Here is a 57671-nt window from a genome sequence, read left to right as displayed (position 1 = left end):
TGACCCTGGTCTACCCCACTCCCGCGCACAGCGACTGGGCGGAGACCCTCTGGGAACCCAAGGAGTGCGCCGACCACGCCCTGCACGCCCTGGTGGGCCGCACCCGGGCGGCCGTCCTCGAAAGCCTGACCCGCAGCCGTACGACCACCGAGGTCGGCGAGAGCGTCGGAATCTCCTCCGCCGCGGCCAGCCAGCACACTTCGGTCCTGCGCGCGGCCGGCCTGATCACCACCGTGCGCACCTTCAACAAGGTCCAGCACACCCTCACCCCCCTCGGCGGCGCACTCCTCCACGGGGACCTGAGCGGCCGGCCCACCGCACGACCGTCGGCCGGCTCCCCGCAACGATGAACCCTCCGTAGGACGCACGCCCCCCTTGCGGACGGACGCGAACGGGCCCGGAGTCAGACGCCGGTTCGGACTCCGGAGCCCTCCCGACCACCTGCCCCGCCCCGCGCGGCACGCCGGCCCTCGGCACGGCGGAAGACGGCGGAGCACCGCCTCTCCCGCGAGTTATCCACAGGGGTCGCGGAGCGCCGCACGACCGCGGGATCTTCGCACCATGAATCCGCACAGCGAACCGCACGAGCCCGGCATCGACGACACCCACCCGCACGGGGCGCGGCACACCCGCGCCCCGCGCAACGACCCCGCCCCCCACACCGTCGGGACGGACCACGACCCCACCGCCACCGACGGCGATCCCGCACCCCCGTCCCCGGCCCGCCCGAGCCCACCCGCCCCCTCGACACCCCACGACCACCCGCCCACCCCCTACGACCCTCCGAGCCCCGCCCTCTCCTGCAGTGCCCACGCTCCGCCCACCGAGGCCGAGAGCCCCACCGACGCCGCCGACCCCACCGACCCGGCCGCGGGCGCGCCAGCCGAGCCCCAGGTCACCCTGCGCGGCCCGGCCGAACTCGCCGACGCCCTGCCGTACCTCCTCGGCTTCTATCCGGACGACAGCATCGTCATGGTCGCCGTGCACGGCGAGCGCGCCCGGTTCGGCGGCCGGCTCCGGCTCGGCATCCCCACCGACCCGTCGCACTGGCCCGACGTCGGCGACCAACTCGCCGACTGCCTGATCTCCGGCGCCCGCAAGCGCGCCGACCAACTCGTCGGCGTTCTCGTCTTCCTCTGCCGGGAACCGGCGCCCGGCCAGAGCGGCCAGGACGTCAAGGAGCGCCTCCGCCCCCTGGCCCAGCGGCTGCGCACCGCCTGCGGCGCCCTGGACGTGCCGGTCCTGGAAGCCCTGTGCCTCTCCAACGGCCGCTACTGGTCCTACTGTTGCCCCGACTACCGCTGCTGCCCCGCCGACGGCACCCCCCTGTTCCTGCCCGGCACGTCCGTCATGGCCGCGGCCGCCGCCTACGCCGGAATGCAGGTGCGCGGCTCGCTCAAGGAGATGGAGGCCCGGCTCGCGCCCCGCACCGGACGGCGCGGCGCCGACCAGGAAAAGGCGCTGGACGAAGCAGCCGCCGAACTCCTGCCGCGGATGCTCCGGCCGGACGGCGCCACCGCCGTCCGACGCGCCACCCTCGAACACACCGCCGCGATGATCCACCGGTTCCGTCAGGACACCCCCTCCGGCAGCAACCGCGCCCGCGACGCCTGCGACGACGCGCTGATCACCGACGCCGAGGCCGCCACCCTCATCCTGGGCCTCCAGGACCGCACCACCCGCGACCGTGCCGCGGAATGGATGGACGGTCCCGACGCCGCGGCGGCCCTCAGGCTCTGGCGCGCCCTCGCCCGCCGCTGCACCGGCGGCTACGGCGAACACGCGGCGGCGCCCCTGACCCTCGCCGGCTGGGTCTGCTGGTCCACCGCGGACGGCCCCGCCGCCCGCGTCGCCCTCAGCCGCGCCCTGACCGCCGACCCCGACTGCCTCTTCGCCCAGCTGCTGCACCGCGCCATCAACGAGGGCCTGGACCCCGAGCCGCTGCGCCGCTGCCTGCGCCGACAGCGCGAGGAGGCCGACGAGACCGACGAGACCGACGAGACCGACGAGACCGAGGTGACCGAAGCGACCGAGAAGGCCCGGACCGCCGAGACCACCGCCGACGGCACCGCCGAGCCCCCGGCGGGCCGACCGCACCGCGCACAGCGCCCGACCCCACCGCGCCCGGGGGACTCCACCCGGCACCGCGGCCCACGGGGCGGCACCGGCCCCGGCTCCCGCACGACCGGAGCGCCGGGCGACCGCCGGACCGGAAGGGACGGTGACCGAAGCCGGCGGTGACCGCGCGGGGCCGGATGCGGCCGGCGTGACCTGGGCGCCGGCCGCACCGTTCACCTGAGTGGCGTAGTCCGAAAGGACCCCCACCTCATCATGGAGCGCAGAGCGTGCCAGGGATCGTCCCCACCACCCAGCCGACCCACCGGCCCGTCGGAGACCGGCGCACCGCGCCGGCCCGGCCGCCGCAGCCCCAGCCCGTGCACGCGGCACTGGTCTGCGTGGCCCTTCCCTCGCTCGCCGTGTCGTCCCCCACGGGGCAGCTGACCGGCCGGGGCCTGGACGGCTGCTACCGCGACGGCCGACGGATCCTCTCCCGCTGCGAGGTACGCGCAGCGGGCGGCGAACCCCTCGTCGTCCAGGGGCGGTTGACCGGCGCGGACCGCGCCCGGTTCACCGGCGTGATCCGCCGAGCGGGCGAGCGCGGACCGGACCCGGAGATCCGGATGGAGCGGCTGCGGTCCGCCGACGGCACCGAGCAGATCACCTTCCACAGCAGCGCCGCCCGACCCGTCCGGCTGCCGGTCGAGATCCACCTGGGCACCGACCTGGCGGACCTGGGCGCCGTCGCCGTCGGCCTCCCCGGCCCCGAACTCCGCGCCGCCGTCCACGGATCCGGCCTCCGCTGGTCCGGGCGCGGGGCCCACGCGACGGTCACCGCCACCCCCGCACCGCAGGACGCCCTGGCCTCCGCGGGCCTGCTCCGCTGGGAACTGGAGCTGCCCCCCGGCGGCCGGCGCACCATCGAGCTCCACCCCCGCCTGGAATACGGCCCGGCCGGACAACCGGCCCCGGCCGGACGGGTCGGCCGGATCCCGGTCCCCGGCCCGCGCACCGCGCCCACCGGCCCCCGCGCCCGCAGCGAACGGCCCCCGCGCTCCTGGTCCGCCGCCCGCCTGGAGTGCGACGACCCCCGCGCCGACGCCCTCATGGCGGGCAGCCTCGACGATCTGCACGGCCTGCTGATGCGCGACCCGGCCCTGCCCACGGACGTCTTCGTCGCCGGCGGCTTCCCCTGGCGCTGCGGCCTCGCCCCCGCCGAGGCCCTGTGGACCGCCCGGATGCTGCTCCCCCTCGGCACCCGGCTCGCCGCCGCCACCCTGCGCACCCTGGCCCGCACCCAACAAGCCACCCCAGGAGGGGATTTCGGCCGAATTCCCGGCCCCCTCCGGGACTCCGGACCCCACGCCCCGCCCGGCTGCACCGGCATCGAAGCCACCCTCCTCTTCCCGGCGGTCCTGGCCGAGGCCCGCCGCTGGGGCCTGCCCGATCACGAGACCGAGCGGCTGCTGCCCGCCGCCGAACGCTGCCTTCAGTGGCTGCGCACGGCCGCCGACCCGCGCGGCGCGCACCGCGGCGGCTACCTCCCCGACCCCGCACCCGACGGCCCCTACCGCTGCGAGACCCAGGCCCACGCCCACCGCGCCGCGATCCTCGGCGCCGATCTCCTGGACGCCTGCGGATCCCCCGGCGCCCCCGCGCTCCGCGACTGGGCGGCCGAACTGCGCGCCCGCTTCCGCACGGACTTCTGGGTGGAGGACCGCACCGGCGGCCGCCCGGCCGCCCTGCTCACCGGCGACGGCCGCCCCGTCCCGCACCTCGGCGCCACCGCCGCCCATCTCCTCGACACCGGCCTGCTCGGCGGCGGAACGTTCGCCCCCGGCCTGCTGGACGCCGCCCGGACCGACCAACTGGCCCGACTGCTCCGCGCCCCTGTCATGGACTCCGGATGGGGCCTGCGCGGACTCGGCGCCAAGGAGAGCGGCTACAACCCGTTCGGCCACCGCGGCGGAGCGGTCCGCGTCCACGAAACCGCCGTCGCCGTCGCCGGACTCGCCGCGGCCGGTCACGAGGCCGCCGCCGCCACCCTGACCAGGGGCATCCTCGACGCCGCCGAGAGCTTCGGCCACCGCCTGCCAGAGATGTTCGCGGGGGAGCAGCGCACCGCCGGCGGCGTCCCCTTCCCGCACCCGGCGGCCTGCCGCCCCGCGGCCGTCGCGGCGGCCGGCGCGGTGCAGATCCTCCTCGCCCTCGCCGGACTGCGCCCCGACGTCCCGGCCGGGACGGTCGCCGTGCGCCCGCTCGGCAACCCCCCGCTCGGCGCGATGCAACTGACCGGACTGACCCTCGCCGAGCAGCCCTTCGCCGTACGGATCAGCCGGCTCGGCATGGGCATGGTCGAGGAAGCCGCGGACGGTCTGCAACTGGGCTCCTGAAGCCCGCATGACCTGTTTATCGTCAGGCGGACGACTATGATCACCGGCATGCCTCCCTACGACCCGTCGGCCTTCCCGCCCTTCGCCGTCACCGTCGACCTGGTCGTGCTCACCGTGCGCCGCCACGCCCTGTGCGCGCTGGCCGTGCGCCGCGGTGAGCCGCCGTTCCAGGGTCGCTGGGCCCTGCCCGGTGGATTCGTCCGCGCCGACGAGGACCTGGCGGAGGCGGCGGCCCGGGAACTCGTCGAGGAGACCGGCCTGCACGCCTACCCGCCGGAGGGCAGCCCGCCGCCCGCCTACGGCGCGCACCTCGAACAACTCGCCACCTACGGCGACCCCAAGCGCGACCCCCGCATGCGCGTGGTCAGCGTCGCGCACCTCGTCCTCGCCCCCGACCTGCCCGCGCCCCGGGCCGGCGGCGACGCCCACAGTGCCCGCTGGGCCCCCGTCGAATCCCTCCTGGACCAGGAGGGCAGTGCCCACACCCGCGAAGGCGACCTGACCGCCCCGCTCGCCTTCGACCACGCGCGCATCCTCGCCGACGGCGTGGAACGCGCCCGTTCGAAGATCGAATACTCCTCGCTCGCCACGGCCTTCTGCCCGCAGGAGTTCACCGTCGGCGAGCTGCGTCGCGTCTACGAGGCGGTCTGGGGCGTCGCCCTCGACCCCCGCAACTTCCACCGCAAGGTGACCGGCACCCCCGGCTTCCTGGTCCCCACCGGCGGCACCACCACCCGCCAGGGCGGCCGCCCCGCCCAGCTCTTCCGCGCCGGCGGCGCGACCCTCCTCAACCCGCCGATGCTGCGCCCGGAGGTCTGACCCGCCCCGCGCCACCTCCACGGTGGCCGGCCCCGCACCGGCCACCGCCGCGCGCCACCCTCCTGCCTGCCTGCGTGCACACCTCCCCGCGCCGTCAAGAAGCCGCCGCCGAACTCACCGTCCCCGGTGACTCCGCGTCCCGCCCGGCAGCGGCCGCCCGGGCAACCCACCCACCACGGCGACTTCGCTCCATGTGATCGCCGCGCACCTTTCTCCCGCGCAACGCCCCGACGAACTCCGCCGCGCGCCCACGGCCCCCGCGGAAGTCCCCGCCGGCTCCCGCCAACTCCCGTTCGCCCCGGCGCGACTGGCCGTCGCGCGACGCGCACGACCGCGCTCGACGCCGCCCCCGCACTCCGCCCGAGGCGCTCCGACCGCCTTCCGGAACCGATCGAGGTCTTCCGCTCATGGCGCCGCCCGCGCCCCAACCGGCAGTCGGCGCAGGGGTGTTGCCCTCGCCGCCCTGGTCTGCACTTATGTGTTCACCGTGCTAACGGGCCGGAGCCGCCGATCGGCCAAAACGTCCGCTTCCAGGCCCCGTTGTTGCGCCCGCTGTCCACAACTCACCGACGAAAGCGCATTTCTTTCCGATAAAGCGTCAATTGCGAGATAACGGGCGATCACCCTTTCGTGTGCTTTTCACCAAAGACCTCAAGGCCGTTCAGGGTGTCGCCGACAAAGGATGCGTGAGTACCCTTGCGCACACCATGATGACCGCGGCTCGCCCCGGCGACACCGGCCTCGCAGGCCCCGGCGAGCTTGACCGCTACCCCTACGCCAACGCCGCCAACGCGGCCGGCCAGGACCGCACCGAGCGCGTCTCGCCGGTCTGGGAAGGCTCCGAGACAGACATCGGCCGGGTCGGCCGGCGCGCGGCGGGCAGCCGCGGCCGCGGCCTCCACGGCCAACTCGTCCAGCAGCTCGGCCAGATGATCGTCTCCGGCGACCTCGGCGCCGACCGCCCGCTCGTCCCCGAGGAGATCGGTCAGCGCTTCGAGGTCTCCCGCACCGTCGTCCGCGAGTCCCTGCGCGTCCTCGAGGCCAAGGGCCTGGTGAGCGCGCGCCCGAACGTGGGGACCCGAGTACGCCCGGTCAGCGACTGGAACCTCCTCGACCCCGACATCATCGAATGGCGCGCCTACGGGCCGCAGCGCGACGACCAGCGCCGCGAGCTGTGCGAGCTGCGCTGGACGATCGAGCCGCTGGCCGCCCGGCTCGCCGCCGGCCACGGCCGCGAGGACATCCAGCAGCGGCTCGCCGACATGGTCGAGATCATGGGCCACTCGGCGGCCCAGGGCGACACCATGACCTTCGCCCGCGCCGACGCCGAGTTCCACACCCTGCTCCTCCAGCTCGCCGGCAACCGCATGCTCGAGCACCTCGCGGGCATCGTCACCTCCGCCCTGCACGTCTCCGGTGGACCCGGCAGCGGCTGCGAGCGGCCGGTCGAGACGTCCGTGGGTCAGCACATGAGGGTCGTCGACGCGATCGGCTCCGGCGACGCCTCCGCCGCCGAGACCGCGATGCGCCAGCTCCTCGCCGCCCATGGCGAGGCCGGCGGCCAGGGTGCCGGGACGCCCGTGGACCACGTCGTCCCCGCGCCGCGCGAGCACTGAAGCCCCGTACCCGACCACGTGCGGACCGTGAGCACCGCGCGGACTCGCGCCCCGTGCACCCCTGCCGAGGACGCGCGACACGTACCGAAGGAGCACAAGATCGCCGGATCCGGGGCGTCGTCCGGATCCGGCGGAAGACTTTGAGAGGATTGCACCGCATATGACTGGGAATGGGTCGTTATGGGGTGTGACTCGGGCCACGCAGATTGGGCGTAACGCTCTCCGGGGAAGCGCGATGACGTAAGAGGTGATAGCCGAGGAGGGAATGCGAGCGGCGTTCGTGGCGCTGTTCAACTCCCCGGTTGCCCCTGCGCCGTCGGTCCATCCCCACCGGCGGTCGTCGGCTCCGATCCACAGTGGACGGGGTCGGAAGCCGTTTCCAACGTTCCGAGAGGTTGTTCGTGTCGGCCAGCACATCCCGTACGCTCCCGCCGGAGATCGCCGAGTCCGAGTCTGTGATGGCGCTCATCGAGCGGGGAAAGGCAGATGGGCAGATCGCCGGCGATGACGTGCGTCGGGCCTTCGAGGCTGACCAGATTCCGCCAACCCAGTGGAAGAACGTTCTGCGCAGCCTCAACCAGATCCTCGACGAGGAGGGTGTGACGCTGATGGTCAGTGCCGCAGAGGCGCCCAAGCGCACCCGCAAGAGCGTCGCAGCGAAGAGTCCGGCGAAGCGCACCGCCACCAAGACCGTCGCGGCCAAGACCGCCACGGTGAAGAAGACCACCACCGCCTCGGCCGCCGCCGCGATGGCGGATCCGGCCCTCGGTGAGTCCGAGTCCGCGCCTGCGAAGAAGGCCGCGGCGAAGAAGACGGCCGCCAAGAAGACGGTCGCGAAGAAGACCACGGCCAAGAAGGCCACCGCGAAGAAGACCGGGTCCAAGAAGGACGTCGACGATCTGCTCGAGGACGAGCTGACCGAGGAGACCCCGGCGCCCGGCAAGGGCGAGCCCACCGACGCCGAGACCGCCGAGAACGCCGGTTTCGTGCTGTCGGACGAGGACGAGGACGACGCGCCCGCCCAGCAGGTCGCCGCGGCCGGCGCCACCGCCGACCCGGTCAAGGACTACCTCAAGCAGATCGGCAAGGTCCCGCTCCTCAACGCCGAGCAGGAGGTCGAGCTCGCCAAGCGCATCGAGGCGGGTCTGTTCGCGGAGGACAAGCTCGCCAACAGCGACAAGCTCGCGCCCAAGCTGAAGCGCGAGCTGGAGATCATCGCCGAGGACGGCCGCCGGGCGAAGAACCACCTCCTGGAGGCCAACCTCCGACTGGTCGTCTCCCTGGCCAAGCGGTACACCGGCCGCGGCATGCTCTTCCTGGACCTGATCCAGGAGGGCAACCTCGGTCTGATCCGTGCGGTCGAGAAGTTCGACTACACCAAGGGCTACAAGTTCTCGACCTACGCGACGTGGTGGATCCGCCAGGCCATCACCCGCGCCATGGCCGACCAGGCTCGCACGATCCGTATCCCCGTCCACATGGTCGAGGTCATCAACAAGCTGGCCCGCGTCCAGCGCCAGATGCTCCAGGACCTGGGCCGCGAGCCCACCCCGGAGGAGCTGGCCAAGGAACTCGACATGACCCCCGAGAAGGTCATCGAGGTCCAGAAGTACGGGCGCGAGCCGATCTCCCTGCATACCCCGCTGGGCGAGGACGGCGACAGCGAGTTCGGTGACCTCATCGAGGACTCCGAGGCGGTCGTCCCGGCCGACGCGGTCAGCTTCACGCTCCTCCAGGAGCAGCTGCACTCGGTGCTGGACACCCTCTCCGAGCGCGAGGCCGGCGTGGTGTCCATGCGGTTCGGCCTCACGGACGGCCAGCCCAAGACCCTCGACGAGATCGGCAAGGTCTACGGCGTCACCCGCGAGCGGATCCGCCAGATCGAGTCCAAGACCATGTCGAAGCTGCGCCACCCGTCGCGCTCCCAGGTGCTGCGGGACTACCTCGACTAGTCGAGACGGCTCCGACCGTGCCGCGAGCCCGGCCCTCTACCTCCGTGGAGCGCCGGGCTCGCGGCCGTCCGGGTGCGGGGCGCGCCCGTTTGGGTCACTCTGGGTAGGCGACCACTTTCCCAGAGTCGGGAGTCCGTATGCGCCCCACCGTACGCGCCACCCTCGGGGCGCTTGCCCTGACCCTCGCCGTGCCGGCCTCAGCGGCCGCAGATGACCTCGTGGTCGGGGGGAAGCCCGTCCGTCACTCCCAGAGCCCCTGGGCGGTCGCCCTGGCCTCGCACCAGCGATTCGGGAACCGGCGCTCCGGTCAGTTCTGCGGCGGTGTGCTGGTCGGGCACGCGACGGTGGTGACGGCCGCGCACTGCCTGGGCCGGGAAGTCCTGGGACTGCCCTGGCAGGAGGTGAAGGACCTGCGCGTCGTCGTGGGACGCAACAACCTCACCAGCAAGGGCGGCCAGGAGATAAAGATCGCCAAAGTGTGGGTCAATCCGCGCTACAACAGCTGGACCAACGAGGGCGACATGGCCGTCATAACCCTCCAGAAGAGAGTCCCGAACCAACCCATTCAAATAGCGCGCCCCAACGACAGCGTCTACGACCCTGGCGGCACCGCCACGGTCTACGGGTGGGGCGACATGACGGGCGACGGCAGCTACGCGTCACGGCTGCGGTCGGCGAAGGTGAACGTGCTCCGCGACGCCGTGTGCACGCAGGCTTACCCGGGCAGCGCCGACGGCACGTACAAGGCCGCCTCAATGCTGTGCGCGGGGGAGCTGAAGGGCGGGCGTGACGCCTGTCAGGGGGACAGCGGCGGGCCGCTGGTCGTGCGCGGACAGCTGGTGGGGCTGGTGTCCTGGGGGACCGGCTGCGGGCGCGTGGGCAGCCCCGGCGTCTACACCCGGGCGTCCGCGCTGCTCCCGGCCGTACTCGAGCACGGCGCCGACTGAACGACGCCGACTGAACGACGCCGACTCAAAGACGCCGGCCAAGCGGGCAGGCCACAGCAAGCGGGCGGCCTCCCCGGTCGTGCCGGAAAGTCCGCCCGCCGCACGGCGTTGAGCCGCTACTCGCTCGTCGTGGTTGCGATGTGTCAGCGTTCCTCTTCGGACGCAGACCTTGGATTGGCCGTGAGCCGCTCCGTCTCGTCCTGTATTTCCGCGGCGATCTTCTTGAGTTCTGGCTCGAACTTGCGGCCGTGGTGGGCGCAGAAGAGCAGTTCTCCGCCGGACATCAGGACGACGCGCAGGTATGCCTGGGCGCCGCAGCGGTCGCACCGGTCAGCGGCCGTCAGCGGGCTCGCGGGTGTCAGAACAGTAGTCACGTCGCCTCTTCTCTAGCTCGACGAGCTGTCGTACCAGGGTCAACATCCAACCAGGCCGAAAACGTTCCCGCTCGTGCCTTTTCCTCGAAAAATTTCTTCCGAGGGGCCGGGTGCTGCCGGGTGGCGGCGAATGAGCCGTAGTGCGTGGTGGTCTGATTCACGTTGGTTGCTGAAGTCTGCCCTCCCGGCTGGCTTGCCGGTTGTTGATGAGGACGTGCCCGGAGCCTAAATGGTTCATGCCTCGAAGGGAACGTGATGTGCACGTCACTAGGACGTCACCCCATCGAGCGATCGAACGTACGAGCGAAATTCTACTACCATGGTCACGCTCACGGGTGGCGTCACATCGGCTCTACTGGGCCTCGGTACCCTCTCACCGGCGACACCGCCACAACCGAGTCCGCGGAATGCGGACTGTCAGAAATTCAGCGAGGAGCGAACCGCGTGACCGCCGAGATGTCCGTGCCGTCCACCGCAGTGCTGACCGGGGCAGACCGGGACGGTTCCAACTACACCGCGCGGCATCTGCTCGTCCTCGAGGGTCTGGAAGCCGTCCGGAAGCGCCCGGGCATGTACATCGGCTCGACGGACAGTCGCGGCCTGATGCACTGCCTGTGGGAGATCATCGACAATTCCGTCGACGAGGCGCTCGGCGGCTACTGTGACCACATCGAGGTGATCCTCCACGACGACGGGTCCGTGGAGGTCCAGGACAACGGCCGAGGGATCCCCGTCGACGTCGAGCCCAAGACCGGGCTCAGCGGCGTCGAGGTCGTGATGACCAAGCTGCACGCCGGCGGAAAGTTCGGCGGCGGCTCCTACGCCGCCTCCGGCGGTCTGCACGGCGTCGGCGCTTCGGTGGTCAACGCGCTCTCCGCGCGACTGGACGTCGAGGTCGACCGCAACAGCAAGACGCACGCGATCAGTTTCCGCCGCGGCGTCCCCGGTGCCTTCACCAAATCCGGACCGGACGCCCCGTTCGAGCCCGCCAACGGGCTGCACAAGGGCAAGCGCATCCCGAAGACCAAGACCGGCACCCGGGTGCGCTACTGGGCGGACCGGCAGATCTTCCTCAAGGACGCCAAGCTCTCCCTGGAGACGCTGCACGCCCGTGCCCGCCAGACCGCCTTCCTGGTGCCCGGCCTGACCATCGTGGTCCGGGACGAGCGCGGCATCGACGGCGCCGGGAAGACGGAAGACACCTTCCGCTACGACGGCGGGATCAGCGAGTTCTGCGAGTACCTCGCCCAGGACAAGGCCGTCTGCGACGTCCTGCGGCTGACCGGCCAGGGCACCTTCAAGGAGACCGTGCCGGTGCTCGACGAGCGCGGCCACATGACACCCACCGAAGTCACCCGTGAACTGGGCGTCGACATCGCCCTGCGCTGGGGCACCGGTTACGACTCGACGATCAAGTCGTTCGTCAACATCATCGCGACCCCCAAGGGCGGCACCCACGTCGCCGGGTTCGAGCGTTCGGTGGCCAAGACCGTCAACGAGGTACTGCGGGCCAGCAAGCTGCTGCGCGTCGCCGAGGACGACGTCGTCAAGGACGACGCCGTCGAGGGCCTCACCGCCGTCGTCACGGTGCGGCTCGCGGAGCCCCAGTTCGAGGGCCAGACCAAGGAGGTGCTCGGTACCTCCGCCGCGTCGCGGATCGTCGCCCAGGTGGTCAGCAGGGAACTCAAGGCGTTCCTGACCTCCACCAAGAGGGACGCCAAGCAGCAGGCCCGCTCCGTACTGGAGAAGATCGTCGCCGCGGCCCGTACACGCATCGCCGCGCGCCAGCACAAGGAGGCCCAGCGGCGGAAGACGGCGCTGGAGTCCTCGTCCCTCCCCGCCAAGCTGGCGGACTGCCGCAGCGACGACGTCGACCGCAGCGAGCTGTTCATCGTCGAGGGCGACTCGGCGCTGGGCACCGCGAAGTTGGCGCGGAACTCGGAGTTCCAGGCGCTGCTGCCGATCCGCGGCAAGATCCTCAACGTCCAGAAGTCGTCGGTCTCGGACATGCTGAAGAACGCCGAGTGCGGCGCCATCATCCAGGTCATAGGGGCCGGCTCGGGGCGCACCTTCGACATCGACGCCGCCCGCTACGGCAAGGTCATCTTCCTCGCCGACGCGGACGTCGACGGGGCGCACATCCGCTGCCTGCTGCTGACGCTCTTCCAGCGCTACATGCGGCCGATGGTGGAACAGGGCCGGGTCTTCTCCGCCGTCCCGCCGCTGCACCGTGTCGAGCTGGTCAGCCCCAAGAAGGGCCAGGACAAGTACATCTACACGTACTCGGACAACGAGCTGCGACAGACCCTCCTGGAGCTCCAGCGCAAGAACGTCCGCTACAAGGACAGCATCCAGCGCTACAAGGGTCTCGGTGAGATGGACGCCGACCAGCTCGCCGAAACGACCATGGACCCGCGCCACCGCACCCTGCGGCGGATCAACATCAGCGATCTCGAAGCCGCGGAAAAGGCATTCGACCTCCTGATGGGCAACGAAGTCGCTCCCCGCAAGGAGTTCATCACCAACTCCGCCGCCACTCTGGACCGTTCACGCATCGACACCTGAGCCGGTCACAGCGCGGTACGGGCGCCTCTCCACCCACGGGTGGAGAGGCGCCCGTCGCCATTTCCACCCACGTCCCACCCTGGCTCCGATCCGGGCCACGGGGCTCTCTCCGTAGCGTCGGGAGCGTCGAAATTCCCCGTCCCACGGAGGCTTCAGGCCATGAGCGGCTTGCTCAACATCGCTGTGCTCGTCGCGATCGTCGCGATCGTCTTTGCACGGCAGTTCACGGCGCAGCGCGTCACGTCGGAGGGCAGGAAGTGGTGGCTGATGCCGGTCATCCTGGTCTTCCTGGCGCTGCGGCAGCCCGGCCTCCTGGACCCCGCCCATCGAGCCGCCTCCGTGGTGCTGCTGCTCGCGACGCTCGTGATCGGACTGGCCGGCGGAGCGGCCTGGGCGTGGACCACACGCCTGTGGACGGACGAGAACGGCGCGGTGTGGACCAAGGGAACCTGGGCGGCGGCTGGCGTATGGCTCGGTGGCATCGCGCTGCGCTTGGGACTCATGGGTGTAGCCGCCGTCCTGGGGGTCCACCAGAGCAGCCAGTCGACCCTGCTGTCCGTAGCCGCGATGCTGCTCACCCGTGCCGGTGTGACCGCCTGGCGGGCCCAGGGGCTCCAGCGGACGTACGGTGTCCCTGTCGCGGGCTGAGGCCCTGCGCCGCGCACCGAAAGGACCTGAAGTGCCGCCGAATGCCTGGACGCGATGGCCACTGCGGGAGGCACTCTCGAAGGAGGGCCTCAGCGAGACCCGTCTGTGGATCGGCCGCGGCATCCGCGTCATCGTGCTTGTCGGCCTGCTCTGGGCCACCTTCGGGGGAGGGGCCTTCAGCGGTTGGGGACTGGCCGCGGCGGGTGCCGGAGTCGTCATCGCCGTGCTGGCGTTCCGAGGCTTCTTCCGGATGACACTGGAGCGGCGGATCTGGCCCTCCATCGCGCTGTTCGCCCTACTGGAGGCCACCGCCTTCGGTTTTTTTCTGGTCGGCGCCCGTTTGCCGGCGATCGTCGTGTGGTGCGCCTGCGCCATGACGGCGATGGAGCGACTGCCGCTCAGCGCCGGGGTGCCGTGTTCCGCCCTCGCACTCGGTGCGTTCGCCGTGGTGAACAGCGACAACTGGCTGACCACCGCCGTGACCGCCGCGGGCCTGGCGCTGGCCGGCTACGTCGTACGCCTGGACGCCGAGGCGCGCGGCAGTACGCAGCGGCTGCTGGTCCAGGAGCGCGCGGCCCGCAAAGCCGAGGCGGAGACTGCGGCCCTTGCCGAACGGGGGCGGATCGCTCGTGAGATCCACGATGTCCTCGCGCACAGCCTGAGCGCCCAGTTGGTGCATCTGGAGGCGGCTCGGCAACTGATCCAGCGCAGCAGCGATCTGGAGGCGGATCGCGCACAGCTGCTGGAGCGGGTGGTGGCCTGCCGTGGGATGGCGCGAGAAGGGCTTGACGGCACGCGTGAGGCCCTTTCAGCCCTCCGGGGCGAGATGGCCCCGGTCGAGGACTTCCTGCGCCGTCTGGCGGCCGCTGAGGGCGCGCAGTTGGACGTCGTGGGCGAGCCGCGCGCACTCTCCGCGGAAGCGGGACTCGCTATCCGAAGGGTCGCCCAGGAGGCACTGACGAACGTGCGCAAGCACGCACCGGGAGCCCGCGTGCGGCTGCGGCTGGAGTACGACGAGGGCAACGTGGGCTTGGTGGTGCGGGACTTCGGCGGTCGTGGCAAACCGGGTGAGCTCGCGAAGAGCGGTTCCGGGTACGGTCTCCTCGGGATGCGGGAGCGCGCCGAACTCCTCGGCGGAACGCTGGAATCCGGCCCCGACGAGGAGGGTTTCGTGGTGTGGTTGAAGGTGCCCGCATGACGGCGCGTACCACGACGCGTGTGGTCGTGGCCGATGACCAGACGGTGGTGCGCGAGGGCATCGTGATGCTGCTGGGGCTGCTGCCGGGCATCGAGGTCGTCGGTTCGGCGGCCGACGGCGACGAGGCTGTCCACCTCGTTGCCGAACTCGCCCCCGACGTCGTCCTGATGGATCTGCGGATGCCGCGCTGCGATGGTGTCGAGGCCACTCGCCGCATCCGCACGGACCATCCCGGAACCCAGGTCGTGGTGCTCACCACGTATGCCGATGACGACTCGCTCTTTCCTGCCCTGCAGGCCGGCGCTCGTGGGTACCTCACCAAGGACGCGGACGGGGACGAGATCGTCCGCGCCATCGACGACGTGCTCTCGGGCGACGCGGGGCTGTCACCGAAGATCCAACGTCGCCTGCTGGAGCGCATCGCCGAGCCCGCACCGAGCCGTCCCGAACCGCCCGCAGAGCCGCCGGACGGGCTCACCGCCAGGGAGGTGGAGGTGCTGCGTCTCGTGGCGGGGGGCCAGACCAATCCGGAGATCGCCCGTACCCTGCACGTCTCCACGGCGACGGTGAAGACGCACATCAACAACCTGTTCGCCAAGGCGGGACTACGCGACCGGGCGCAGGCGATCCACTATGCCTACCGGCACGGCCTCGCGGAGCCTCCGGGGGCGTCCGCACGGTGAGCCGACGCGGAGAGAAGCTTGCCGGCCCTGTCGGGACAGTGCTGGTGGCGCCGGCGGACCGTTGCTCTTGCCGCGGGCGTCGTGAGGGTCGGATGGTGCTCCGCGGCCGTGGGCAGGGAGCGGTTTCCCGCGCCCGAGGGCTCACGCCGGGACGACTTGAGCGCACGGCGGAGTCAGGGTCGGGGCCGGCGCGGAGTTATCCACAGCCCGCGCGGTTGCGGATTGTGTGTGCGTAGCCTCGCAGGGTCAGGTCCGAAGCCGGTGGTCCGTTCCATGTCGCTCGGTGGCTGCCACGCAGCGCCGCGTTGAGCGGGTGAACGCACCGGCCGGGGTGCGCGTGGGGACAGCGCGCGGAGGGGAGCAGGCATGTGGGCCGCAGGCGCTGGCGCGGGGCCGTCGGATGTGAGGGTACGGGGCAACCGGAGTGCGGCAACCGTGCTGCGGTCTATGGGGCCGATGTTGAGTCTGGGGTTCGCCGCGACGCTGGGACTGGCGTTGGGGGTTGCGTTGGCCCGCGCCGTGGAGACCGGCGCGGGACCGGTCGACACGGAACGGAACCCCGGTCGGGGCGGTGAAGCGGCGGAGCCGGATCCACCGCCGGAATCAGAACGACGGAAGCGCGGGCGAGCGGGACTGCCCCGCAGCAACGCCGTCCGCGAGCGCGGTGATGGAGGCGACCGCCATACGCGTCGGTGGACCGAGCGGCGCACCACAGCTGGCGGGCGCAGGAGCACCATCGGCCCGCTGATCGACCACGACTCTCCAGCCTCGCCCGTCCGCATGCGCAACGGTGACGGCCCAACTGTCAACGGAGTTCGCCATCGGTCCGTCTCCGGGCGTGGGTCCGTGGCCACTCCCCGGTCCGGCCGGTTCGGGCCGCACCGGATCGGTCCGTACGACGTCGAGTGCGTCCGCGCGACGCTCCCGGATCAGCTCGCGGACCGCGAGGTCGGCGGCCTGGGCCGGCCGGTCCCACGTCGAACGGCCCCGGCACTGGTCGAGCGCGACGAGACCACCTCGCACCGCTTCCACGACATCCTCGACCAGCTGAGTCGAGGCGCGTCCGTAGGCGTAGCCATAGGGGAGGACGAACAGAGTGGGGGAGAAGCGGTGACCTCCGATGTGCGTCACCTCCCACGTCGCGCCGCCCTCGGCGGCCAGCTCGGCGGCCAGCGGGCGGCCGAGGAGCGCACAGCAGCGATCCCGTTTGCCGTTGGTGCACACAAGCACCACAGGTTCGCCGGTGTACGGCTCCCAGAGACCGAGATGGTCTCCGGCTCCCGCGGCGGCGAAATCCAGCCCGAGCGCGGCTCGCGGGTCGGTGACGGTGGTGGTGCGGATCCAGGAACGGCCGGGAGCGGTGTGCGCGAGAAACAGCCGACGCCGGGGGGTGCCGTGAAGGTCGGCATGGCGCCCGGGCCGGCGGATGAGAGCAACGCGCACGCCAGTACCTTCTGCCGCGGCTTCCAGGGCCCGGCCGACGTGCGGGTCGAGGTGGCTGTCCGCCAGCGCCTTGGCTCCCCACGGCCCGGTCTGCTCGATCAGCAGCCAGGTCTGGGCGGTGGCTGCCGTTCCGGCGAGAGGTTCGGACGCTTCGAGGGAAGCGGTAGCGCATGTGCTCACGAAGGTGAGCCTAACCCGGAGGGGCATGCCCGGAATGCCGGGAGGACCGCGAGGCATGCCACGACGAGTGGCGGTGGTCTGTCGTGCCTCCGGTACAGCGGAATCGGGCACGGGGGCCGAAGGCTGCGACGCCGCCCGGCGCGGCCGAAACGCAGGAGGCCGACGCCGAAGGCACCCAATGAGGGTCGGGGGCGGCGGTGACATTGGTGTGCAGGCGTCGCAGGCCCCAGACGGTTGGCGGGGCGGACCTCGTCCATCGGTAGGTCTGAAACTTCGAGAGCAACCGTGCAGTGGCCAGAGGAGTGGGTGCTCCTGATACGGCACGGTCGCTGTCCACGACCGCTATGGCTTGTTTGATCCGGGGCGGTCTCCGGGCCGGACGGGTAGCAGGGCGGGGCCTTTGGCATGGGCGGTCCGTTACGATCGACAGCTCGTCCGCCGCCGGGCCGTGCGGCCCGCCACCCGCACCATGGAGGCGCTCCCCTTGGCCACGCAACAGATCCCGGTCGTCGTGCTCGCGGGCTTCCTGGGGTCAGGCAAGACCACCCTCCTCAACCACCTGCTGCGTGCCGGCGACGGCACCCGTATCGGTGCGATCGTCAACGACTTCGGCAGCATCGAGATCGACGCCATGACGGTCGCCGGGCAGGTCGACTCGATGGTCTCGCTCGGCAACGGGTGCCTGTGCTGTGCCGTCGACACGAGTGAGCTGGACACCTACCTGGAGCGGCTGGCCCGCCCCGCGGCCCGTATCGACGTGATCGTGATCGAGGCCAGTGGACTGGCCGAGCCGCAGGAACTCATCCGCATGATCCTGGCGAGCGACAACGACCGGATCGTCTACGGCGGACTGATCGAGGTGGTCGACGCAGCGGAATTTGCGGACACTCGCGTTCGGCACCCCGAACTGGACCGGCACGTCGGGATCGCCGACCTCGTGGTGCTCAACAAGGCCGACAGGATCGGGGACGACGCGCGTCAGGAGCTCATCGGCACGCTCGGGGATCTCGCTCCCGGCAGGCCGGTGATCTGCACGGCGTACGGGCGTATCGATCCGGAGATCTTCTTCGACCGCGGGCCTGGGGAGGACCGCGACGCGGCTGTGCGCCAACTGTCCTTCGAGGACCTGCTGCGCGAGGCTTCCGCCAACGGAGCCCCGGGCCAGGCGATCGATGGCGGTGGCGACCACGACCACCGGAGTTGCCATGACTGCGAGCATGGCGACGCCGGGCACCTGCACGCCGCCTACGAGAGCGTGGAGTTCACGTCCGCCGAGCCGATGCATCCGCGCCGCCTGATGGAGTTCCTCGACAGCCGACCCGGCGGCCTCTACCGCATCAAGGGGTTCGTCCACTTCGACGTTGCGGAGAACCGTCAGAAGTTCATGTTGCACGCTGTCGGCAACTTCCTGCGCTTCTATCCCGAGCCGTGGCCGAAGGGGGAGGAGCGGTGCACTCAGCTGGTGATGATCGGCAGCGGTATCGATGCTCCGGCGCTGCGCAAGGAGCTGGAGAACTGCCGCCAGACCGTGCCGGCGGAGGCCGATGAGAACAGCATGTGGGGCGTGCTGCGGTACGTGCCCGAGCAGGAGGCGTGAGCGCGGCGGCCGGAGTGCCGTGTGCCGTCGGTTTGCCACGGAGAGGCGCGGTCAAGGGGAGTGTCTCCCGAGGCCGGGAGTTGATGTCGTAGGCGCCGCTACAGGCGGCAACGCTCTCCACACCGGTTCCCGGGCGTACAACTGACGCCGCCGGGGTGGTCGTTCACCACCCCGGCGGCGTCGTGTGTGCAGGCCGTCGTGGTTACACCGGACCGGCCAGTGCTGCCACCGGCTTCTCCAGCGCCACTCCGGAGCCGTCCCGGCGGGGATCCGGCTCCGGCAGCGGTACCGGCGCCCCCTTGGCGTCAGCGGCCCGCACCGGCGCCGGGCCGGCCCAGGCCATCGTCAGGCAGTCCTCGCCCTTCAGGAACCGCTGGCACCGCACACCGCCGGTCGCCCGGCCCTTGCGCGGGTACTGGTCGAACGGCGTGAGCTTGGCCGTCGCCACCGAATCGTCCAGCGTGCCGTGCGACCCGGCGACCGTGAACACCACGGCGTCCACGGCCGGATCGACCGCCGCGAAGGCGATCACCTTCGCGCCCTCGCCCAGCTTGATGCCGGCCATACCGCCCGCCGGCCGGCCCTGCGGCCGCACCTGTGCCGCCGGGTACCGCAACAGCTGCGCCTCGTCGGTGATGAAGACCAGGTCCTCCTCGCCCGTACGCAGCTCCATCGCGTCCACGATGCGGTCGCCCTCCTTGAGGGTGATGACCTCCAACTCGTCCTTGCTGGACGGGTAGTCGGGCACCACCCGCTTCACGACGCCCTGCTCCGTACCGAGCGCGAGACCCGGCGAGGACTCGTCCAGCGTCGTCAGGCACACCAGCCGCTCGTCGTCCTGCAGGCTCAGGAACTCCGAGATCGGCGCGCCGCCGGCGAGGCTGGGCGTCATGGTGTCCGGAAGCTGCGGCAGATCGATCACCGCCAGCCGCAGCAGCCGCCCGAAGGACGTCACCGCACCCACCTCGCCGCGCGCGGTCGCCGGCACCGCCGAGACGATCACGTCGTGCTTGCCGCGCTTGGCGTCGGCGTCGAACGACGTCTCCGCCGTCGTGGTGCGCGCCAGCAGGCCCGTGGAGGACAGCAGCACCCGGCACGGGTCGTCGGAGACCTCCAGCGGCACCGCGGCGATCGGGGCGCCCGCCGACTCCTGCAGAACCGTGCGGCGCGCCGTGGCGTACTTCTTGGCGACCACGGCCAGCTCGCCCGAGACCAGCTTGCGCAGCTCGGCGTCCGATTCCAGGACCCGGGTCAGGTCCGCGATCTCGGACTCCAGCCGGTCCCGCTCCGCCTCCAGCTCGATCCGGTCGAACTTGGTCAGCCGCCGCAGCGGGGTGTCCAGGATGTACTGGGTCTGCACGTCGCTCAGCGAGAACCGCTCGATCAGGCGCTCCTTGGCCTGGGCGCTGTTCTCGCTGGAGCGGATCAGGCGGATGACCTCGTCGATGTCCACCAGGGCGGTCAGCAGACCCTCGACCAGGTGGAGCCGGTCGCGCCGCTTGGTGCGGCGGAACTCGCTGCGACGACGCACCACGTCGAAGCGGTGGTCGACATAGACCTCCAGCAGCTCCTTCAGGCCCAGCGTCAGCGGCTGGCCGTCGACCAGGGCGACGTTGTTGATGCCGAAGGACTCCTCCATCGGTGTGAGCTTGTAGAGCTGCTCCAGCACGGCCTCGGGGTTGAAGCCGTTCTTGACCTCGATCACCAGTCGCAGGCCGTGTTCGCGGTCGGTGAGGTCCTTCACGTCCGCGATGCCCTGGAGCTTCTTGGCCCCCACCAGATCCTTGATCTTGGAGACGACCTTCTCCGGGCCGACCGTGAAGGGGAGTTCGGTGACGACCAGCCCCTTGCGGCGGGCCGTGACGTCCTCCACCGTGACCGTGGCGCGGATCTTGAACGTGCCGCGGCCCTTCTCGTACGCGTCCCGTACACCGCCCAGGCCCACGATCCGGCCGCCCGTCGGCAGGTCCGGACCCGGTACGAAGCGCATCAGGGTGTCGAGGTCGGCGTTCGGGTGCTTGATCAGGTGGCGGGCCGCGGCGATCACCTCGCCGAGGTTGTGCGGCGGCATGTTCGTCGCCATACCGACGGCGATCCCGGACGACCCGTTGACGAGAAGGTTCGGGTACGCGGCGGGGAGGGCGACCGGCTCCTGCTCCTGGCCGTCGTAGTTGGGCGTGAAATCGACGGTGTCCTCGTCGATGGACTCCGTCATCAGGGACGTCGCCGACGCCATCCGGCACTCGGTGTACCGCATCGCGGCGGGCGGGTCGTCATTGCCCAGGGAACCGAAGTTGCCGTGCCCGTCCACCAGGGGCAGCCGCATGGAGAACGGCTGCGCCATGCGCACCAGGGCGTCGTAGATCGACGCGTCGCCGTGCGGGTGGAGCTTACCCATCACCTCGCCGACGACCCGGGCGCACTTCACATAGCCGCGGTCGGGCCGCAGGCTCATTTCGTTCATCTGGTAGAGGATGCGGCGGTGTACGGGCTTGAGACCGTCGCGGGCGTCCGGCAGGGCGCGCGAGTAGATGACCGAGTACGCGTATTCAAGGAAGGAACCCTGCATCTCATCGACGACGTCGATGTCGAGGATCCTCTCCTCGAAGTCGTCCGGCGGCGGGGTCTTCGTGCTGCGGCGGGCCATCGCGGCTGCGGCTCCTTTTGCTGCGTCTACTGCCGATGTGTGATCAACGCTGTTGGGTCAACGCTTCGGACCCACACTGGGATCAACGTTGACCGGCCGGCCGGCGGACCGACCGGCGAGTCCGATGAGTCTGACGCGGACCATTGTGGACCGCCCCACTGACAACGCTCACCACGACTCCCCCCTTGACGCCCCGCAGGCGCCCACGGCGCACGTTCGGGGCCTTCCTCACGGGAACTTCGCCAGATGCCGACGCGGTTGCATACAGTGACAGAACTTCCTCGCAAGCGGATCGAAGGGACGTACATGCCCATGGGTCACACGGCCACAGAACAAGCCGGCTCCGGCGGCCTGACAGCGACCGAGCACCGGCTGGCCAACGGCCTGCGCGTGGTGCTCTCCGAAGACCATCTGACGCCGGTGGCAGCCGTCTGCCTCTGGTACGACGTCGGCTCGCGCCACGAGGTCAAGGGCCGTACGGGCCTGGCTCACCTCTTCGAGCACCTGATGTTCCAGGGGTCCGCGCAGGTGAAGGGCAACGGCCACTTCGAGCTCGTCCAGGGCGCCGGTGGCTCGCTCAACGGGACCACCAGCTTCGAGCGCACCAACTACTTCGAGACCATGCCCGCCCACGAGCTGGAGCTCGCCCTCTGGCTGGAGGCGGACCGGATGGGCTCGCTGCTGGTCGCACTCGACGACGAGTCCCTGGAGAACCAGCGCGACGTCGTCAAGAACGAGCGCCGTCAGCGCTACGACAACGTCCCCTACGGCACGGCCTTCGAGAAGCTGACGGCCATGTCCTACCCGGAGGGCCACCCGTACCACCACACCCCCATCGGGTCGATGGCCGACCTCGACGCCGCCTCCCTGGAGGACGCGCGGGCCTTCTTCCGCACCTACTACGCGCCCAACAACGCGGTCCTGTCCATCGTGGGCGACATCGACCCCGAGCAGACGCTGGCCTGGGTGGAGAAGTACTTCGGCTCGATCCCGTCGCACGACGGCAAGCAGCCGCCCCGCGACGGCGGTCTGCCCGACACCATCGGCGACCAGATCCGCACGGTCGTGGAGGAGGACGTCCCCTCCCGTGCCCTGATGGCCGCCTACCGCCTCCCGCACGACGGCACCCGCGAGGCCGATGCCGCCGACCTCGCGCTCACCATCCTGGGCGGCGGTGAGTCCTCCCGCCTGTACAACCGCCTGGTGCGCCGCGACCGGAGCGCGGTCGCCGCCGGCTTCGGCCTGCTGCGGCTGGCCGGCGCGCCCTCGCTGGGCTGGCTGGACGTCAAGGCGTCCGGTGGCGTGGAGGTGCCCGCCATCGAGGCCGCGGTCGACGAGGAGCTGGCCCGCTTCGCCGAAGAGGGGCCGACCCCGGAGGAGATGGAGCGGGCGCAGGCCCAACTGGAGCGCGAATGGCTGGACCGGCTCGCCACGGTCAGCGGGCGCGCCGACGAACTGTGCCGCTTCGCCGTCCTGTTCGGCGACCCGCAGCTCGCGCTCACCGCCGTCCAGCGCGTCCTGGAGATCAGCCCGCTGGAGGTGCAGACGATCGCCAAGGCCCGCCTGCGCCCCGACAACCGCGCCGTGCTCGTCTACGAGCCCACCGCGCAGACCGACGCCGCCGGCACCGAGGAAGAGGAGGCGGCCAAGTGACCGACGCCACCACCCCCGCAGACGCCCCCGTGAGCACCATGGAGTTCCACCCGCAGCCCCGGGGCGGCGCCCCCAAGCCGTGGGCCTTCCCGGCCCCCGACCGCAGCCGGCTGGCCAACGGGCTGACCCTCCTGACCAGCCACCGCCCCGGCCAGCAGGTCGTCGCCGTGGAGGTCAACCTCGTCGCCCCTCTGGAGACCGAGCCCGAGGGCCTCGACGGCGTCGCCACGATCATGGCCCGCGCCCTGTCCGAGGGCACCGACAAGCACACCGCGGAGGAGTTCGCCGCCGAGCTGGAGCGCTGCGGCGCCACCCTGGACGCGCACGCCGACCACCCCGGTGTGCGGGTCTCCCTGGAGGTCCCCGCCTCCCGGCTGCCGCGCGCCCTCGGGCTGCTCGCCGACGCACTGCGCGCCCCCGCCTTCCCCGACAGCGAGATCGAGCGGCTCGTCCGCAACCGCCTCGATGAGATCCCGCACGAGCTGGCCAACCCGGCCCGGCGTGCCGCGATGGCGCTGTCGAAGGAACTGTTCCCGGCCACCTCCCGGATGTCCCGGCCCCGCCAGGGCACCGAGGAGACCGTCGCGAGGATCGACGCGGCCGCCGTCCGCGCCTTCTACGACGCGCATGTCCGGCCCGCCACCGGCACCGCCGTCATCGTCGGCGACTTCACCGGCGTCGACCTGGACGCGGCGCTGGCCGACACCCTGGGCGCCTGGACGGGTTCCACCGCCGAGTCCCCGAAGCCCTCCGCGGTCGTGGCCGACGACGCGGGCCGCGTGGTGATCGTCGACCGCCCGGGCGCCGTCCAGACGCAGCTGCTCATCGGGCGGGTCGGCGCCGACCGGCACGACCAGGTGTGGCCCGCCCAGGTGCTCGGCACGTACTGCCTGGGCGGCACTCTCACGTCCCGGCTGGACCGGGTGCTGCGCGAGGAGAAGGGCTACACCTACGGGGTGCGCTCCTTCGGGCAGGTGCTGCGCTCCTCCGCCCCGTCCTCGCCGGAGGGGGCCACCGGCGCCGCCCTGCTCGCCATCAGCGGGTCGGTGGACACCGCGTCCACCGGGCCGGCCCTCCAGGACCTGTGGACGGTGCTGCGCACCCTCGCGGCGGAGGGGCTGACGGACACCGAGCGGGACGTCGCGGTGCAGAACCTCGTCGGTGTCGCGCCGCTGAAGTACGAGACCGCCGCGGCCGTCGCGGGGACGCTGGCCGACCAGGTGGAGCAGCAGCTCCCGGACGACTACCAGGCGCAGTTGTACGCCCGGCTCGCCAAGACCGGCACGGTCGAGGCGACCGCGGCGGTCGTGAGCGCCTTCCCGGTGGACCGGCTGGTGACGATCCTGGTCGGTGACGCGGCGCAGATCGCCGAGCCCGTCAAGGCGCTGGGCATCGGCGAGGTGACGGTCGTCAGCGGCTGATCCCGTCGGGTGACGGGCGGTCAGCAGACGGCTCGTCACTTATCGACAAAGCGGCTCCCGTGGTGGTCACTTGCCACGGGAGCCGCTGTGTGTGTGCGCGTCGGGTGCGTGACTTCCGAGGCGCGCACGGCTCCGTGGGATCACGCTCCGCGGGCGGTCGGAGATGCCCGGCCGGTTGTGTCGGTTGCCCGTTTCGCGTGTGGCGTGGCGCACAAAAGTCCGGTTCTGTTTGCCGATTGAAAGTTGTCCCGATTAGCGTCGGTCCGGCTGTTCGTCACAAGTCCGCCGCAACAGTGGCACCGGACAGTCATCGCCGAGTCCCCGTACGGCGCGAGCCAGGGGAGCCGGGGACCCACACGTCCCTTGGGGTGAATCGGGCGCCTCTCCGGAGGAACCCGTAGGAGACCTTCCTGCTCCGAACCCGTCAGCTAACCCGGTAGGCGAGAAGGAAGGAAAGGACCAGCCAGTACATGGCGTTCACCCGTGCCACCGGGAAGCACCGCCGCGCGACCCGCACCGCCCGTACCACCCGCAACCTCGCCGGCATAGCCACCCTCGCCGCCTCCGGTGTCGTCGCCTCCGTGGCGTCGCCCGCGCTGGCCGCCACGGGCGAGGCGGCCCACCACGACACCGGCCTCCAGCAGGCCGTCGTGATGGGTGACGAGCTCGCCGTCCGGATCGAGGCCCAGGCCGACGCGCAGCAGGCGGCCGCCGAGGCCACCGTGGCCCGGGCGAAGGCCGAGGCGGAGGCCCTGCGGCTGGCCGAGGTGGCGAAGAAGAAGGCCGACGAGGAGCGCGCGGCCAAGGTGCGCGCCGCCCGCGAGGCCGAGCGCAAGCGCCTCAACACCTTCGTCGCCCCCGTCACCGGCTCCTACGTCTCCACCGCGTACAAGGCGTCCAGCGGCCTGTGGTCCTCCGGCAGCCACACCGGTATCGACTTCCACGCCGCCTCCGGCACGTCCGTCCACGCCGTGGGCTCGGGCACCGTCGTCGAGGCCGGCTGGGGCGGCGCGTACGGCAACAACATCGTGATCAAGATGAACGACGGCACGTACACCCAATACGGTCACCTGTCGTCGATCGGGGTGACGGTCGGCCAGACGGTGACCCCCGGGCAGCAGATCGCCCTCTCGGGCAACACCGGCAACACCACCGGCCCGCACCTCCACTTCGAGGCGCGGACGGGCCCCGACTACGGCTCGGACATCGACCCCGTCGCCTACCTGCGCGCGCACGGCGTCACCGTCTGACCTCATCCGGATCTCTCCGCCGCAACACCGTCCCCCGGAGCCCCGGCCCGCCACCCTGGTGGGCCGGGGCTCCGTCGTCCCCCGGGGCCACCGGCGCACCGCCCGCCCGGAGGCCCTGTGCACCGGCCGAAAAGCGCCGGTGAATTCACGACATGCTGAGGGAAAACTCTCCGCGTTCGAATAGAGTCGGAGAAAGTCGCCGACGGGGCGGCACTTTTTCGCAGATTACGGCGGAGGCACGGACGATGCGAGGCCATATTTCCGCGCATGCGGTGTGCACAGCGATTCGCGACGACATCGTCTCCGGCGTACTCGCGCCGGGGAGTCGGCTGATCGAGGACATTCTCGCCGCGCGCTACGGCGTTTCCCGGGTCCCCGTGCGGGAAGCGCTGCGCACCCTCCAGTCCGAGGGATTCGTCACCACCCGCCACCACGCGGGCGCCTGCGTCGCCGAACTCGACGAACAGGAGGCCGCCGACCTCCTCGACATCCGTGCCCTCCTGGAGCCGCTGGGTGCCGCCCGCGCGGCCGCCCGCCGCAGCTCCGCCCACCTGAAGGTGTTGCGCGGCCTGGTACGGCTCGGCCGGGAGCGGGCCCGCCACGGCCACCCCGCCGACCTGCGCCAACTGGACAGCTGGTTCCACGAGACGCTCGCCCAGGCGACCGGCAGCCCCAGCCTCACGGCACTGCTCACCCAGCTGCGGCGCAAGATCGAGTGGATGTACGTGGTGGAACCGCCGACCCGGGTCACCGACTCGTGGGACGAACACGGTGCCGTGCTTGACGCGATCGCCCGGGGGGACGCGGAACGGGCCCGTGCCCTCATGGTGGCCCACATCGAGCGGTCGCTTCCCGTGTACCGGCTGCGGCGCGCCGCTCCCGTGGTGAGGGAGCCGAAACCAGCCGTCAACACGGCACGCGCCCGCGCTTAACAATCGCCCCGTATACAAAGAGATGGCGTAGCGGAATTGCCGCGATGGGGAAGGAAGGCGAACGGGGCGGGAGGGGTGGGGCGGGATAGAGCGGAGAGTTCGTGCTTCGCAACCCCGCAACCCCTGATTCGGTATTCCGTTTTCGGGAATCCAGTCTCGATCGAGAATTCTGCAGGCTGAAGGAAAAGAGCTCCGACCGGGGACGGGTATTCCTGGACGCCCTGAGCGATGCATGGCGGGGCGGGGGATTCGCGAAGCACTGTCCCGCGCCCTAACGGCTCGCCGCCCGCCCTCTCCGGCCGCCCGCTTCCGGCCCGGCAGCGTGACGCCGGCCGCCGAATCCGCCTCCCGTCGCGGTCCCGGGTGACGTGAGACTCGACGGCCCAAGAAGGACTGCCGCCGCGCCGCCGCCCAAGCAGACGACCCCGCCGCAGTACCCGGTTGTCCCGGTCACCGCGGCGGGGCCGCATGAGCAGAAGGGTGAGTCGGGACGTGGGGCCCCGGTGCTCCTCAGACGGTCTCGGGGAGCTCCTCGAGGCCCTCCGCGACCAGCTTCGCCAGACGGTCGAGCGCAGCCTCGGCACCATCGGCCTCGGAGGCCAGTACGATCTCCTCGCCACCCTGGGCGCCCAGGCCCAGAACCGCGAGCATGGAGGCGGCGTTGACGGGGTTGCCGTCCGCCTTGGAGATCGTTATCGCGACACCGGAGGCGGTGGCCGCTCGGACGAAGATCGACGCGGGGCGGGCGTGCAGGCCCTCGGCCCAACCGACATTGACGCGGCGCTCAGCCATGGTGTTGCCCTTCAAAGTCGTGACTGTTGTCTAGACCATTCTCGCACGGTGCCAGGTGTGGTCCCGCGGCACTTCCGTCCCGGCCTCCCGTCCGGGTTGTTCGGCTCTCTTCCGGGCCGTCGGTCCCGCTGCGGCAGGGACCGGGAAATCGAGCGTACGCACGTCGAGCCCGTTGTCGGCGGCCCGCCGTACGCTGTCCGCATGCAGATGCCGCCGGATCATGCGTACCCGACCCACTGGGAAGCCGACGTGGTGCTGCGCGACGGCGGCACCGCACGCATCCGGCCCATCACGCCCGACGACGCAGAGCGGTTGGTCTCCTTCTACGAGCAGGTCTCGGACGAATCGAAGTACTACCGCTTCTTCGCCCCGTATCCCCGTCTGTCCGACCGCGACGTCCACCGGTTCACCCACCACGACTACATCGACCGGGTCGGCCTGGCCGCCACGGTGGGCGGCGAGTTCATCGCCACCGTCCGCTACGACCGGATCGACGAGCGCGGGCTGCCCGCCAAGAACCCCGACGACGACCAGGCCGAGGTCGCCTTCCTCGTCCAGGACGCCCACCAGGGCCGCGGCGTCGCGTCCGCCCTCCTGGAGCACATCGCCGCGGTCGCCCGCGAGCGCGGCATCCGTCGGTTCGCCGCCGAGGTCCTGCCCGCCAACACCAAGATGATCAAGGTGTTCACGGACGCCGGCTACACCCAGAAGCGCACCTTCGCGGACGGCGTCGTCCGCCTGGAGCTCGACCTCGAACCGACCGAGCAGTCCATGGCCGTGATGCGCGGCCGCGAACAGCGCGCCGAGGCCCGCTCCGTCCAACGGCTGCTCGCCCCCGGCTCGGTCGCCGTCATCGGCACCGGCCGCGTCCCCGGCGGCCTCGGCCGCACCGCGCTGCGCAACATCCTCGACGCCGGCTTCACCGGCCGCGTGCACGCCGTCAACCACGCCTTCCCCGAGGGCGTCCGGCACCTGGAGCCCGAGGGCGTCCCCGCGGCCCGCACGCTGCGCGAGATCCCCGAGCCGGTCGACCTGGCGGTCATCGCCGTCCCCGCGGCCGGCGTCCCCGACGTCGTCAGGGACTGCGGTGAACACGGCGTCCAAGGGGTGCTGGTCCTCTCCTCCGGATATGCCGAGGCCGGCGCCGAGGGTCGCGAGCGACAGCGCGCCCTGCTCCGCCAGGTCCGCTCGTACGGCATGCGCCTCATCGGCCCCAACGCCTTCGGTCTGCTCAACACCGCCCCCGACGTCCGGCTGAACGCCTCCCTCGCCCCCCGGATGCCCGGCGCCGGCCGGATCGGCCTGTTCACCCAGTCCGGAGCGATCGGCATCGCCCTGCTCAGCGGACTGCACGCGCGCGGCCCCGGCGACGGCGGCATCGCCGGCATCTCCACCTTCGCCTCGACCGGCAACCGCGCCGATGTCTCCGGCAACGACCTCCTGCAGTTCTGGTACGACGACCCGCACACCGACGTCGCGATCCTCTATCTGGAGTCCATCGGCAACCCCCGGAAGTTCGCCCGGCTCGCCCGCCGCACCGCCGCCGTCAAGCCCGTGGTGGTCGCCAAGGGGGGCCGCCATCACGGCACCGCCCCCCTGGGCCACGCCGTGCCCACCGTCCGGGTCCCCGACAGCACCGTCGCCGCCCTGATGCGCCAGGCCGGCGTGATCCGCGTCGATACCGTCACCGAGCTGATCGACGCCGGACTGCTGCTGGCCTCCCAACCACTGCCGGCCGGCCCGCGCGTCGCCATCCTGGGCAACTCCGAATCGCTGGCCCTCCTGGCCTACGACGCCTGCCTCACCGAGGGACTGCGCCCGCGGCGCCCCCACGTGCTGCCCTCCGCGGCGACCCCGGAGGACTTCCGCGCCGCCCTCGCCGAGGCGCTCGCCGGCGACGGCTGGGACGCCGTCGTCGTCACCGCCATCCCGTGGGTGGGGGAGGAAGGCACCGCCTCTTCGGGCGGGAGCGAGGGCGCCGCGCTCGCCGACGCCCTGCGCGCCGCGGTCGCCGCCGACCCGGGCAAGCCGGTCACCGTCGTCCACCTCGCCATGGACGACCTGGCCGAAACGCTCGCGGCCCCGCCCGGGCCCCACGACCCGCACGTACCCCAGGAGCCGACCGCCCCGGCACAGCGCCCCACTACGGAGCGGCCCCCCGCCCCGCCCCGCCCGCCGGCCCCCGGGTACGCCCCGGACCGGGCACCCGCCCCAGAGGCCCGACAGGCCGCCGCCCCCGAGACCCCGGCCCGCCCCCGTCCCGTCCACATTCCCGCCTACCCCGCCGCCGAGCGCGCCGTCCGCGCCCTCGCCGAAGCCGTCCGGTACGCCGCGTGGCGCCGGTCCGCCGCCGAGCCGGGCCGGGTTCCCGAGTACGACGACATCCAGGAGGCGGCGGCCGGCGTCGACATCGAGCGGCTGCTCGACCGGCTCACCGGCGACGTCGCCCCCGGCCGCTCCGTCGCGCTGCCACCCGCCGACGCCGAGGCGCTGCTGGCCCGCTACGGCATCCACACCCGCCCCTCGCTCCCGGCTCCCGACCCGGACGCCGCCGTCCGCGCCGCCGCCCGGCTCGGCTACCCGGTCGCCCTCAAGACCACCGCCCCCCACCTGCGGCACCGCGCCGACCTCGGCGGCGTCCGCCTCGACATCGCGAGCGAGGCCGAACTCCGCCGCACCTATGCGGAATTGACCGACTTCCTGGGCTCTCCCGAAGAGCTCCGGCCGGTCGTCCAGTCGATGGTGCCGCGCGGCGTCGACACCGTCGTCCGCGCCGCCATCGACCCCGCCGCCGGCGCGGTCCTCTCCTTCGGGCTGGCCGGTGCCCCCTCCCAGTTGCTGGGCGACATCGCCCACCGTCTGATTCCGGCCACCGACCGCGAGGTCACCGAGCAGATCCGGTCGATCCGCAGCGCCCCGCTCCTGTTCGGCTGGCGCGGTTCCCAGCCCGTGGACACCGCCGCCCTGGAGGAACTGCTGCTGCGGGTGTCCCGGCTCGTCGACGACCACCCCGAGGTGGTCGCCGTCGACCTCGAACCGGTCGTCGTCGCCCCGCACGGCCTGGCCGTCCTGAGCGCCTCGGTCCGGCTCGCCAGACCGCCCGCGACCACCGACCTGGGCCCTCGCCGGCTGCCCGTCTACTGAGGGTCTCGCGGCCCGGTGCGCCCCGTAAGATGGACCCCATGGCTAAGACCGGTACGACGACCCAGGGGCTGCGCGCGGCGATCGAGCGCAGTGGCTATTACCCGACGCTCGTGGCCGAGGCGGTGCAGGCCGCGGTCGGCGGCGAGCCGGTCGTGTCGTACCTCGTCCACCAGGAGACGACCTTCGACGCCAACGAGGTCCGTCGCCACGTCACGGTCCTGGTCCTGACCGGCACCCGCTTCATCGTCAGCCACACCGACGAGCAGGCCGCCGACGCCACCTCCCCGTCCCCGTACGCCACCACGTCCACGGAGTCCGTCAAGCTCGGCCGGATCTCGTCCGTGGTGCTCAGCCGCGTCGTCGCCAACCCCGAGTCCTACACTCCCGGCCAGTTGCCCCGCGAGGTCGTCCTCACCATCGGCTGGGGCGCCGTCGCGCGCCTCGACCTGGAGCCCGCCAGCTGCGGCGACCCCAACTGCGACGCGGACCACGGCTACACCGGTTCCTCCACCGCCGACGACCTCTCCCTCCGGGTCAGCGAGGCCGGTGACGGCCCGGACTCGGTGCGCGAGACCCTCGCCTTCGCCCAGGCGCTCTCCGAGGCCACCGCGGCCACCAGCGCCCGCTGATGGCCCACACCGCCCCCTTCTGGCCGGAACCGGAACCGCTCGACCCGCTGACCGCGCCGGTGCCCCGCTACGGCACCGGCTCGCTCGCCGACCTGCTGCCCGCCGTCGTCGCCGGCCAGGGCCTGCCCGGCGTCACCACGGACATGGAACTGGCCCCCGCCGACCGCGCCTGCGTCTTCCTGATCGACGGGCTCGGTTGGGAGCTGCTGCGCGCCCACCCGGACGAGGCCCCGTTCCTCACCTCCCTCCTGGGCACCTCGCTCAACGGCACCGGCCAGCCGCTCACCGCCGGCTTCCCGGCCACCACCGCCACCTCCCTCGCCTCGGTCGGCACCGGCCTGCCGCCGGGCGCCCACGGCCTGCCCGGATACACCTGCGAGGACCCCGCCACCGGCGCGCTGATGAACCAGCTGCGCTGGCGCCCGTGGACCGATCCGCACGTCTGGCAGCCCTACCCGACGGTCTTCCAGCTCGCCGACGCCGCCGGCATCCACACCTGCCAGGTCTCCGCGCCGGACTTCGCGCAGACCCCCCTCACCCGGATCGCGCTCAGCGGCGGCACCTTCCACGGCCGGCTCTCCGGCGAGGAGCGGATGGACCTCGCCGCCGAACAACTCGCCGCCGGCGACCGCTCCCTGGTCTACACGTACTACTCCGAGGTCGACGGCAAGGGCCACCGCTACGGCGTCGACTCCGACGCCTGGCGCGGCCAACTGCTCTACGTGGACCGGCTCGCCCAACGGCTCGCCGAGCAACTCCCGCCGCGCAGCGCCCTGTACATCACCGCCGACCACGGCATGATCGACATCCCCTTCGACCCCGACTCCCGGATCGACTTCGACGAGGACTGGGAACTGCGCGCCGGCGTACGCCTGTTGGGCGGCGAGGGCCGGGCGCGGCACGTCTACGCCCACCCGGGGGCCGCGGCCGACGTGCTCACCGTCTGGCGCGAGGTGGTCGGCGACCAGATGTGGGTCGCCGGCCGCGAGGAGGCCATCGCCGCCGGCTGGTTCGGGCCGCACGTCGACGACCGGGTCCGTGCCCGGATCGGCGACGTGGTGGCCGCCGCCCACGCCGACATGGCGATCATCGCGAGTGAACGGGAGCCGGGGGAGTCGCAGATGGTCGGCCTGCACGGCTCCATGACCCCGGTGGAGCAGCTGGTGCCGCTTCTCGAAGTCCGCACCTGACCCGTCACCGCGCCAGGTCCGCGCGGCCCCGTATCGCCCGACCCGCACCGTCCCTTCCGTATGAGCCCGAAAGGCCCGCCACCCCCCATGCCCGAGCTGGTGTTCTTCTCCGGAACGATGGACTGCGGAAAGTCGACACTGGCGCTGCAGATCGAGCACAACCGCTCGGCCCGCGGCCTACAGGGCATGATCTACAGCCGCAACGACCGGGCCGGCCACGGCAAGCTCTCCTCCCGCCTGGGCCTGGTCACCGAGGCCGTCGAGGCGGCGGACGACCTGGACTTCTACGCCCACGTCGTGGACCACCTCAGTTCCGGCGGCCGGGTGGACTACATCATCGCCGACGAGGCGCAGTTCCTCGCCCCCGAGCAGATCGACCAGCTCGCCCGGGTCGTCGACGACCTCGGGCTGGACGTCTTCGCGTTCGGCATCACCACCGACTTCCGCAGCAAGCTCTTCCCCGGTTCCCAGCGGCTGGTCGAACTCGCCGACCGCATAGAGGTGCTGAAGGTCGAGGCGCTGTGCTGGTGCGGCGCCAGGGCCACCCACAACGCCCGCACGGTCGACGGCCGGATGGTCGTCGAGGGCGCGCAGGTCGTCGTCGGCGACGTGCGCGGCGAAACCGGTGGCGAGGGGGCGGAGCGGCCGGCCGAGGTCGGCTACGAGGTGCTGTGCCGGCGCCACCACCGCCGCCTGCAGACCGCGGCGACCGCGCATGCGGCGGCGCTCTCGCCGGACGTCCTGCCGGTCGACGCCCAGCGCTAGGGCCGCGGGGCGGCTCAGCGCCGCTGGATGATCGTGAAGACCGCGCCCTCGTTGTCGGCGACGGTCGCCAGCCGGCCGTGCGCCGAGTCCCGGGCCGGCCGCAGCACATGGCCGCCCAGCTCGACGACCCGGCGGGCGGCGGCGTCGGTGTCCGAGACGGCGAAGTACGTCATCCAGTGCGGCCCCCGGTCGCGTGGCAGCGCGTTGCCGACACCATGGATGCCGGCGACCGGCTTTCCCTTGATGTGCAGCGTCAGATAGTCGAAGTCGGCGGAGACCACGGCCTCCGACTCGAACCCGAAGACATGCTCGTAGAACGGGGCGACGGAGTCCGTCTCCTGGGTGACCAGTTCGTTCCATACGGGGGTGCCTGGCTCGCCGCTGACCGCGGTGCCCAGCATCGCCCTGCCCTGCCACACGCCGAAGATGGCGCCCTGCGGGTCGGAGGCGATCGCCATCCGGCCGGCGTCGTCGGCGTCCAGCGGGCCCACGCCCACCGTGCCGCCGCAGGAACGGATCTGCTCGGCGGTCACGTCCGCGTCGTCACTGGCCAGGTAGGTGGTCCAGGCGACCGGGAGGTGCCGGTCGGCCGCCAGCTCGCCGACCCCGGCCACCTCCAGGCCGTCGAGGAAGGCACGGGCGTACGGACCGAAATGCTGCGGCCCCGGGCGGAACTCCCAGCCGAAGAGCGCGCCGTAGAACTCCTGCGTCGCGGGCAGGCTGTGTGCCAGGAGGCTCACCCAGCAGGGCGCGCCGGGCATCCGCCGGGCTGCTGCCTCGGTCGTCATCGTCACTCTCTCCTCGGAGCATCAGGGTGCTGGCCATGTGCGGTACGGGCGCGGGTCCCGAGCAGATGCTCGCACCCTGTCACCGGGTGTGCGCCCCGGCCGCGCCGTCCACGGCGCGTTCACGAGGGAGAATGCCCGTTTTAACGTTCCTCTTCCGTTTCGGCGATATTACGGCGCCGACGAACTCCGTCATACGGAGGGTGGGCACCCGCCTTCTGTACGTAGTCATTGCTACGCAAGGATGAGTCCCATGAATGCCATCATCACCGCTACCGAACTCGCGAGCGAGTTGGCGGGCCCCGACGCTCCGCTCCTCCTGGACGTGCGCTACCAGCTCGGCGGCCCGCCCGGCCGCCCCGAGTACGAGGCCGGCCACCTGCCCGGTGCGGTCTACGTCGACCTCGACGGCGAACTGGCCGGCCCACCCGGTGCGGCGGGCCGGCACCCGCTGCCCGACCTCGCCGCCTTCGCCGCCGCGATGCGGGCCGCCGGTGTCAGCGCCGGCCGACCGGTGGTCGCCTACGACGGTGGCCAGGGCTGGGCCGCGGCCCGTGCGTGGTGGCTGCTGCGCTGGGCGGGCCACCCGGACGTGCGCGTCCTCGACGGCGGACTCGCCGCCTGGCTGGCCTCCGACGGCCCCATGAGTGTCGACAAAGTGACTCCGCAGCCGGGTGACTTCACCCCCGCGCCCGGTGCGGTGCCGCTGCTCACCGCGGACGACGCGGCCGCGCTGGCCCGCCGCGGCGTCCTCCTGGACGCGCGGGCGGGGGAGCGCTACCGGGGCGAGACCGAACCCATCGACCCGGTGGCCGGTCACATCCCCGGCGCGGTGTCCGCCCCCACGGCCGAGAACGTCGCCGACGGCGGCACGGTCTTCCGCCCCGCCGCCGAACTGGCGAAGCGGTTCACGGCGCTGGGCGCCACGCCCGACACCGAGGTCGGCGTCTACTGCGGCTCCGGCGTCTCCGCCGCCCACCAGGTCCTCGCCCTCGCCGTAGCCGGGATCCCCGCGGCCCTGTACGTCGGCTCCTGGAGCGAATGGTGCGCCGACCCCTCCCGCCCCATCGCCACCGGCCCCCAGCCCGGCTGAGCGGCCGCTGAGGCCCGCGACGGGCCCACGCAACGACTTCGCCCGCCCCCTACGCGCGGGGGGGCGGGCGAAGTCATCACGCACAACACGACCGGAACCCGGCCGATACGGCTTATTCCGGCTTCTTCCTCCGGGTGCCGAAGACGATCTCGTCCCAGCTGGGCACCGCGGCCCGGCGCCCGGGGCGCACCCCGTCCGCCTCGGCCTGCCGGTCCGTCGTCCCGGTCAGGCGGTCACGGTGACCGGCGACCGCCCGCGGCATCAGCACATCGGCATACGCGGAACCCGCGCCCGCGCCCGCGCTCGCCGCCGGAGCCGGCGGCTCCTCGACCTCGGCCTGCTCCGTCTCTTCCTTCTGTGGCGCCTTGGCGCTGTCCGGCACGACCATGTCGCCCCGGAAACTGGGCACCGCCTCCAGCAGGCTGGTCAGCGAATCCCGCTCCCGCTCGCCGGTGGCCTCCTCGGCCCGCGCCTCTCGTTCCCGCTCCCGGTCCTCGCCGGGCCGCTCCGGCATCTGACGGTCCAGGGCACGGTCCAGCGGCCGGTCGCGCGGCAGCCGCGCGATCCGGGGCACGAACGGGAAGCTCGGCTCGGGGGTGTCGTCGCTCTCGCCGATCAGCGCCCGCGCCTCGTCGTCCACGGCCTGCACCAGTCGGCGCGGCGGGTCGTACGTCCAGGTCGCCGACCGCGGCTCACCCGCGACCCGGTAGACGAGCAGCACCTCCCAGGTGCCGTCGTCCCGGCGCCAGGAGTCCCACTGGGCACTGTCCTTGTCGGCGCCGCGCAGCAGCAGCCGCTCCGAGACGGCCTCGCCCAGCTGGGGGCCGGTGTTCTCGCCCGGTCGGCGCACAGGGGTTTTGCGGGCCCGCTCGGCCATGAACGCCCGCTCGGCGAGCACCGGTCCCTCGAAGCGGCGCACCCGGTCGACGGGGATGCCGGCGAGCTGCGCGACCTCCTCAGCGGAGGCACCGGCTCGTATCCGCGCCTGGATGTCCCGCGGGCGCAGGTGGCTCTCGACCTCGATCTCGATCTGGCCCAGCCGCGCTCTGTCGTTCCGGATGGCGGCGCGCAGCCGCTCGTCGATCGGAAGCGTGTACTCGGTGCTGTCCGCAGCCTTGAGCACCAGCCGTGTGCCGTCGTTGGAGACGGCCACGACACGCAGTTCGGGCATGGGGACCTCCCGGGTGGTGCCTGCCGACGTCACGTGCGTCGCTGCTTCCGCTAGTCGAGTGTGGCCTGCCCGGGTGCAGCCTGCCACAACATTGCCGAGTTGCCCGGCGTGTCAGGGCTTGGCCCAGCAACGCCGTTATGACACGGTTACCAGTTCGCAACGCTCGGTGACCATGCCGCTTGCCCTGTCACCGACCACCCGTGCCGAGCGACGGCGCCCCAAGGAGGGTGTCACCTTCAGTGCCCCCTCCCGCGGGTCCGGGCAGCCGGACGGGAACCGGGGCCAGGGCTCGCCACAGTACTCCATTCGGGCCACCGAAGTGGACCGCCGCGCCGTGGAAGTTCTTGGCGGGCAGTCCGGGCAAGTCACCTTGTCGACCTCTCTACCTGCGACAAGGGTGGCGAGGTTCACAGATTCCACAGATTCGGAACTAATGACTCCGCCATTTGGTCACTTCTCCATGCAAGATGGATCGAAGGGGCGATCAAAGGTAGGAGATGGACGAAAAAACCGAAGCCGACACGAAGCAGAAGGAGAAGCGGATCGACCTGAGCGTCGCCCAGGTCGCCAGCAGCGCACTCGCCGCGGCCGTCGCCGCGTACCTCGCGGGTCAGCTCGGTGTGTACGGAACCATCATCGGCGCAGGTGTCGTCAGTGTCGTCGCCACGACCGGCGGCTCCCTGTTCCAGCACCTGTTCCGGCGTACCGGTGAGCAGATCAAGGAAGCGGCGGTCACCACCCGACCCAAGCCGCACCGCGCCTCCATCACCCGAACCCGATCCACCGACCAACCCCAGCCCGCCACCGACCTCCCGGCGCCCGCCGGTCCCACGCGGGTGCTGCCCACCTTCGACAAGCAGGGCACGGAGGACCCCGTCACCTCCGTCGCGGCCCGCGACCCCGGCCCCGCCACCGCCCGCACCCAGCTCATCCCGCGTGCCCAGCAGCAGCCAGCCGGCCAGGACCCGGAGGCGACGCGGCTGATGGCGCGGCCCACCGAGCGGACCATGGCACTGGGCCGGGCGGCCCACGGGGGCGACGACGCGACCACCGTCCTCCCGCAGGCCGGCGTGCCCGGTGCTGCTCTCCCCGGGACCGAGGAGACCAGCGCCACCTACGGCACCCGTCTGCGCGGTTGGAAGCGGCCCGCGCTCGGTGCGCTCACCGTCTTCGTGCTCGCCATGGGCGTGGTCACCGCCACCGAACTGATCACCCAGGAGACGCCGAGCGGCACCAAGGGCACCACCGTCGGCAACTTCCTCACCGGCAACGTCTCCCCGCACCGGCCCAACAGCCCGCAGACTCCGGACCCCGGCCACTCCACCGGCAACGGCACCGGCCGCGACGGCAGTACTCCGTCACCCGGCCCCAGTCACTCCGGCGGCAGCGGCACCGACGGCACCGGTAGCGGCAGCGGCCACAGCGGGCAGAGCCCGAAGCCGACGCCGAGCGACGACGCCACCGGCTCCCCGAGCCCGGACACGTCCTCGTCGCCCGACACGTCGTCGAGCCCGTCCACCGGCAGCGACGGCGGCAAGGGTGACGGCACCGGCTCGACCGGCGGCGGTGCCACCCCGGGGCAGCAGCAGGGCGGGCAGAACCCCGGCGGCCGCCAGAGCCCTGACCCCAACACCCCCTGAACCCTCTGACGAAGGATCGCCCCAACGGGCGGACCGCCCTACCGGCGGACCACCCACGACCGCGGCCCGGTGCACCCCCACGGGGCACCGGGCCGCGGCACATCATGGACCGGCCGGTCGTCCCTCAGTCACCGAGGACCTGCCGCAGGTACCCATTGGCGAACCGGCGCTCCGGATCCAGCCGGTCGCGCAGCGCCGTGAACTCGCCGAACCGCGGATAGACCTCCGCGAGGTACCCGGCGTCACGCGTGTGCAGCTTCCCCCAGTGGGGCCGTCCCTCGTGCGCCGCCATGATCCGCTCGGTGGCCCCGAAGTACGCCTGGAACGGCGTCCCGCGGTACATGTGCACCGCGATGTACACGGTCTCCCGGCCCGACGCCGTGGAAAGCGCGATGTCGTCGGCCGGCGCGGTCCGCACCTCCACCGGGAAGCTGACCTTGAAGTCCGACCGCTCCACCAACGCCTTCAGTTCACCCAGCGCCTCGATCGCCGCCGCCCTGGGGAGCGCGTACTCCATCTCCACGAACCGCACCCGCCGAGGCGAGGTGAACACCTTGTAGGGGATGTCGGTGTACGTACGGGCCGACAGCGCCCGGCTGGAGATCTTCGCGATGCCCGGTATCGCGGCCGGCACCGCCCGCCCCACGGCGCACGCCACCTGGAACACCCCGTTGGACAGCAGTTCGTCCTCGATCCAGCCGCTCACCCTCCCGGGTGGCGCCGCCGGACCCTGGCTGCGGTTGTTGCGCTTGGTGTTGCAGTTGCCGGTGTGGGGGAACCAGTAGAACTCGAAGTGCTCGTTCTCTGCGGCCAGTTCGTCGAAGCGGCCGGTCACCTCGTCGAACGGCATCGGCTCCTCACGGGCGGTCAGCAGGAACTCCGGCTCCACCGCGAACGTCAGCTCGCTCACCACGCCCAGCGCGCCCAGACCCAGCCGCGCCCCCGCGAACACCTCGGGGTTCTCCTCGGCGGAACAGCGCAGCACCGAACCGTCGGCGGTGATCAGCTCCAGGGCGGTGATCTGCGCCGCGATCGACGCGGAGTCCCGGCCGGTGCCGTGGGTTCCGGTACTGGCGGCCCCCGAGACGGTCTGTTCCATGATGTCGCCCATGTTGGCGAGCGACAGCCCGTGCGCGGACAGCGTCCGGTTGAGGAGCTTGAGGGGCGTGCCGGCGGCGACGGTCACCGTCCCCGCCGTGCGGTCGATCCGACGGATCCCGGTGAGCCGCTCGGGGCGGATCAGCAGCCCGTCGGTGGCGGCGGCCGGGGTGAACGAGTGCCCGGTGCCGGCCGCCTTGATCGTCAGCCCGTCCGCGGCGGCGGCCCGGACGGCGGCCGCCAGTTCCTCGGTGCTCGCCGGCGCCACGGTCCGGGCGGGGCGGGCGGTCACGTTGCCCGCCCAGTTCCGCCAGGAGCCTTGCGAACCGCGCCCTCCCGAGCCGCCGATGACGTCCGTGACTGCCATGGTGACGATGCCTCCCCTCAGCGCGGCCGGCCGCATTCGACCGCCGTTGGTCAGCGCATGATGCCAGCCGCCGACGCCGCTTCCAGGCGGGGTGACGGGAATCACACACGCGAGAAAACGGGTGCAATCGCACGGCCCCCGGACATGTCGTACCGCCGGTAACAAGGAAATTCGGAGAAGCCGCTCCAGCCACCCGCCCACCGGGTGCGGAACCCGGTCACGAACCGGGCGCCGAGTCAACGCCACGCCTCCGAAGTCACCTGCACCGGTGGGTCGGTGGGGCGGGTGGGGCGCTGGGCGCCGGGACGAGGGGTGAGCGCGCAGAGGGGAGCGCTCTGCATTCCGGCGGTGTAGACGGGAGCGGTGGCCCCACCGGTGGCGTGGACGGGAGGGGCGGTCCCCCTCGGTGGCGCAGACGGGCGGGCGGTACGGCCGCGTTGATGCGGGCGGGACGGGCAGGGTCCTCCCGCAGCGGCCCGTAGTGACGCGCAGCCCGTCGGCTGTCCCAATGTCCCAACGGTGGGCGCCGGGTGCCCCGTTGGCGTCGACCACCGTTGGTGTCGCCCCGTCTACCGTCGCGCCGTGATGCCCCGGGGCATGGGTCAGCCGGCGCGGGTCTCGTCGTGGCGTTCGGTGGCCGGGGGTTCCGCCGGGGCGGGGGTGCCGCCGGCCGTGGGCGAGGACGGTAGCCGGGCGGGGCGTGGGCGGAGCCAGCGGTAGCCGGCGAGTGCCACCAGGGCGGCCAGGACGCCCGCGGCGAGCGGCACCACGTAACCGCGGGCGGCACCTGCCGCGTCCACCACCCAGCCGGCCGCCGACGAGCCGAGTGCCACGCCCACCGCGAGCCCGGTGCTCGTCCACGTCATGCCCTCGGTCAGCTGCGTCCGCGGCACATGCTCCTCGACCAACGCCATCGTGGTGACCATCGTCGGCGCGATCGAGAGCCCGGCGAGGAACAGCGCGACGGCCAGCAGCACCAGCGACCCGGTGAACGACGCAGCCAACTGGAGCGGCACCATGCTCACCGCCATCGCGGCCACCCCCGCCAGCCACCGGCGGGACGGCGGCCCCGCCAGGTGCAGCAGCCCGAAGACCGCACCGGCCACACACGACCCCAGCGCGTACACCGCCAACACCAGGCTTGCCGCGGCCTTGTGGCCTGCCTCCTGGGCGAACGCCACGGTCACCACGTCGATCGCCCCGAAGATCGCTCCGGTCGCCACGAACGTCCCCACCAGCACCCGCAGGCCCGGCGATCGCAGCGCCGATCCCTTCGCCTGCTGCTCCCGGGAATGCGGCACCGGCTCCGTCGCGCGCTGCGCCGTCAACCAGAACACCCCCGCCGCCAGGAACGCCCCGGCCAGCAGCGGCCCGGCCTCCGGGAACCATGCCGTCGACAGCCCGATCGAGAGGATCGGGCCGAGGATGAAGCACATCTCGTCGACGATCGACTCCCACGAGTACGCGGTGTGCAGCTGACGCGGCGCCCCCCGGTAGAGCTCCGCCCAACGCGCCCGCACCATCGAGCCCACGCTCGGCACACAGCCCGCACAGGCCGCGAAAGCGAACAGCGTCCAGTCCGGCCACCGCTGCTGCGCGCTCAGCAGCAGCCCTGCGACCGCTCCCAACGACACCAGCGTGGCCGGTCGCAGCACCCGCCGCTGGCCGTGCCGGTCCACCAGCCGGGAGATCTGCGGCCCGAGGACCGCCGCGGACAGCGCGAGCGTCGCGGACAGCGCCCCGGCCAGCCCGTACCGACCGGTCAGCTGGGACACCATCGTGACGATGCCGATGCCCATCATCGACAGCGGCATCCGCCCCAGCAGCCCGGCGGCGGAGAACGACTTGGTGCCGGGGCGGCCGAATATGGCGCGGTAAGGACTGGGCAACGGGGTGCTCCGCCGGGTGAGGAAGTCGGTAAGGAATGTCGGTGGCCGATACAGCTTACGGGGCGCGCGGCCCCCTGCGCCTCCCGGTTTTCGCGCCCGTTTCCCTCACCCCTCCGGGGCCTGACCCCTCGCCGCAGGGCCGGGAGTGGGAGGATCGGAGGCATGCCCGAACAGTGCGACCCCCGCCCCTATGACGCCCTGCTGCTGCTGTCCTTCGGAGGCCCCGAAGGCCCCGACGACGTCGTGCCGTTCCTGGAGAACGTCACCCGTGGACGCGGCATCCCCCGCGAGCGCCTCAAGGAGGTGGGCCAGCACTACTTCCTGTTCGGTGGCGTCAGCCCCATCAACGCCCAGAACCGGGAACTCCTCGACGCCCTCCGCAAGGACTTCGCCGAACACGGCCTCGACCTGCCGGTCTACTGGGGCAACCGCAACTGGGCGCCCTACCTGACCGACACCCTGCGCACCATGGTCACCGACGGCCACCGCCGCATCGCCGTCCTCGCCACGAGTGCCTACGCCTCGTACTCCGGCTGCCGCCAGTACCGCGAGAACCTCGCCGACGCGCTCGCCACCCTCCGGACCGAGGGCCTGCCCGTCCCCCAGGTCGACAAGCTGCGCCACTACTTCAACCACCCGGGCTTCGTGTGCCCCATGGCCGACGGCGTCCTCGCGGCCCTCGCCGAGCTTCCCGAGGAGACCCGCGCCGGCGCCCACATCGCCTTCACCACGCACTCCATCCCCACCGCCGCCGCCGACACCTCCGGCACCCCCGACGACCACACCGAGGACGGCACGGGCGGCGCCTACGTCGCCCAGCACCTGGACGTCGCCCGGGGCATCGCCGACGCCGTGCGCGCCGAGACCGGCGTCGACCACCCCTGGCAGCTCGTCTACCAGTCCCGCAGCGGCGCCCCGCACATCCCCTGGCTGGAGCCCGACATCTGCGACCACCTGGAGCAGTTGCACGGCGCCGGCGTCCCGGCCGTCGTCATGGTCCCCATCGGCTTCGTCTCGGACCACATGGAGGTCAAGTACGACCTCGACACCGAGGCCACCGCCAAGGCCGCCGAGCTGGGTCTGCCGGTCGCCCGCTCGGCCACCGTCGGCGCCGACCCCCGGTTCGCCGCCGCCGTCCGCGACCTCCTCCTGGAGCGCGCCGCCACCGAACGGGGCACCACCCCCGAGCGCTGCGCCCTGGGTGCCCTCGGCCCCTCGCACGACCTCTGCCCCGTCGGCTGCTGCCCCGCCCGTACACCCCGCCCGGCCGCCGCCGGCGCCGACTGGACCGGCCCCACGGCCGAGGCCCCCGCGTAACCCGCCCCGCCGGCCTCGCGCGACCCGCCGCCCGCCCGAGCCCCCGACCACCGCTCGTTCGAGCAAGGAGCACTGTGCCCGACCCCCAGTACACCGCCCCGCCGCACACCGACCCCTTCTACGACGAACTCCTGGAGCTGGCCCTGGAGGCCGCCGGCCGCGCCGCGACCCTGCTGCGCGACGGCCGCCCCGCCGACCTGGGGGTGGCCGCCACCAAGACCAGCCCCATCGACGTCGTCACCGAGATGGACCTCGCCTCCGAGAAGCTGATCACCGACTTCATCGGCGAGCACCGCCCCACCGACGGCTTCCTCGGCGAGGAGGGCGCCGGCAGCACCGGCACCAGCGGCGTGCGATGGGTCATCGACCCCGTGGACGGCACCGTCAACTACCTCTACGGGCTGCCCTCCTGGGCCGTGTCCATCGCCGCCGAGAAGGACGGCGAGACCGTCGTCGGGGTGGTCACCGCCCCCATGCGCGGCGAGACCTTCCAGGCCGTCCGCGGCCGCGGCGCCCACCTCAACGGCGAGCCGATCCACCACCGCCCCGCCCCACCGCTCTCCCAGGCCCTGGTCGGCACCGGCTTCGGCTACCTCACCGAGCGGCGCGCCGCCCAGGCAGAGGTGGTCCGCACCCTGCTCCCGCAGGTCCGTGACATCCGCCGCGGCGGCTCGGCCGCCATCGACCTGTGCGACGTGGCCTGCGGCCGGCTCGACGGCTACTACGAGCGCGGCCTCAACCCCTGGGACCTGGCGGCCGGCGTCCTGATCGCCTCCGAGGCCGGCGCGCTCACCGGCGGCCGCCCCGGCCACGCCCCCTCCCACGAGCTGACCCTCGCCGCCTCCCCGGGCGTCTTCGCCGAGCTCCAGCCGCTCCTTGACGACCTCGGTGCCTGGCACGACTGACCGTCCCCCGGACCGACGGACCGACGGACCGACGGACCGACGGACCGACGGACCGACGGACCGACGGACCGCACACGGACACGGCTGCGCCCCGGCACCATCCCTCGGTGCCGGGGCGCAGCCGTGTCCTACGAGGCCGGAAGTCAGGCGTTGACGCTGTAGCGCACGCCGTGCTCGGTCGCCAGGCGCTTCAGGTCCTCAAGCTCCGCCAGCTCGACCTCGGCGAGGAACTCGTCACCCGACTCGCGGGCCCGGACCAGATCGGCTTCGGTGTTCCGTATGCGCTGCAAAATACCTGCGGTGAACGCGTCCATGGTGCGCCCCCTCGTCGTGGGTCGGTGGCACGGGGGTGTGCCGACGGGTGGGTCGATCACGGCGTGGTCCCTGCGCTGGATACCAAGCGTGGCAAGACGCCGGTACAGGGCGTGATCGCGGGTGTGCAGACGTCCTCCCCACGCGCACTCTCAGGGAAACCTCAAACGGCCCGGGAATCCGGGGCCGCACCGGCCCCGTCCCACCGCCCCTGTCCCCTCCACACCCCCCTTACCGCCGGTTTATGACTCTTCGGGGCAGGATGGAAGGGCTCTGAACGTTGTTGTGCCCTGCTCACCAAGGGCCGTAAGGAAGGACTGCGACGTGCGTGTTCTCGTCGTCGAGGACGAGCAGCTGCTCGCCGATGCTGTGGCCACCGGACTACGCCGGGAGGCCATGGCCGTCGACGTGGTCTACGACGGCGCCGCCGCGCTGGAGCGGATCGCGGTCAACGACTACGACGTCGTCGTCCTCGACCGCGACCTCCCGCTCGTCCACGGCGACGACGTCTGCCGCAAGCTCGTCGAGCTGGGCATGCCCACCCGCGTCCTGATGCTCACCGCCTCCGGCGACGTCAGCGACCGCGTCGAGGGCCTGGAGATCGGCGCCGACGACTACCTCCCCAAGCCGTTCGCGTTCACCGAGCTGACCGCCCGGGTCCGCGCCCTCGGCCGCCGCACCACGGTCGCCCTGCCGCCGGTCCTGGAGCGCGCCGGGATCAAGCTCGACCCCAACCGCCGCGAGGTCTTCCGCGACGGCCGGGAGGTCCAGCTCGCCCCCAAGGAGTTCGCGGTCCTGGAAGTCCTCATGCGCAGCGAGGGCACGGTCGTCTCGGCCGAGCAGCTCCTGGAGAAGGCGTGGGACGAGAACACCGACCCGTTCACCAACGTCGTCCGGGTCACGGTCATGACGCTGCGCCGCAAGCTCGGCGAGCCCGCGGTGATCGTCACCGTCCCCGGCTCGGGATACCGGATCTGACCGGCGATGCCTTCCCTGCCCTCGTTCTCCAGCTCCAAGTCGGCACCGCCACCGCCACCGGTGCCCCCCAAGCCAGCTTGGGACCCAAAACCGGTCAACGTCCGGCCTTTCCCCTGGCTGCGGCCCACCATCCGGATACGGCTCACGCTGCTGTACGGCGGCATGTTCCTGATGGCCGGAATCGTGCTGCTCACGATCATCTACATGCTCGCCGCAGCCGCCCTGCACGACGGCAGCGCGCTGCCGCTGAAGATCCTCGGCGGGAAGTTCCAGTCCACCAGCGACATCTGCGACCTGCCCACGGAGACCTCCGGGGCGCTGCTCCAGGAGGCCGTCAACAACTGCCTGATGCACCAGCGGGCGGTCGCCCTGAACAACCTCCTCAACCGTTCGTTGCTGGCGTTGTTGGGGTTGACGATCGTGGCGTTCGCGTTCGGTTATGCGATGGCGGGGCGGGTGTTGTCGCCGTTGGGGCGGATCACGCGGACCGCGCAGCGGGTGGCGGGGTCGGATCTGCATCGGCGGATCGAGTTGGGTGGTCCGGATGACGAGCTGAAGGAGTTGGCGGACACCTTCGACGAGATGTTGGACCGGTTGGACCGGGCGTTTGAGTCGCAGCGGCGGTTCGTGTCGAACGCGTCGCATGAGTTGCGGACGCCGTTGGCGATCAATCGGACGTTGTTGGAGGTGCAGCTGGCGGATCCGCAGGCGTCGCCGGAGGTGCAGCAGCTGGGGAAGACGCTGTTGGCGACGAATGAGCGCAGTGAGCAGTTGGTGGAGGGGTTGCTGCTGCTGGCGCGTAGTGAGAACAAGATCGTGGACAAGCGTCCGGTGGATCTGTCGGAGGTGGCCTCGCAGGCGGTGGATCAGACGCGTGAGGAGGCGCAGGCCAAGGGGGTGCAGCTGCGCGTGGTGCGGCAGCAGGTGTTCGTGCAGGGCAACGGGGTGCTGCTGGAGCGGATCGCGTTGAATCTGGTGCAGAACGCGGTGCGGTACAACGTGCCCGAGGGCGGTTGGGTGGAGGTGACCACGGAGCCGCAGCCGGGGTGCGCGGTGCTGGTGGTCTCCAATACGGGGCCGGTGGTGCCGGCGTACGAGGTGGAGAACCTCTTCGAGCCGTTCCGGCGGCTGCGTACGGAGCGGACCGGCAGCGACAAGGGCGTGGGCCTTGGCCTGTCCATCGTCCGGTCCGTGGTCCGCGCCCACGACGGCACCATCACCGCCGAACCCCGCGAAGGCGGCGGACTCGACATGCGCGTCGTCCTCCCGCTCTGAGACGGACGACAAGGCCCCTGTGCGGCCGCTGGACGGATCGTGCGCCGCGCCGGGAACTTCCGGCTATCCGGTGGTACGGTCGCCCGTCCGGCGGCCGTACACCCCGATTCCACCCGGCCTCGTTCGACTTTCCGGTTTGACGAGGCGGGGGGTCTTTGGGGATCCTTCGCCGAGTTCGCTTTGCGCGGAATTCGGCGGGTCCGCCTGCCGCCTTCAGCGTGTGTGATCCCTCACAGAGGCCCCTTTCCGGCCATCTACCCTCCGTGATCGAATTGCCTGGTGGAAAGCCGGGAAAATCCGGGTTTCCCAAGGCCCTGATCACGGGAAGTACACGTGATGGGCTGCGCGAGGTGCGACATTCGGACCGTGTACGGTCCTGATCGCCATCCAAACCGATCACCTCTTCAGGGGTGCGGTTGGGTGTCGATTGAGTAACAGACCTTGATGTGAGGCAAAATCTCCGCCTCAGGTCGGGCACAAGTCCGGCCTCTCACGCGTTACGAGCGCTGAGACACCGCAGACACCCAGAGGGGGAGAGCGACAATGGCTACGGATTACGACACTCCACGCAAGACCGATGACGACCTCAACGAGGACAGCATCGAAGAACTGAAGTCGCGGCGGAACGACAAGTCCGCCTCGGCCGTCGACGTCGACGAGTTCGAGCAGGCCGAGGGCCTGGAACTCCCCGGCGCCGACCTGTCCAACGAGGAACTCGCGGTCCGCGTGCTGCCCAAGCAGCAGGACGAGTTCACCTGCATGAGCTGCTTCCTGGTCCACCACCGCAGCCAGCTGGCTGCGGAGGACAAGAACGGCAACCCGATCTGCCGCGACTGCGCGGCCTGATCGCGGCCTACGCCGTGCCGGGCGTAAACCCGTTCCGTAGGGGCCGCAAGGGCGGCAACGGTCCGGCGGCCGGCGCACGATCACGCGAGGAAACCGCGCCCGTGCCCGCCGACCCGACCGCCCTGCCCGAGGAACGGACCACCCGTGAACTCAAGCGGCGGGGCCGACCGGCCTCGCTCGCGGGCAGAGCCGTGCGGGGCGCCAGGAGGGGTCGCGACGGCGTACGGTCGGCGCTCGGCGTGATCGCCGACCGGATCATCGCCACCGCCCCCAGGATCCCGGTACGCGACCTCGCCGCCCTGCGGGAACAGTTCCCCGGCCTGACCCCCGAGGAACTCGCCGACAAGCTGGTGGCGGGCGCCTGCGCGGGCACCGCCACCGTCGGCGCGGGCGTCGGTGCGGCCGCCATGCTGCCCGTACCGCCCGCCATGCCCGCCGAACTCGCCGCCGAGGTCGCCGGCATCGCCGCGGTCGAGATCAAACTGATCGCCGAACTCCACGAGGTCTACGGCCTGCGCCCCGCGGGGAACCTCACCCAGCGCGCCACCGCCTACCTCACGTCCTGGACCCAGGAACGCGGCATCGACATCGCCACACCCGCGTCACTCAACGTCGCGCTTGGCGGACAGATGCGACGCGAACTCCGCCAGCAGATCATGAAGCGGACGCTGCGCAACCTGCCCAACCTCACGCCGTTCCTGGTCGGCGCCGCGGTCGGCGCGTTCCTCAACCGCCGCGACACCAGGAAACTCGCCCACACGATCCGCGCGGACCTCCGCCGCCACCAGATCCCCTGGGACGCCCTCCCCGACGCCCCGGGCGATCAGCCGCGCGCCGACGCCAGCGCCGCCACCAGCCGCTCCGGCTCCCGCGTCGACACATAGGCGTACGGCGTCGGATCCTCGGGATCGGTGATCTCGACCCGCACCGCCGTCGGCACATAGCTCCGCAGCACCATGAAGGCCCGCGCATCGGCCTTGTACGTGCGCCACGCCAGCGCCTCCGCCGCGTCCAGCGCCTCCGCCTCGCCGAGCGCCGACACCGGGATCTTCGCGTCCCCCGCGATCAGCGCGCCGCCCACCACCCGGATCCGCACCGAGCCGTACGAGCTCACCGCCACCGCCGACAGCGCCGCTCCGCCGATCAGCCCGCCGAGCATCGGGAGCGTCCCCAACGGGAGCAACATCAGGGCACAGGCGACGCCGACGAGGGCGGCGATCACCCACCAGGAACGGGGCGCGGTGAGACGTTCTTCGTACGACTGCATGCCCCCAGCTTGGCACGGCGGCACTCACCCCTTATCCGCGCGGGTAGGGTCTGCACTCGTGAGTGGAACTGACCAACCCAGGACGCGGCTGACGCCACCCGAGGGCGCCACGCCCCCGGTCCGGCACCCGGACGCGCCGGCCCCCGGAGAACCGCTCGGCGCGCACTACGACCGGTGCTTCGGCTGCGGCACGGGACAGCCCCACGGGCTGCACCTGGAGGCCCGGGCCGGCGACGGCGTGAGCATCACCGCCGAATTCACCGTCAAGGAGGCCCACCAGGGCGCGCCCGGCCTGGCACACGGCGGCGTACTGGCCACCGCGCTGGACGAGACCCTCGGCTCCCTGAACTGGCTGCTGCGGGTGATCGCGGTGACCGGACGGCTGGAGACCGACTTCCTCGCGCCCGTCCCGCTGGGCACGGTGCTGCACCTCGACGCGCGGGTCACCGCCCGACACGGCCGGAAGATCTATTCGACGGCGGTGGGCCGGATAGGCGCCCCCGACGGCCCGGTCGCGGTACGCGCCCAGGCGGTCTTCGTCGAAGTCAAGGTCGACCACTTCATCGACAACGGAAGGACCGAGGAGATCCAGGCGGCCATGGCCGACCCGGACCAGGTCAAGCGCGCGCGTGCCTTCGAGGTGAACCCGTGAGTCAGCTACGGAATCCAGTGGACGTGCTCCTGCGCCGCCTGGACCCGGACGTTCCCGTTCCGTCCTACGCACACCCAGGAGACGCCGGAGTCGACCTCGTCACCACCGAGGCCGCCGAACTGGCACCGGGGGAGCGCACCGTCCTCCCCACCGGGGTGTCGATCGCCCTGCCCGACGGCTACGCCGCGTTCGTCCACCCACGGTCCGGACTCGCGGCCCGCTGCGGACTGGCGCTGGTGAATGCCCCCGGGACGGTCGATGCCGGGTACCGTGGAGAGATCAAGGTGATCGTGGTCAATCTGGACCCGCGCGAGAGCGTGCGGTTCGAGAAGTACGACCGGATCGCCCAATTGGTCGTCCAGCAGGTCGAGAAGGTGCGCTTCCACGAGGTGGCGGAACTTCCCGGCTCGGCGCGGGCCGAGGGGGGATTCGGGTCCACCGGCGGTCACGCGGCGGTGGACGGCCCCACGGGCGGGAACGAATTCGCATCGGTCGGTGGCGACCGGGAAGGACAGTGACGTGTTCGGACGTCGCAAGAAGAACGAGGCTCAGGTAGAGCCGGCCGAGGACACGGTGCTCACCGACGAGGTCGAGACCGGCGAGGGCGACGCGACGCACGCGCGGCTCAATCTCCCGCCCGCGCCGCGCCCCGACGGTCCCTGGGACGTGTCGGAGGTCAAGGAGCCCGGCGAGGGCCGGGTCGACCTCGGCGGCCTCTACGTGCCCGGCGTCGAGGGCATGGAACTGCGGGTCGAGGTCGCCGGCGACGCGATCGTGGCCGCCACGGTCGTCCTCCAGGACAGCGCCGTGCAGCTCCAGGCGTTCGCCGCCCCCAAGAACGAGGGCATCTGGGGCGAGGTCCGCGAGGAGATCGCCGGGGGCATCACCCAGCAGGGCGGCGTCATCGACGAGGTCGAGGGCCCGCTGGGCTGGGAGCTGCGCGCCCAGGTCCCGGTGCAGTTGCCGGACGGCACCAACGGCGTCCAGGTGGTGCGCTTCGTCGGCGTCGACGGCCCGCGCTGGTTCCTGCGCGGCGTGATCTCCGGACAGGGCGCGGTGCAGCCGCAGGCGGCCGGTGTACTGGAGCACATCTTCCGGGACACCGTCATCGTCCGCGGCGAGGGCCCGATGGCGCCCCGCGACCCGATCGTCCTCAAGCTGCCCGACGACGCCCAGATGGTGCCGGACGGCGTTCAGCAGGAACAGGCCGAAGGGTCGCGCTTCGGCGGCGGCGTGGAGCGCCTGGAACGCGGACCGGAGATCACCGAGATCCGCTGACCCACCGCTGAGAAGCACGGCGCGATAACAGCGCCGCGGCGGCTCAATCACGACGGTTACAAGGGGTCGTACTCCCGTGCGGGAGTACGACCCCTTGACGTTTGTGCAGGTCAGATCGGGAGGCGTAAGAAAACCGTCAACGGAACGCTAATGGCCGTAAGGGAGGCGTCAACGGCGTTCAAGTGGCGCAAGAACGACGCTTTGCTCTAGGGGTCCCATTCCGTCTGCCCATCTAGGAGCACACGATGGCCGACGTGGCCTTCGTCGTCGCCACCCTCGCGGTCTTCGCAGTGGTGGCTCTCGTCGCCAAGGGGGTGACGAAGCTGTGACCATCGAGAACATCGTCGGCCTCATCGTGGCCGTCGCCCTCCTCGGTTACCTGGTCCTCGCTCTCGTCTTCCCGGAGAGGTTCTGAGGTGTCGACAGCTGCCAACGCAGCGGGCCACATGAGCCCCGCTCTCGCGGGCGTGCTCCAGCTCACGGCGCTCATCGCAGCGCTCGCCCTGGCGTACCGCCCCCTCGGCGACTACATGGCCGCCGTCTACAGTTCCCCCCGCCACCTGCGCGTGGAAAAGGTCATCTACCGCTGCATAGGCGCCAACGCGGACACCCAGATGCGCTGGCCCGCCTACCTCCGCGGCGTCCTGGCCTTCTCCCTCGCCGGAGTGCTCTTCCTCTACCTCATCCAGCGACTCCAGGGACACCTTCCGCTCTCCCTCGGATTCGCCGCCATCAGCCCCGACCAGGCCTTCAACACCGCCGCGTCGTTCGTCTCCAACACCAACTGGCAGTCGTACAGCGGTGAACAGGCCATGGGCCACGTCGTGCAGACCGCCGGCCTCGCCGTACAGAACTTCGTCTCCGCCGCCACCGGCATGGCCGTCGCCGTAGCCCTCGTCCGCGGCTTCGCCCGCTCCCGCACCGGCGAACTCGGCAACTTCTGGGCCGACCTGGTACGCGGCACCATCCGCGTCCTCATCCCCATCGCCGTACTCGGCGCGATCGTCCTCGTCGCCTGCGGCGCCATCCAGAACTTCTCCGGCATCCACGAAGTCGGCCAGTTCATGGGCGGCGCCCAACAGACCAACGGCGGCGCCGTCGCCTCCCAGGAAGTCATCAAGGAACTCGGCACCAACGGCGGCGGCTACTTCAACGCCAACTCCGCCCACCCGTTCGAGAACCCCAACGCCTTCACCAACCTCTTCGAGATCTTCCTGATCCTCGTCATCCCCTTCGCGCTCACCCGCACCTTCGGCAAGCTCGTCGGGAACGTGAAGCAGGGCTACGCGATCCTCGCCACCATGGGCGTCATCTGGCTCGGCTTCGTCGCGCTCATGATGTGGACCGAGTTCGCCCACGGAGGCCCGGCACTCCAGGCCGCGGGCGCCGCCATGGAAGGCAAGGAAACACGCTTCGGCGTCGGCGCCTCCGCGATCTTCTCGGTGTCCACCACCCTGACGTCGACCGGAGCCGTCGACTCCTTCCACTCCTCCTTCACCGCATTCGGCGGCGGCATCCAACTCCTCGGCATGATGCTCGGCGAAATCGCCCCCGGCGGCGTCGGCTCCGGCCTCTACGGCATGCTCGTCATGGCCGTCATCGCCGTCTTCATCGCCGGCCTCATGGTCGGCCGCACCCCCGAGTACCTCGGCAAGAAGATCGGCACCCGCGAGATCAAACTCGCCGCCTGCTACATCCTCATCACGCCGACCCTCGTACTCGGCTTCGCCGCCGCCTCCATGGTGCTGCCCGACGCACTCGGCTCCATGCTCAACACCAAGGCGGTCGGCGCCGGCCCGCACGGCTTCTCCGAAGTCCTCTACGCCTACACCTCCGGCGCCAACAACAACGGCTCCGCATTCGCCGGACTCAACGCCAACACCCCCTGGTACAACACCACGATCGGCCTGGCCATGCTCCTCGGCCGCTTCCTCCCCATGGTGTTCGTGCTCGCCCTCGCCGGCTCGCTCGCCGAACAGCAGCCGATCCCCGAGACCGCAGGCACCCTCCGTACCGAAAAGCCGCTCTTCGCCGGGCTGCTCGTCGGCACGATCCTGATCATCACCGGTCTGACCTACTTCCCGGCGCTCGCCCTCGGGCCGCTGGCGGAGGGCCTGTCATGACCGCCCCCGTGAAACCGGAGGAGTCCGGCCCCATGTCCACCGCCACTCCGACCCGCGCTCCGCAGCAGGACGCCACCAGCGGGCAGCAGCCCGGCGACGGCCGCGTGGGCAGTGGTCTCTTCGACCCCAAGCAACTGCTCGTCTCACTGCCGGACGCCCTGCGCAAGCTCGACCCGCGGGTGATGGTCAAATCACCCGTCATGTTCGTCGTCGAGGTCGGCTCCGTCCTCACCACGATATTCGCCTGTGCCGCACCCACCAACTGGTTCGGCTGGGCCATCGCCGCCTGGCTTTGGCTCACCGTCATCTTCGCCAACCTCGCCGAAGCCGTCGCCGAAGGCCGCGGCAAGGCACAGGCCGACACTCTCCGCAAGGCCAAGACCGACACCGTCGCCCGCCGCCTCAACGGCACCGAAGAAGAACAGGTACCCGGCACCGAACTCCGCGTCGGCGACCTCGTCGTCTGCGAAGCCGGCGACATCATCCCCGGCGACGGCGACGTCGTCGAAGGCGTCGCCTCCGTCGACGAATCCGCCATCACCGGCGAATCCGCACCCGTCATCCGCGAATCCGGCGGCGACCGCTCCGCCGTCACCGGCGGCACCAAGGTCCTCTCCGACCGCATCGTCATCAAGATCACGACGAAGCCCGGCGAGACCTTCATCGACCGGATGATCAACCTCGTCGAAGGCGCCGCCCGCCAGAAGACCCCCAACGAGATCGCGCTGAACATCCTCCTCGCGTCCCTCACCATCGTCTTCCTGCTGGCCGTCGTCACCCTCCAGCCGTTCGCCATCTACGCCGGCGCCGAACAGCCCATGATCGTGCTGCTCGCCCTGCTGGTCTGCCTCATCCCCACCACCATCGGCGCGCTGCTCTCCGCCATCGGCATCGCCGGCATGGACCGGCTCGTCCAGCGCAACGTCCTGGCCATGTCCGGACGCGCCGTCGAAGCCGCAGGCGACGTATCGACATTGCTGCTCGACAAGACCGGCACCATCACCTACGGCAACCGTCGCGCCTCCGAGTTCGTCCCCGTCCACGGCGCCACCGAGGCAGAACTCGCCGACGCGGCCCAACTGTCGTCACTCGCCGACGAAACCCCCGAAGGACGCTCCATCGTCCAACTCGCCAAGGAGAAGTACGGACTGCGCGAGGGTGAGTTCAGCGCCGACACGTTGACGGGCGCCGAATGGATCCCGTTCACCGCACAGACCCGCATGTCCGGCGTCGACGTCGACGGCCGCAAGGTCCGCAAGGGCGCCACCGGATCCGTCCTCACCTGGGTCGAGGAACGCGGCGGCACCCTCACCGACGACGCCCGGCAACTCGCCGACACCATCTCCCAGGCCGGCGGCACCCCGCTGCTCGTCGCCCTGGAAGACGAAAGCGGCCCCCGCGTCCTCGGCGTCATCCACCTCAAGGACGTCGTCAAGGAGGGCATGCGCGAACGCTTCGAAGAGCTGCGCAAGATGGGCATCAAGACGGTCATGATCACGGGTGACAACCCGCTGACCGCCAAGGCCATCGCCGACGAGGCCGGCGTGGACGACTTCCTCGCCGAGGCCACGCCCGAGGACAAGATGGCGCTCATCAAGCGCGAGCAGGCCGGCGGCAAGCTCGTCGCCATGACCGGCGACGGCACCAACGACGCCCCCGCGCTGGCCCAGGCCGACGTCGGCGTGGCCATGAACACCGGCACTTCCGCCGCGAAGGAAGCCGGCAACATGGTCGACCTCGACTCCAACCCGACCAAGCTCATCGAGATCGTCGAGATCGGCAAGCAACTCCTCATCACCCGAGGCGCCCTGACGACCTTCTCCATCGCCAACGACGTCGCCAAGTACTTCGCGATCATCCCCGCGATGTTCGCCGTGGCCTACCCCGGCCTGGACACCCTCAACATCATGCGGCTGTCCAGCCCCAACTCGGCCATCCTGTCCGCGATCATCTTCAACGCCCTGATCATCGTCGCCCTCGTGCCGCTCGCCCTCAAGGGCGTGCGCTACCGGCCCGTCAGCGCCGACAAGATGCTCCGCCGCAACCTCGCCGTGTACGGACTGGGCGGCCTCATCGCACCGTTCATCGGCATCAAAATCATCGACCTGCTGATCTCCCTCATCCCCGGAATCGGGTGACCGCCATGAACAACTCCGTACGCAACACCGCCCGGTTGCTGACCGCGGGCCTGCGCGCCCTGCTCGTCCTCACCGTGGTCTGCGGCGTGATCTACCCCCTGGTGGTCACCGGAGTCGCCCAGGCCGCCTTCTCCGGCAAGGCCAACGGCTCCGAGGTCACCTCCCACGGCAAGGTCGTCGGCTCCTCCCTCCTCGGTCAGCGCTACGACAAGGGCACCGACAAGAAGGGCGACCCGATCCCGGACCTCCGGTACTTCCAGCCCCGGCCCTCCGCCGGACTGGGCAGCAACCGGAAGGCGACGCCCCCCGTCAACCCCCAGTACGACCTGCAGGTCTCCGGCGCCTCCAACCTGGGCGCCACCAACACCGACCTCATCAAGGCCGTCAAGGAACGCAAGCAGTGGGTCGCCACCACCTACGGCGTCCCCGAGTCCCAGGTACCGGCCGACGCCGTGACCTCCTCCGGCTCCGGCCTCGACCCGGACATCTCCCCCGAGTACGCGCTCCTCCAGGTCAACCGCATCGCCAAGGAGAACCACCGCTCCGCCGACGAGATCGAGAAGCTCGTCCAGGACCACGTCCAGGGACGCCAGCTCGGCTTCATGGGAGAGCCCCGCGTCAACGTCCTGGAGCTGAACGTGGCACTCCGGGACCTGACACAGGGACAGCGGTGACGGACGGTGGCTTACTGAGACACCACACGCGATGCCTCACCGCCGCACAAAGGGGCGGCCCCAGGGAAGCACTTCCCCGGGGCCGCCCCATCGCATGCCGCACCAACCGCAGTGTCCGGCGCTTCGCACGCCCGCCGCGCCTGGACCACATCTGACCTGCTGTTTCCCCGAGTTGCCGCTGGGGTGGCCCCGGTCGTCCCAGGGTTATCCACAGGCGTTGCCGGCTCAAGCGCCCGATCCTCATACTGTTTCGCAACCGACGGACAACACGCCGACACCGGAGTCTCGTTCGGTCCTCGTCGCATCCAACTGGGCGGGATGTCAGGTCAGTCGGAGGTGACGCGGGTGGTTCGTCGGCGAGACCACGACCAGAGCGGGGGACGCATCATGGGCAGGAGCAGTAGGGGGAACGGCGGTACGGCGATCGAGGGCACGGCCATCGCCTCCGCCGACGTCGCGCCGGAGAAGGCGGAGAATGCAGAGGACGCGGAGGAGGCAGAGCCGATGGTCGTCGTCGAGGATCTCCACCGCAGCTACGGGACGGGAACGGGAGCCGTACCCGCCCTGCGCGGCGTGGCCTGCAGCGTCCCACGCGGCGAACTGGTCGCCCTGCGCGGCCGCTCCGGATCCGGCAAGACCACGCTCCTCAACCTCATCGGCGGCCTCGACACCCCGGACTCCGGGCGGATCACCGTCGACGGCACGCCCTTGGCCGACCTCAAGGAGGACGGGCTGCTGACGATGCGCCGCGACCGCATCGGCTTCGTCTTCCAGACCTTCGGACTCATACCCATACTCAGCGCCGCCGAGAACGTCGGGGTACCGCTGCGGCTGCGGAAGGTCCCAGCACGGGAGCGCGAAGCGCGCGTCGCACTCCTGCTGTCCCTGGTGGGCCTCGCCGACCACGCCGCCCAGCGCCCGGGCGAGCTCTCCGGCGGCCAGCAACAGCGCGTTGCCATAGCCCGCGCTCTCGCCAACCGTCCCGCGCTGCTCCTCGCCGACGAGCCGACGGGACAACTCGACGCCGAAACCGGTCTGGAGGTCATGGAACTGCTGCGTGCCGTCGTCCGCAGCGAGGGCGTCACGGCGCTCGTCGCCACGCACGATGCCACCCTCCTGACCTTCGCCGACCGGGTGCTGGAGCTGGAGGACGGGGTGGTCACGGTGGCTGGTGAGGGGTGAGGGGTGAGGTGAGGGGAGGGGAGGGGAGGGGGGCTTTCCCCCCCACCCGGGGAGCTCCCCTGAGCCAAGCCCTCCCCCGCCCCACCCCCGCTCCCCCTACCAAACATCCCCCTCGCGCCAGTCGCACGTCAGCTCACCTTCGAGGTCCAACGGCGCGGAGGTGGCGAGGACGTGGAGGGCGCCGTCCTCGTCCGGGGTGCGCTGGATGCCGTCCGGTGTGAGGGCCGAGGAGGGGCCGCGCCAGAGCTGCCAGCCGCGGGCGGCGTAGAAGGTGGCGGCCTCGTCGGCGGCGCCGAGCGCGCCGAGGTCGTAGGCGTTGTGGATGACCTGCTCCAGGGCGTCCATCATGGCCGCGCCGTGGCCCCGCCCGCGGCGGTCCGCGCGGACCCCGACGCCCTCCACATAGCCGCAGCGCAGTGCCCGGCCGTTGTGCAGCAGCCGGCGCTGGACGACGGCGGCGTGTCCGATCAGTTCGCCGCCTTCGTGGACGAGGGCGTGCAGGCCGCCGAGGGAGTGCTCCCAGTCCTCGGCGGTCATGTCGTCGAAGACGTCGTAGAGGAGGATGCGGGCGGCCTTGAGGGTGGCGGTGTCCAGCTCGGCGGTGTGGGCGAGGTGTATCTCGGTCGCTCCGGCGGGGCGTTCGGAGGGTGTGGGGGTCATGCGGGCATCGTTACAGCGGCCGATCGGCGGGCGCGATGGTTTTGTTTCGGCCAATCGCACCTCTGGTGGGCACTTCTGAGGGGCGCCCGGCCCCGCATGCCACCCCGGCCGGGTACCGGGCCACCCACCCGTCCACCCACCCGTCCACCCACCCGTCCACCCACCGCTCCCGCCGAGTCGCCCGCGCGGTCCTTTCGGCGGTCCCGCCGGCCCCCGCCTTCCTCGCCGCCCGCCCTGCTCATGCCGACGGCGTCACCCTTCTGCCCCGTCGTCACCCCTCGGCCGCCAACGTCCCTCCGGCCGCGGACGTTCCCCTCGCCAACCGTGCTCCGCCCACCCCCGCAGTCCTTGCCCGAAAAGCCCGCCACCCCCGATCGGCCCCAGGTCAGAGGCCGTATCAGAGTCGCGTCAAGACCGGGCGGGAAGCCGCTACCTGGGCGTTTTTTCCTGGGAAGGGTCGGTAGGGTCGCATCAGGTCCAGCCCGGTGGGGGCGACCTTCACGTAAGACAATGGGGCCATGGCACGCGGCAAGCTACGGATATACCTCGGCGCGGCACCGGGCGTCGGCAAGACGTACGCGATGCTGTCCGAGGCACACCGGCGTGTGGAGCGCGGTACGGATGTCGTCGTGGCGTTCGTCGAGCACCATGGCAGGCCCCGTACCGAGGTCATGCTGCACGGGCTGGAGCAGGTCCAGCGGCGGGAGCTGGAGTACCGGGGTTCGACGTTCACCGAGATGGACGTCGATGCGGTGCTGGAGCGCAAGCCCGCCGTGGCGCTGGTGGACGAGCTGGCGCACACCAATGTTCCCGGGTCCCGCAACGGCAAGCGTTGGCAGGACGTGGAGGAGCTGCTGGAAGCCGGGATCACGGTGATCTCGACGGTCAACATCCAGCATCTGGAGTCGCTCGGGGACGTCGTCGAGTCGATAACGGGTGTGCGGCAGCGGGAGACGGTGCCGGACGAGATCGTCCGCCGCGCCGATCAGATCGAGCTGGTCGACATGTCCCCGCAGGCGATCCGGCGGCGGATGGCGCACGGCAACATCTACCAGTCGGACAAGGTCGACGCGGCGCTGTCGAACTACTTCCGGCCGGGCAACCTCACCGCGCTGCGGGAGCTGG

General features: G+C 71.4%; 48 protein-coding genes and 1 riboswitch (2 of these 49 only partly in view). Of the genes, 37 read left to right on the top strand and 11 right to left on the bottom strand.

Translation table 11 applies throughout. The features are described 5' to 3' along the window. The 7 genes from SNOUR_RS11845 to SNOUR_RS11815 all read left to right on the top strand — a co-directional run. Positions 1 to 350, top strand: partial view of an ArsR/SmtB family transcription factor gene (locus SNOUR_RS11845; protein WP_067346328.1) — the 3' end only. It extends 373 nt beyond the left edge of the window; only the last 350 of its 723 coding nucleotides appear in the window; the start codon falls outside the window, past its left edge; it ends in the stop codon at positions 348 to 350. A gap of 211 nt (positions 351 to 561) precedes the next feature. Next, positions 562 to 2241, top strand: a complete 1680-nt coding sequence (locus tag SNOUR_RS11840) for a DUF4192 domain-containing protein (protein ID WP_067346326.1) — start codon at positions 562 to 564, stop codon at positions 2239 to 2241. 215 nt (positions 2242 to 2456) lie between these two features. Beyond that, positions 2457 to 4451, top strand: coding sequence for a glycogen debranching N-terminal domain-containing protein (locus tag SNOUR_RS11835; protein WP_079143408.1), 1995 nt, complete (start codon positions 2457 to 2459; stop codon positions 4449 to 4451). A 48-nt stretch (positions 4452 to 4499) separates the two neighbouring features. Then, positions 4500 to 5270, top strand: a complete 771-nt coding sequence (locus tag SNOUR_RS11830) for an NUDIX hydrolase (RefSeq protein WP_039632051.1) — start codon at positions 4500 to 4502, stop codon at positions 5268 to 5270. Positions 5271 to 5902: 632 nt separating this feature from the next. Continuing rightward, the gene (locus tag SNOUR_RS11825) at positions 5903 to 6886 is read left to right on the top strand and encodes a FadR/GntR family transcriptional regulator (RefSeq protein WP_079142546.1); all 984 of its coding nucleotides are present in this window, start codon (positions 5903 to 5905) and stop codon (positions 6884 to 6886) included. Between the two features lie 395 nt (positions 6887 to 7281). Then, positions 7282 to 8838 (top strand): RNA polymerase sigma factor, encoded by a 1557-nt coding sequence (locus SNOUR_RS11820; protein ID WP_079142544.1) that lies wholly within the window; start codon positions 7282 to 7284, stop codon positions 8836 to 8838. Between the two features lie 137 nt (positions 8839 to 8975). After that, positions 8976 to 9785, top strand: a complete 810-nt coding sequence (locus SNOUR_RS11815; protein WP_067346319.1) for a serine protease — start codon at positions 8976 to 8978, stop codon at positions 9783 to 9785. A 143-nt stretch (positions 9786 to 9928) separates the two neighbouring features. Here SNOUR_RS11815 and SNOUR_RS11810 read toward each other — a convergent pair whose 3' ends face one another. Next, on the bottom strand, positions 9929 to 10159 hold the full coding sequence (locus SNOUR_RS11810) for a DUF7455 domain-containing protein (protein ID WP_067346318.1): 231 nt from the start codon (positions 10157 to 10159) through the stop codon (positions 9929 to 9931). 444 nt (positions 10160 to 10603) lie between these two features. On the opposite strand from SNOUR_RS11810, the gene SNOUR_RS11805 reads away from it, so the two are divergent. The 4 genes from SNOUR_RS11805 (at position 10604) to SNOUR_RS11790 (ending at position 15253) form a co-directional block, all read left to right on the top strand. Continuing rightward, positions 10604 to 12724 carry a DNA gyrase/topoisomerase IV subunit B gene (locus SNOUR_RS11805; protein WP_067346316.1) on the top strand — a complete coding sequence of 707 codons (2121 nt, stop codon included), beginning with the start codon at positions 10604 to 10606 and terminating at the stop codon, positions 12722 to 12724. 159 nt (positions 12725 to 12883) lie between these two features. Then, positions 12884 to 13372 carry a DUF1453 family protein gene (locus SNOUR_RS11800; protein WP_067346315.1) on the top strand — a complete coding sequence of 163 codons (489 nt, stop codon included), beginning with the start codon at positions 12884 to 12886 and terminating at the stop codon, positions 13370 to 13372. A gap of 31 nt (positions 13373 to 13403) precedes the next feature. Beyond that, positions 13404 to 14570 carry a sensor histidine kinase gene (locus tag SNOUR_RS11795; RefSeq protein WP_067346314.1) on the top strand — a complete coding sequence of 389 codons (1167 nt, stop codon included), beginning with the start codon at positions 13404 to 13406 and terminating at the stop codon, positions 14568 to 14570. Then, positions 14567 to 15253, top strand: coding sequence for a response regulator transcription factor (locus SNOUR_RS11790; protein WP_067346312.1), 687 nt, complete (start codon positions 14567 to 14569; stop codon positions 15251 to 15253). Before SNOUR_RS11795 ends, SNOUR_RS11790 begins: the two co-directional genes overlap by 4 nt. 603 nt (positions 15254 to 15856) lie before the next feature. On the opposite strand, the gene SNOUR_RS11785 is transcribed toward SNOUR_RS11790, so the two are convergent. Continuing rightward, positions 15857 to 16876 carry a ferredoxin family protein gene (locus SNOUR_RS11785; protein ID WP_067346310.1) on the bottom strand — a complete coding sequence of 340 codons (1020 nt, stop codon included), beginning with the start codon at positions 16874 to 16876 and terminating at the stop codon, positions 15857 to 15859. Positions 16877 to 17360: 484 nt separating this feature from the next. On the opposite strand from SNOUR_RS11785, the gene SNOUR_RS11780 reads away from it, so the two are divergent. Continuing rightward, positions 17361 to 18473 carry a CobW family GTP-binding protein gene (locus tag SNOUR_RS11780; protein WP_067358173.1) on the top strand — a complete coding sequence of 371 codons (1113 nt, stop codon included), beginning with the start codon at positions 17361 to 17363 and terminating at the stop codon, positions 18471 to 18473. A gap of 202 nt (positions 18474 to 18675) precedes the next feature. On the opposite strand, the gene SNOUR_RS11775 is transcribed toward SNOUR_RS11780, so the two are convergent. Then, positions 18676 to 21120, bottom strand: coding sequence for a DNA gyrase/topoisomerase IV subunit A (locus SNOUR_RS11775; RefSeq protein WP_067346308.1), 2445 nt, complete (start codon positions 21118 to 21120; stop codon positions 18676 to 18678). 312 nt (positions 21121 to 21432) lie between these two features. Here SNOUR_RS11775 and SNOUR_RS11770 point away from each other — a divergent pair, with 312 nt between their 5' ends. The 4 genes from SNOUR_RS11770 (at position 21433) to SNOUR_RS11755 (ending at position 26376) form a co-directional block, all read left to right on the top strand. Continuing rightward, complete coding sequence (locus tag SNOUR_RS11770; RefSeq protein WP_067358171.1) at positions 21433 to 22773, top strand: M16 family metallopeptidase; 1341 nt, start codon at positions 21433 to 21435, stop codon at positions 22771 to 22773. A 38-nt stretch (positions 22774 to 22811) separates the two neighbouring features. Continuing rightward, the gene (locus tag SNOUR_RS11765) at positions 22812 to 24194 is read left to right on the top strand and encodes a M16 family metallopeptidase (RefSeq protein WP_067358168.1); all 1383 of its coding nucleotides are present in this window, start codon (positions 22812 to 22814) and stop codon (positions 24192 to 24194) included. 301 nt (positions 24195 to 24495) lie between these two features. Continuing rightward, positions 24496 to 24651: riboswitch (cyclic di-AMP (ydaO/yuaA leader) on the top strand. Between the two features lie 13 nt (positions 24652 to 24664). Beyond that, entirely contained in the window at positions 24665 to 25444 is a 780-nt protein-coding gene (locus SNOUR_RS11760) for a M23 family metallopeptidase (protein ID WP_067346307.1), read from the top strand. A gap of 245 nt (positions 25445 to 25689) precedes the next feature. Further along, a complete protein-coding gene (locus SNOUR_RS11755; protein WP_067346305.1) occupies positions 25690 to 26376 on the top strand; it encodes a GntR family transcriptional regulator in 687 nt (228 codons plus the stop codon). A 510-nt stretch (positions 26377 to 26886) separates the two neighbouring features. Here the strand turns inward: SNOUR_RS11755 and SNOUR_RS11750 are convergent. Then, on the bottom strand, positions 26887 to 27168 hold the full coding sequence (locus tag SNOUR_RS11750) for an HPr family phosphocarrier protein (RefSeq protein WP_039640687.1): 282 nt from the start codon (positions 27166 to 27168) through the stop codon (positions 26887 to 26889). 201 nt (positions 27169 to 27369) lie between these two features. On the opposite strand from SNOUR_RS11750, the gene SNOUR_RS11745 reads away from it, so the two are divergent. The 4 genes from SNOUR_RS11745 to SNOUR_RS11730 all read left to right on the top strand — a co-directional run bounded on the left by SNOUR_RS11745 (position 27370) and on the right by SNOUR_RS11730 (position 32896). After that, positions 27370 to 30312 (top strand): bifunctional acetate--CoA ligase family protein/GNAT family N-acetyltransferase, encoded by a 2943-nt coding sequence (locus SNOUR_RS11745; RefSeq protein WP_067346304.1) that lies wholly within the window; start codon positions 27370 to 27372, stop codon positions 30310 to 30312. Positions 30313 to 30350: 38 nt separating this feature from the next. After that, on the top strand, positions 30351 to 30941 hold the full coding sequence (locus SNOUR_RS11740; protein ID WP_039640685.1) for a DUF5998 family protein: 591 nt from the start codon (positions 30351 to 30353) through the stop codon (positions 30939 to 30941). Beyond that, complete coding sequence (locus SNOUR_RS11735) at positions 30941 to 32131, top strand: alkaline phosphatase family protein (protein WP_067346302.1); 1191 nt, start codon at positions 30941 to 30943, stop codon at positions 32129 to 32131. The genes SNOUR_RS11740 and SNOUR_RS11735 overlap by 1 nt, the downstream gene beginning before the upstream one ends. 87 nt (positions 32132 to 32218) lie before the next feature. After that, positions 32219 to 32896, top strand: coding sequence for a thymidine kinase (locus tag SNOUR_RS11730; protein WP_067346300.1), 678 nt, complete (start codon positions 32219 to 32221; stop codon positions 32894 to 32896). Positions 32897 to 32910: 14 nt separating this feature from the next. Here SNOUR_RS11730 and SNOUR_RS11725 read toward each other — a convergent pair whose 3' ends face one another. Beyond that, positions 32911 to 33684, bottom strand: coding sequence for a VOC family protein (locus SNOUR_RS11725; RefSeq protein WP_067346299.1), 774 nt, complete (start codon positions 33682 to 33684; stop codon positions 32911 to 32913). Positions 33685 to 33934: 250 nt separating this feature from the next. On the opposite strand from SNOUR_RS11725, the gene SNOUR_RS11720 reads away from it, so the two are divergent. Continuing rightward, the gene (locus tag SNOUR_RS11720; RefSeq protein WP_067346297.1) at positions 33935 to 34774 is read left to right on the top strand and encodes a sulfurtransferase; all 840 of its coding nucleotides are present in this window, start codon (positions 33935 to 33937) and stop codon (positions 34772 to 34774) included. Between the two features lie 112 nt (positions 34775 to 34886). Here SNOUR_RS11720 and sepH read toward each other — a convergent pair whose 3' ends face one another. Continuing rightward, positions 34887 to 35945: a septation protein SepH gene (sepH, locus tag SNOUR_RS11715; RefSeq protein WP_079143405.1), complete on the bottom strand. Its 1059-nt coding sequence runs from the start codon at positions 35943 to 35945 to the stop codon at positions 34887 to 34889. 497 nt (positions 35946 to 36442) lie between these two features. On the opposite strand from sepH, the gene SNOUR_RS11710 reads away from it, so the two are divergent. After that, positions 36443 to 37585, top strand: a complete 1143-nt coding sequence (locus SNOUR_RS11710) for a hypothetical protein (RefSeq protein WP_067346294.1) — start codon at positions 36443 to 36445, stop codon at positions 37583 to 37585. 124 nt (positions 37586 to 37709) lie between these two features. Here the strand turns inward: SNOUR_RS11710 and SNOUR_RS11705 are convergent, their stop codons facing one another. After that, positions 37710 to 39050: a D-arabinono-1,4-lactone oxidase gene (locus tag SNOUR_RS11705; RefSeq protein ID WP_067358166.1), complete on the bottom strand. Its 1341-nt coding sequence runs from the start codon at positions 39048 to 39050 to the stop codon at positions 37710 to 37712. Positions 39051 to 39652: 602 nt separating this feature from the next. After that, entirely contained in the window at positions 39653 to 40939 is a 1287-nt protein-coding gene (locus tag SNOUR_RS11700; protein ID WP_067346292.1) for an MFS transporter, read from the bottom strand. Between the two features lie 162 nt (positions 40940 to 41101). Here SNOUR_RS11700 and SNOUR_RS11695 point away from each other — a divergent pair, with 162 nt between their 5' ends. Then, positions 41102 to 42256 carry a ferrochelatase gene (locus tag SNOUR_RS11695; RefSeq protein WP_067346291.1) on the top strand — a complete coding sequence of 385 codons (1155 nt, stop codon included), beginning with the start codon at positions 41102 to 41104 and terminating at the stop codon, positions 42254 to 42256. Between the two features lie 74 nt (positions 42257 to 42330). Further along, the gene (locus SNOUR_RS11690; protein ID WP_067346288.1) at positions 42331 to 43161 is read left to right on the top strand and encodes an inositol monophosphatase family protein; all 831 of its coding nucleotides are present in this window, start codon (positions 42331 to 42333) and stop codon (positions 43159 to 43161) included. Between the two features lie 143 nt (positions 43162 to 43304). On the opposite strand, the gene SNOUR_RS47115 is transcribed toward SNOUR_RS11690, so the two are convergent. Further along, positions 43305 to 43475, bottom strand: a complete 171-nt coding sequence (locus SNOUR_RS47115; RefSeq protein ID WP_167390903.1) for a hypothetical protein — start codon at positions 43473 to 43475, stop codon at positions 43305 to 43307. Between the two features lie 322 nt (positions 43476 to 43797). Here SNOUR_RS47115 and SNOUR_RS11685 point away from each other — a divergent pair, with 322 nt between their 5' ends. The 4 genes from SNOUR_RS11685 to SNOUR_RS11670 all read left to right on the top strand — a co-directional run bounded on the left by SNOUR_RS11685 (position 43798) and on the right by SNOUR_RS11670 (position 47456). Continuing rightward, the gene (locus tag SNOUR_RS11685) at positions 43798 to 44451 is read left to right on the top strand and encodes a response regulator transcription factor (RefSeq protein ID WP_016576171.1); all 654 of its coding nucleotides are present in this window, start codon (positions 43798 to 43800) and stop codon (positions 44449 to 44451) included. 6 nt (positions 44452 to 44457) lie between these two features. Continuing rightward, positions 44458 to 45726 (top strand): sensor histidine kinase, encoded by a 1269-nt coding sequence (locus tag SNOUR_RS11680; RefSeq protein WP_067346286.1) that lies wholly within the window; start codon positions 44458 to 44460, stop codon positions 45724 to 45726. Positions 45727 to 46269: 543 nt separating this feature from the next. Beyond that, positions 46270 to 46572 carry a DUF4193 domain-containing protein gene (locus SNOUR_RS11675; RefSeq protein ID WP_016575747.1) on the top strand — a complete coding sequence of 101 codons (303 nt, stop codon included), beginning with the start codon at positions 46270 to 46272 and terminating at the stop codon, positions 46570 to 46572. Positions 46573 to 46673: 101 nt separating this feature from the next. Then, positions 46674 to 47456: a hypothetical protein gene (locus SNOUR_RS11670; RefSeq protein WP_067346284.1), complete on the top strand. Its 783-nt coding sequence runs from the start codon at positions 46674 to 46676 to the stop codon at positions 47454 to 47456. On the opposite strand, the gene SNOUR_RS11665 is transcribed toward SNOUR_RS11670, so the two are convergent. Next, positions 47396 to 47839 carry a DUF3093 domain-containing protein gene (locus SNOUR_RS11665; protein WP_039631995.1) on the bottom strand — a complete coding sequence of 148 codons (444 nt, stop codon included), beginning with the start codon at positions 47837 to 47839 and terminating at the stop codon, positions 47396 to 47398. The two genes, SNOUR_RS11670 and SNOUR_RS11665, sit on opposite strands and share 61 nt — an antisense overlap. A gap of 58 nt (positions 47840 to 47897) precedes the next feature. On the opposite strand from SNOUR_RS11665, the gene SNOUR_RS11660 reads away from it, so the two are divergent. The 8 genes from SNOUR_RS11660 to SNOUR_RS11625 all read left to right on the top strand — a co-directional run bounded on the left by SNOUR_RS11660 (position 47898) and on the right by SNOUR_RS11625 (position 55886). Further along, complete coding sequence (locus SNOUR_RS11660) at positions 47898 to 48491, top strand: PaaI family thioesterase (protein WP_067346282.1); 594 nt, start codon at positions 47898 to 47900, stop codon at positions 48489 to 48491. Further along, on the top strand, positions 48488 to 49009 hold the full coding sequence (gene dut / locus SNOUR_RS11655) for a dUTP diphosphatase (protein ID WP_067346280.1): 522 nt from the start codon (positions 48488 to 48490) through the stop codon (positions 49007 to 49009). Before SNOUR_RS11660 ends, dut begins: the two co-directional genes overlap by 4 nt. A 1-nt stretch (position 49010) precedes the next feature. Then, entirely contained in the window at positions 49011 to 49769 is a 759-nt protein-coding gene (locus SNOUR_RS11650; RefSeq protein ID WP_067358164.1) for a DUF3710 domain-containing protein, read from the top strand. Positions 49770 to 50094: 325 nt separating this feature from the next. Then, positions 50095 to 50184 carry a K(+)-transporting ATPase subunit F gene (gene kdpF / locus SNOUR_RS11645; RefSeq protein WP_016575741.1) on the top strand — a complete coding sequence of 30 codons (90 nt, stop codon included), beginning with the start codon at positions 50095 to 50097 and terminating at the stop codon, positions 50182 to 50184. Positions 50185 to 50215: 31 nt separating this feature from the next. Further along, entirely contained in the window at positions 50216 to 51892 is a 1677-nt protein-coding gene (gene kdpA, locus SNOUR_RS11640) for a potassium-transporting ATPase subunit KdpA (RefSeq protein WP_067346278.1), read from the top strand. 32 nt (positions 51893 to 51924) lie between these two features. After that, the gene (kdpB, locus tag SNOUR_RS11635) at positions 51925 to 54030 is read left to right on the top strand and encodes a potassium-transporting ATPase subunit KdpB (RefSeq protein WP_079143403.1); all 2106 of its coding nucleotides are present in this window, start codon (positions 51925 to 51927) and stop codon (positions 54028 to 54030) included. 5 nt (positions 54031 to 54035) lie between these two features. Then, positions 54036 to 54704, top strand: a complete 669-nt coding sequence (gene kdpC, locus SNOUR_RS11630; RefSeq protein WP_067358162.1) for a potassium-transporting ATPase subunit KdpC — start codon at positions 54036 to 54038, stop codon at positions 54702 to 54704. A 387-nt stretch (positions 54705 to 55091) separates the two neighbouring features. Next, a complete protein-coding gene (locus SNOUR_RS11625; protein WP_079142538.1) occupies positions 55092 to 55886 on the top strand; it encodes an ABC transporter ATP-binding protein in 795 nt (264 codons plus the stop codon). Positions 55887 to 55982: 96 nt separating this feature from the next. Here SNOUR_RS11625 and SNOUR_RS11620 read toward each other — a convergent pair whose 3' ends face one another. Then, positions 55983 to 56546 (bottom strand): GNAT family N-acetyltransferase, encoded by a 564-nt coding sequence (locus tag SNOUR_RS11620; RefSeq protein WP_067346274.1) that lies wholly within the window; start codon positions 56544 to 56546, stop codon positions 55983 to 55985. 518 nt (positions 56547 to 57064) lie between these two features. On the opposite strand from SNOUR_RS11620, the gene SNOUR_RS11615 reads away from it, so the two are divergent. After that, positions 57065 to 57671 carry the 5' end (the start) of a DUF4118 domain-containing protein gene (locus tag SNOUR_RS11615; RefSeq protein WP_067346272.1) on the top strand. 1949 nt of this gene lie beyond the right edge of the window, so 607 of the gene's 2556 nt are visible here — the first part of the coding sequence; the start codon lies at positions 57065 to 57067; its stop codon lies off the right edge, out of view.

The organism is Streptomyces noursei ATCC 11455 (assembly GCF_001704275.1).
GTDB lineage: Bacteria > Actinomycetota > Actinomycetes > Streptomycetales > Streptomycetaceae > Streptomyces > Streptomyces noursei.
The sequence above is the reverse complement of the archived record's forward strand: the minus strand, read 5'-3'. Positions and strand labels throughout refer to the sequence as shown.

Bases quoted from the DNA above. Each gene is read 5' to 3' on its own strand.
- SNOUR_RS11695 (WP_067346291.1), top strand. From the start codon at position 41,102: ATGCCCGAACAGTGCGACCCCCGCCCCTATGACGCCCTGCTGCTGCTG.
- SNOUR_RS11675 (WP_016575747.1), top strand. From the start codon at position 46,270: ATGGCTACGGATTACGACACTCCACGCAAGACCGATGACGACCTCAAC.
- kdpC (WP_067358162.1), top strand. From the start codon at position 54,036: ATGAACAACTCCGTACGCAACACCGCCCGGTTGCTGACCGCGGGCCTG.
- SNOUR_RS11620 (WP_067346274.1), bottom strand. From the start codon at position 56,546: ATGACCCCCACACCCTCCGAACGCCCCGCCGGAGCGACCGAGATACAC.
- SNOUR_RS11735 (WP_067346302.1), top strand. From the start codon at position 30,941: ATGGCCCACACCGCCCCCTTCTGGCCGGAACCGGAACCGCTCGACCCG.
- SNOUR_RS11730 (WP_067346300.1), top strand. From the start codon at position 32,219: ATGCCCGAGCTGGTGTTCTTCTCCGGAACGATGGACTGCGGAAAGTCG.
- SNOUR_RS11800 (WP_067346315.1), top strand. From the start codon at position 12,884: ATGAGCGGCTTGCTCAACATCGCTGTGCTCGTCGCGATCGTCGCGATC.
- SNOUR_RS11720 (WP_067346297.1), top strand. From the start codon at position 33,935: ATGAATGCCATCATCACCGCTACCGAACTCGCGAGCGAGTTGGCGGGC.
- SNOUR_RS11770 (WP_067358171.1), top strand. From the start codon at position 21,433: ATGGGTCACACGGCCACAGAACAAGCCGGCTCCGGCGGCCTGACAGCG.
- kdpB (WP_079143403.1), top strand. From the start codon at position 51,925: ATGTCCACCGCCACTCCGACCCGCGCTCCGCAGCAGGACGCCACCAGC.
- SNOUR_RS11710 (WP_067346294.1), top strand. From the start codon at position 36,443: ATGGACGAAAAAACCGAAGCCGACACGAAGCAGAAGGAGAAGCGGATC.
- SNOUR_RS11750 (WP_039640687.1), bottom strand. From the start codon at position 27,168: ATGGCTGAGCGCCGCGTCAATGTCGGTTGGGCCGAGGGCCTGCACGCC.
- SNOUR_RS11740 (WP_039640685.1), top strand. From the start codon at position 30,351: ATGGCTAAGACCGGTACGACGACCCAGGGGCTGCGCGCGGCGATCGAG.
- SNOUR_RS11665 (WP_039631995.1), bottom strand. From the start codon at position 47,839: ATGCAGTCGTACGAAGAACGTCTCACCGCGCCCCGTTCCTGGTGGGTG.
- SNOUR_RS11705 (WP_067358166.1), bottom strand. From the start codon at position 39,050: ATGGCAGTCACGGACGTCATCGGCGGCTCGGGAGGGCGCGGTTCGCAA.
- SNOUR_RS47115 (WP_167390903.1), bottom strand. From the start codon at position 43,475: ATGGACGCGTTCACCGCAGGTATTTTGCAGCGCATACGGAACACCGAA.
- SNOUR_RS11760 (WP_067346307.1), top strand. From the start codon at position 24,665: ATGGCGTTCACCCGTGCCACCGGGAAGCACCGCCGCGCGACCCGCACC.
- SNOUR_RS11680 (WP_067346286.1), top strand. From the start codon at position 44,458: ATGCCTTCCCTGCCCTCGTTCTCCAGCTCCAAGTCGGCACCGCCACCG.
- SNOUR_RS11840 (WP_067346326.1), top strand. From the start codon at position 562: ATGAATCCGCACAGCGAACCGCACGAGCCCGGCATCGACGACACCCAC.
- SNOUR_RS11830 (WP_039632051.1), top strand. From the start codon at position 4,500: ATGCCTCCCTACGACCCGTCGGCCTTCCCGCCCTTCGCCGTCACCGTC.
- SNOUR_RS11725 (WP_067346299.1), bottom strand. From the start codon at position 33,684: ATGACGACCGAGGCAGCAGCCCGGCGGATGCCCGGCGCGCCCTGCTGG.
- SNOUR_RS11745 (WP_067346304.1), top strand. From the start codon at position 27,370: ATGCAGATGCCGCCGGATCATGCGTACCCGACCCACTGGGAAGCCGAC.
- sepH (WP_079143405.1), bottom strand. From the start codon at position 35,945: ATGCCCGAACTGCGTGTCGTGGCCGTCTCCAACGACGGCACACGGCTG.
- SNOUR_RS11790 (WP_067346312.1), top strand. From the start codon at position 14,567: ATGACGGCGCGTACCACGACGCGTGTGGTCGTGGCCGATGACCAGACG.
- SNOUR_RS11815 (WP_067346319.1), top strand. From the start codon at position 8,976: ATGCGCCCCACCGTACGCGCCACCCTCGGGGCGCTTGCCCTGACCCTC.
- kdpA (WP_067346278.1), top strand. From the start codon at position 50,216: ATGAGCCCCGCTCTCGCGGGCGTGCTCCAGCTCACGGCGCTCATCGCA.
- SNOUR_RS11765 (WP_067358168.1), top strand. From the start codon at position 22,812: ATGGAGTTCCACCCGCAGCCCCGGGGCGGCGCCCCCAAGCCGTGGGCC.
- SNOUR_RS11625 (WP_079142538.1), top strand. From the start codon at position 55,092: ATGGGCAGGAGCAGTAGGGGGAACGGCGGTACGGCGATCGAGGGCACG.
- SNOUR_RS11755 (WP_067346305.1), top strand. From the start codon at position 25,690: ATGCGAGGCCATATTTCCGCGCATGCGGTGTGCACAGCGATTCGCGAC.
- SNOUR_RS11775 (WP_067346308.1), bottom strand. From the start codon at position 21,120: ATGGCCCGCCGCAGCACGAAGACCCCGCCGCCGGACGACTTCGAGGAG.